Source organism: Streptomyces sp. CB02980 (assembly GCF_014451325.2).
GTDB lineage: Bacteria > Actinomycetota > Actinomycetes > Streptomycetales > Streptomycetaceae > Streptomyces.
In genome coordinates, this window is the sequence record NZ_JACSCH020000005.1 from 56,734 (window position 1) to 113,615 (window position 56,882).

At 71.8% G+C, this 56,882-nt stretch carries 53 protein-coding genes and 2 tRNA genes (2 of these 55 only partly in view); 11 read left to right on the plus strand and 44 right to left on the minus strand.

Annotated elements, in window-relative coordinates; translation table 11 throughout:
- From E0F75_RS12710 to E0F75_RS12765, 12 genes are all read right to left on the minus strand, one after another.
- Positions 1-926: the 5' portion of an aminopeptidase P family protein gene (locus tag E0F75_RS12710; protein ID WP_187622629.1), read on the minus strand. Its footprint begins 187 nt before the window's first position; only the first 926 of its 1,113 coding nucleotides appear in the window; it begins with the start codon at positions 924-926; the stop codon falls past the left edge of the window.
- Positions 927-1,046: 120 nt separating this feature from the next.
- On the minus strand, positions 1,047-1,919 hold the full coding sequence (locus tag E0F75_RS12715) for an AAA family ATPase (protein ID WP_229312658.1): 873 nt from the start codon (positions 1,917-1,919) through the stop codon (positions 1,047-1,049).
- 386 nt (positions 1,920-2,305) lie between these two features.
- Positions 2,306-2,752: a type II 3-dehydroquinate dehydratase gene (gene aroQ, locus E0F75_RS12720; RefSeq protein ID WP_187622631.1), complete on the minus strand. Its 447-nt coding sequence runs from the start codon at positions 2,750-2,752 to the stop codon at positions 2,306-2,308.
- Entirely contained in the window at positions 2,749-3,846 is a 1,098-nt protein-coding gene (aroB, locus tag E0F75_RS12725; protein WP_187622632.1) for a 3-dehydroquinate synthase, read from the minus strand. The genes aroQ and aroB overlap by 4 nt, the downstream gene beginning before the upstream one ends.
- Positions 3,843-4,364, minus strand: coding sequence for a shikimate kinase (locus E0F75_RS12730; protein WP_187622633.1), 522 nt, complete (start codon positions 4,362-4,364; stop codon positions 3,843-3,845). The genes aroB and E0F75_RS12730 overlap by 4 nt, the downstream gene beginning before the upstream one ends.
- Positions 4,361-5,545, minus strand: a complete 1,185-nt coding sequence (gene aroC / locus E0F75_RS12735; protein ID WP_187622634.1) for a chorismate synthase — start codon at positions 5,543-5,545, stop codon at positions 4,361-4,363. The genes E0F75_RS12730 and aroC overlap by 4 nt, the downstream gene beginning before the upstream one ends.
- Before the next feature lie 239 nt (positions 5,546-5,784).
- Positions 5,785-6,612, minus strand: a complete 828-nt coding sequence (locus E0F75_RS12740) for a shikimate dehydrogenase (RefSeq protein ID WP_187622635.1) — start codon at positions 6,610-6,612, stop codon at positions 5,785-5,787.
- 2 nt (positions 6,613-6,614) lie between these two features.
- The gene (gene mltG / locus E0F75_RS12745) at positions 6,615-8,519 is read right to left on the minus strand and encodes an endolytic transglycosylase MltG (RefSeq protein ID WP_187622636.1); all 1,905 of its coding nucleotides are present in this window, start codon (positions 8,517-8,519) and stop codon (positions 6,615-6,617) included.
- Positions 8,520-8,621: 102 nt separating this feature from the next.
- On the minus strand, positions 8,622-9,086 hold the full coding sequence (ruvX, locus tag E0F75_RS12750; protein WP_187622916.1) for a Holliday junction resolvase RuvX: 465 nt from the start codon (positions 9,084-9,086) through the stop codon (positions 8,622-8,624).
- 2 nt (positions 9,087-9,088) lie between these two features.
- Positions 9,089-11,758 carry an alanine--tRNA ligase gene (gene alaS, locus E0F75_RS12755; RefSeq protein ID WP_187622637.1) on the minus strand — a complete coding sequence of 890 codons (2,670 nt, stop codon included), beginning with the start codon at positions 11,756-11,758 and terminating at the stop codon, positions 9,089-9,091.
- Complete coding sequence (locus E0F75_RS12760; protein WP_187622638.1) at positions 11,758-12,114, minus strand: DUF6167 family protein; 357 nt, start codon at positions 12,112-12,114, stop codon at positions 11,758-11,760. The genes alaS and E0F75_RS12760 overlap by 1 nt, the downstream gene beginning before the upstream one ends.
- Positions 12,115-12,120: 6 nt before the next feature.
- Complete coding sequence (locus tag E0F75_RS12765) at positions 12,121-12,558, minus strand: DUF948 domain-containing protein (protein ID WP_187622639.1); 438 nt, start codon at positions 12,556-12,558, stop codon at positions 12,121-12,123.
- 158 nt (positions 12,559-12,716) lie between these two features.
- On the opposite strand from E0F75_RS12765, the gene E0F75_RS12770 reads away from it, so the two are divergent.
- Positions 12,717-15,041, plus strand: coding sequence for a regulator (locus E0F75_RS12770; protein WP_187622640.1), 2,325 nt, complete (start codon positions 12,717-12,719; stop codon positions 15,039-15,041).
- A 49-nt stretch (positions 15,042-15,090) separates the two neighbouring features.
- Here the strand turns inward: E0F75_RS12770 and rpsD are convergent, their stop codons facing one another.
- The 6 genes from rpsD to E0F75_RS12800 form a co-directional block, all read right to left on the minus strand.
- Positions 15,091-15,705: a 30S ribosomal protein S4 gene (rpsD, locus tag E0F75_RS12775; RefSeq protein ID WP_024758279.1), complete on the minus strand. Its 615-nt coding sequence runs from the start codon at positions 15,703-15,705 to the stop codon at positions 15,091-15,093.
- A gap of 356 nt (positions 15,706-16,061) precedes the next feature.
- Positions 16,062-16,751, minus strand: coding sequence for an HNH endonuclease family protein (locus E0F75_RS12780; protein ID WP_187622641.1), 690 nt, complete (start codon positions 16,749-16,751; stop codon positions 16,062-16,064).
- Between the two features lie 47 nt (positions 16,752-16,798).
- Complete coding sequence (locus E0F75_RS12785) at positions 16,799-18,151, minus strand: replication-associated recombination protein A (RefSeq protein ID WP_187622917.1); 1,353 nt, start codon at positions 18,149-18,151, stop codon at positions 16,799-16,801.
- Between the two features lie 63 nt (positions 18,152-18,214).
- Positions 18,215-18,841, minus strand: a complete 627-nt coding sequence (locus E0F75_RS12790; RefSeq protein ID WP_187622642.1) for a vitamin K epoxide reductase family protein — start codon at positions 18,839-18,841, stop codon at positions 18,215-18,217.
- 165 nt (positions 18,842-19,006) lie between these two features.
- Positions 19,007-20,269, minus strand: coding sequence for a histidine--tRNA ligase (gene hisS / locus E0F75_RS12795; RefSeq protein WP_187622643.1), 1,263 nt, complete (start codon positions 20,267-20,269; stop codon positions 19,007-19,009).
- Between the two features lie 10 nt (positions 20,270-20,279).
- Positions 20,280-20,987, minus strand: a complete 708-nt coding sequence (locus tag E0F75_RS12800; protein ID WP_030316256.1) for an MBL fold metallo-hydrolase — start codon at positions 20,985-20,987, stop codon at positions 20,280-20,282.
- A gap of 172 nt (positions 20,988-21,159) precedes the next feature.
- Here E0F75_RS12800 and E0F75_RS12805 point away from each other — a divergent pair, with 172 nt between their 5' ends.
- Together E0F75_RS12805 and E0F75_RS12810 are read left to right on the plus strand one after the other, a co-directional pair.
- A complete protein-coding gene (locus E0F75_RS12805) occupies positions 21,160-21,966 on the plus strand; it encodes a peptidylprolyl isomerase (RefSeq protein ID WP_187622644.1) in 807 nt (268 codons plus the stop codon).
- 199 nt (positions 21,967-22,165) lie between these two features.
- Entirely contained in the window at positions 22,166-23,395 is a 1,230-nt protein-coding gene (locus E0F75_RS12810) for a DUF349 domain-containing protein (protein WP_187622645.1), read from the plus strand.
- A gap of 65 nt (positions 23,396-23,460) precedes the next feature.
- Here the strand turns inward: E0F75_RS12810 and E0F75_RS12815 are convergent, their stop codons facing one another.
- From E0F75_RS12815 to pgsA, 15 genes are all read right to left on the minus strand, one after another.
- Positions 23,461-25,956: a bifunctional (p)ppGpp synthetase/guanosine-3',5'-bis(diphosphate) 3'-pyrophosphohydrolase gene (locus E0F75_RS12815; RefSeq protein WP_187622646.1), complete on the minus strand. Its 2,496-nt coding sequence runs from the start codon at positions 25,954-25,956 to the stop codon at positions 23,461-23,463.
- 236 nt (positions 25,957-26,192) lie between these two features.
- Entirely contained in the window at positions 26,193-26,744 is a 552-nt protein-coding gene (locus tag E0F75_RS12820) for an adenine phosphoribosyltransferase (RefSeq protein ID WP_187622647.1), read from the minus strand.
- Complete coding sequence (gene secF / locus E0F75_RS12825) at positions 26,741-27,820, minus strand: protein translocase subunit SecF (protein ID WP_187622648.1); 1,080 nt, start codon at positions 27,818-27,820, stop codon at positions 26,741-26,743. Before secF ends, E0F75_RS12820 begins: the two co-directional genes overlap by 4 nt.
- Before the next feature lies 1 nt (position 27,821).
- On the minus strand, positions 27,822-29,597 hold the full coding sequence (gene secD / locus E0F75_RS12830; RefSeq protein WP_187622649.1) for a protein translocase subunit SecD: 1,776 nt from the start codon (positions 29,595-29,597) through the stop codon (positions 27,822-27,824).
- A 144-nt stretch (positions 29,598-29,741) separates the two neighbouring features.
- Complete coding sequence (yajC, locus tag E0F75_RS12835) at positions 29,742-30,206, minus strand: preprotein translocase subunit YajC (RefSeq protein WP_187622650.1); 465 nt, start codon at positions 30,204-30,206, stop codon at positions 29,742-29,744.
- 165 nt (positions 30,207-30,371) lie between these two features.
- Positions 30,372-31,451, minus strand: coding sequence for a Holliday junction branch migration DNA helicase RuvB (gene ruvB, locus E0F75_RS12840; protein WP_187622651.1), 1,080 nt, complete (start codon positions 31,449-31,451; stop codon positions 30,372-30,374).
- Between the two features lie 75 nt (positions 31,452-31,526).
- Complete coding sequence (gene ruvA, locus E0F75_RS12845) at positions 31,527-32,159, minus strand: Holliday junction branch migration protein RuvA (RefSeq protein WP_187622652.1); 633 nt, start codon at positions 32,157-32,159, stop codon at positions 31,527-31,529.
- A complete protein-coding gene (ruvC, locus tag E0F75_RS12850; RefSeq protein WP_073914711.1) occupies positions 32,156-32,719 on the minus strand; it encodes a crossover junction endodeoxyribonuclease RuvC in 564 nt (187 codons plus the stop codon). The genes ruvA and ruvC overlap by 4 nt, the downstream gene beginning before the upstream one ends.
- A gap of 143 nt (positions 32,720-32,862) precedes the next feature.
- A complete protein-coding gene (locus tag E0F75_RS12855) occupies positions 32,863-33,615 on the minus strand; it encodes a YebC/PmpR family DNA-binding transcriptional regulator (RefSeq protein WP_187622653.1) in 753 nt (250 codons plus the stop codon).
- Between the two features lie 62 nt (positions 33,616-33,677).
- Positions 33,678-34,268 (minus strand): pyridoxal 5'-phosphate synthase glutaminase subunit PdxT, encoded by a 591-nt coding sequence (gene pdxT, locus E0F75_RS12860; protein ID WP_063886646.1) that lies wholly within the window; start codon positions 34,266-34,268, stop codon positions 33,678-33,680.
- A gap of 6 nt (positions 34,269-34,274) precedes the next feature.
- Entirely contained in the window at positions 34,275-35,189 is a 915-nt protein-coding gene (gene pdxS, locus E0F75_RS12865; RefSeq protein ID WP_030204560.1) for a pyridoxal 5'-phosphate synthase lyase subunit PdxS, read from the minus strand.
- Between the two features lie 115 nt (positions 35,190-35,304).
- The gene (locus E0F75_RS12870) at positions 35,305-35,847 is read right to left on the minus strand and encodes a hypothetical protein (RefSeq protein WP_187622654.1); all 543 of its coding nucleotides are present in this window, start codon (positions 35,845-35,847) and stop codon (positions 35,305-35,307) included.
- 305 nt (positions 35,848-36,152) lie between these two features.
- The gene (locus E0F75_RS12875) at positions 36,153-37,304 is read right to left on the minus strand and encodes a glycosyltransferase family 4 protein (RefSeq protein WP_187622655.1); all 1,152 of its coding nucleotides are present in this window, start codon (positions 37,302-37,304) and stop codon (positions 36,153-36,155) included.
- Positions 37,301-38,251 carry a phosphatidylinositol mannoside acyltransferase gene (locus E0F75_RS12880; protein WP_187622918.1) on the minus strand — a complete coding sequence of 317 codons (951 nt, stop codon included), beginning with the start codon at positions 38,249-38,251 and terminating at the stop codon, positions 37,301-37,303. Before E0F75_RS12880 ends, E0F75_RS12875 begins: the two co-directional genes overlap by 4 nt.
- Positions 38,252-38,421: 170 nt before the next feature.
- The gene (gene pgsA, locus E0F75_RS12885) at positions 38,422-39,084 is read right to left on the minus strand and encodes a phosphatidylinositol phosphate synthase (protein WP_030316221.1); all 663 of its coding nucleotides are present in this window, start codon (positions 39,082-39,084) and stop codon (positions 38,422-38,424) included.
- A gap of 275 nt (positions 39,085-39,359) precedes the next feature.
- On the opposite strand from pgsA, the gene E0F75_RS12890 reads away from it, so the two are divergent.
- Positions 39,360-41,555 (plus strand): elongation factor G-like protein EF-G2, encoded by a 2,196-nt coding sequence (locus E0F75_RS12890; protein ID WP_187622656.1) that lies wholly within the window; start codon positions 39,360-39,362, stop codon positions 41,553-41,555.
- A 197-nt stretch (positions 41,556-41,752) separates the two neighbouring features.
- Positions 41,753-43,411, plus strand: a complete 1,659-nt coding sequence (locus E0F75_RS12895; protein ID WP_187622657.1) for a hypothetical protein — start codon at positions 41,753-41,755, stop codon at positions 43,409-43,411.
- 96 nt (positions 43,412-43,507) lie between these two features.
- On the opposite strand, the gene E0F75_RS12900 is transcribed toward E0F75_RS12895, so the two are convergent.
- Positions 43,508-44,071 (minus strand): HIT domain-containing protein, encoded by a 564-nt coding sequence (locus E0F75_RS12900; RefSeq protein WP_187622658.1) that lies wholly within the window; start codon positions 44,069-44,071, stop codon positions 43,508-43,510.
- Positions 44,072-44,136: 65 nt separating this feature from the next.
- Between E0F75_RS12900 and E0F75_RS12905 the strand changes: the two genes are divergently transcribed.
- Positions 44,137-44,850 carry a potassium channel family protein gene (locus tag E0F75_RS12905; protein WP_187622659.1) on the plus strand — a complete coding sequence of 238 codons (714 nt, stop codon included), beginning with the start codon at positions 44,137-44,139 and terminating at the stop codon, positions 44,848-44,850.
- 16 nt (positions 44,851-44,866) lie between these two features.
- Here the strand turns inward: E0F75_RS12905 and thrS are convergent, their stop codons facing one another.
- From thrS to E0F75_RS12920, 3 genes are all read right to left on the minus strand, one after another.
- Positions 44,867-46,843: a threonine--tRNA ligase gene (gene thrS / locus E0F75_RS12910; RefSeq protein ID WP_187622660.1), complete on the minus strand. Its 1,977-nt coding sequence runs from the start codon at positions 46,841-46,843 to the stop codon at positions 44,867-44,869.
- A 150-nt stretch (positions 46,844-46,993) separates the two neighbouring features.
- Positions 46,994-48,313 carry a hypothetical protein gene (locus tag E0F75_RS12915; protein WP_187622661.1) on the minus strand — a complete coding sequence of 440 codons (1,320 nt, stop codon included), beginning with the start codon at positions 48,311-48,313 and terminating at the stop codon, positions 46,994-46,996.
- On the minus strand, positions 48,313-48,879 hold the full coding sequence (locus tag E0F75_RS12920; protein WP_073914755.1) for a DUF4365 domain-containing protein: 567 nt from the start codon (positions 48,877-48,879) through the stop codon (positions 48,313-48,315). Before E0F75_RS12920 ends, E0F75_RS12915 begins: the two co-directional genes overlap by 1 nt.
- A 121-nt stretch (positions 48,880-49,000) precedes the next feature.
- Here E0F75_RS12920 and E0F75_RS12925 point away from each other — a divergent pair, with 121 nt between their 5' ends.
- A complete protein-coding gene (locus tag E0F75_RS12925) occupies positions 49,001-49,729 on the plus strand; it encodes a 3'-5' exonuclease (protein WP_187622662.1) in 729 nt (242 codons plus the stop codon).
- Positions 49,730-49,796: 67 nt separating this feature from the next.
- Here the strand turns inward: E0F75_RS12925 and E0F75_RS12930 are convergent.
- Positions 49,797-49,868 (minus strand) — tRNA-Val (locus tag E0F75_RS12930).
- Between the two features lie 39 nt (positions 49,869-49,907).
- On the minus strand, positions 49,908-50,354 hold the full coding sequence (locus tag E0F75_RS12935) for an SRPBCC family protein (RefSeq protein WP_187622663.1): 447 nt from the start codon (positions 50,352-50,354) through the stop codon (positions 49,908-49,910).
- A 92-nt stretch (positions 50,355-50,446) separates the two neighbouring features.
- On the opposite strand from E0F75_RS12935, the gene E0F75_RS12940 reads away from it, so the two are divergent.
- Positions 50,447-53,014 carry an SCO7613 C-terminal domain-containing membrane protein gene (locus tag E0F75_RS12940; RefSeq protein WP_187622664.1) on the plus strand — a complete coding sequence of 856 codons (2,568 nt, stop codon included), beginning with the start codon at positions 50,447-50,449 and terminating at the stop codon, positions 53,012-53,014.
- Positions 53,015-53,072: 58 nt separating this feature from the next.
- Here E0F75_RS12940 and E0F75_RS12945 read toward each other — a convergent pair.
- Positions 53,073-53,147 (minus strand) — tRNA-Val (locus tag E0F75_RS12945).
- 54 nt (positions 53,148-53,201) lie between these two features.
- Positions 53,202-53,624 carry a TIGR02611 family protein gene (locus tag E0F75_RS12950; RefSeq protein WP_187622665.1) on the minus strand — a complete coding sequence of 141 codons (423 nt, stop codon included), beginning with the start codon at positions 53,622-53,624 and terminating at the stop codon, positions 53,202-53,204.
- A gap of 190 nt (positions 53,625-53,814) precedes the next feature.
- Between E0F75_RS12950 and E0F75_RS12955 the strand changes: the two genes are divergently transcribed.
- On the plus strand, positions 53,815-54,228 hold the full coding sequence (locus E0F75_RS12955) for an SsgA family sporulation/cell division regulator (RefSeq protein WP_015032345.1): 414 nt from the start codon (positions 53,815-53,817) through the stop codon (positions 54,226-54,228).
- A 191-nt stretch (positions 54,229-54,419) separates the two neighbouring features.
- Positions 54,420-54,977, plus strand: coding sequence for a CGNR zinc finger domain-containing protein (locus E0F75_RS12960; protein ID WP_187622666.1), 558 nt, complete (start codon positions 54,420-54,422; stop codon positions 54,975-54,977).
- A gap of 77 nt (positions 54,978-55,054) precedes the next feature.
- On the opposite strand, the gene E0F75_RS12965 is transcribed toward E0F75_RS12960, so the two are convergent.
- The gene (locus E0F75_RS12965; RefSeq protein ID WP_187284004.1) at positions 55,055-55,219 is read right to left on the minus strand and encodes a hypothetical protein; all 165 of its coding nucleotides are present in this window, start codon (positions 55,217-55,219) and stop codon (positions 55,055-55,057) included.
- Between the two features lie 122 nt (positions 55,220-55,341).
- Positions 55,342-55,791, minus strand: coding sequence for a hypothetical protein (locus E0F75_RS12970; RefSeq protein WP_229312659.1), 450 nt, complete (start codon positions 55,789-55,791; stop codon positions 55,342-55,344).
- A gap of 136 nt (positions 55,792-55,927) precedes the next feature.
- Here E0F75_RS12970 and E0F75_RS12975 point away from each other — a divergent pair, with 136 nt between their 5' ends.
- Positions 55,928-56,443 carry a DsbA family protein gene (locus tag E0F75_RS12975; RefSeq protein ID WP_187622667.1) on the plus strand — a complete coding sequence of 172 codons (516 nt, stop codon included), beginning with the start codon at positions 55,928-55,930 and terminating at the stop codon, positions 56,441-56,443.
- 43 nt (positions 56,444-56,486) lie between these two features.
- Here E0F75_RS12975 and E0F75_RS12980 read toward each other — a convergent pair whose 3' ends face one another.
- Positions 56,487-56,882 carry the end of a GNAT family N-acetyltransferase gene (locus E0F75_RS12980; protein ID WP_187622668.1) on the minus strand. It continues 444 nt past the right edge of the window, so the window shows 396 of its 840 coding nt (coding positions 445-840); its start codon lies off the right edge, out of view; the stop codon is at positions 56,487-56,489.

The following is a 56,882-nucleotide window of genomic DNA, read 5'->3' on the forward strand; positions in this document are numbered from 1 at the left end:
TCGTCGATTTCGAGCCCCACCCCGTGCCCGGTGAGGGGTACGGCGGCCTCTCCGTGCCCCGCGGAGTCCAGAATCTGGCGGGCCGCCCGGTCCACGTCGCGGTACTCGGCGCCCGGTACGAGAGACTCCCGGCCGGCCCGCTGAGCGGCGAAGACGAGCTCGTACAGCTCGATCTGCCAGTCGGCCGGCGTCGTGCCGATGACGAAGGTGCGGCCGATCTCGCAGCGGTAGCCGCGGTAGTCGGCGCCGAGGCAGACGGAGAGGAAATCGCCCTCCTCGACCCGGCGGTCGGAGGGCCGGTGGCCCCGGCGGCCGGAGTGCGGGCCGGTCGCCACCGAGGTCGGGAAGGCCGCCCCGTCGGCGCCGTGGTCGACGAGCCGCCGCTCCAGCTCCAGGGCGAGGTGCCGCTCGGTCCGCCCCACCAGGATCGACTCCAGGAGCTCGCCGAGCGCCTGGTCGGCGATCTCGGCGGCGATCCGGAGACAGGCGATCTCGCCCTCGTCCTTGACGATCCTCAGCTGCTCCACGGCGCACGCGAGGTCGGCGAGCCGCAGTCCGGGCGCGACGGAGCCCATGGCCCGGTGCCGGGTCACGGTCAGATCGTGCTCCTCGACCGCCAGCGCGTCGGCGCCCGCCCGGCGGGCGAGGTCGACCGCGGCGACGGCCGGGTCTCCGCCCCCCGCGGGCAGGACCTGCCGGCGGAGGAGCTCGTCGAGCCGTCCGTCGGCCGGTTCGCCGGTGGGCACGACCGGGCAGAGCAGCACGTCCGCGTCGGGCTCTGGCCCGACGAGGAGGACCGCGCCCGGGGGCGAACCACCCGCGAGATAGCGGACGTTGGCAGGGCGGGAGACCAGGGCCGCCGGGCTGCCCGCGGCCGCGCACCGATCGCGCAGCCGTACACGGCGGTCCGCATACACCTCTGACATGCTCCGAGCGTACGAGCAGCGGGGCGCGGTGGCCTGTTCAGGACGGCCGACCGGGCGGGAACCCCCGCCGGGACGTGGCCGGGCCGCCACGGGCCGGGCCTCCCGGCCCCGGCCCGGGGGTCACCAGGTGGGTGGGCTGGCGATCGCGCGGGCCAGGACGTCGTCGAGGACGCGGGCGGTGGTCTCGACGTCGTACGTGGAGTTGTCGATGATCGGCAGGCCGGAGCCGTACCAGCCGGCCATCCGGCCGTGGATGGCGGCGACCTCCTCGTCCGAGAGGCGCCGGTTGCCGCTGCGCTCGGCGTTGCGCTCCAGGACGACCTCCAGACCGGGCAGGAGCACCACGGGCAGCAGCCCGGGACCGACGTGGCGCTTCCAGCCGCCGAGGCCGACGACGGGCCGGTCGGGGAAGACGGCGTCGTCGACGATGCAGGAGATGCCGTTGGCGAGGAAGTTGCGCGCGGCGAAGCCGCAGGTGCGGCGGGCGAGCCGGTACTGCGCCTCGGAGTGCTCGTTCCACCCGGACTGCGGGTCGGCGAAGCCGGAGCAGACCCACTCGCGGACGTCGTCGAGGCTGATGTGCGCGGTGGGCACCCGGCGGCGCTGCGCCCAGTGCCGGGCGACGGTGGTCTTGCCGGCGCCCGCGGGGCCGATGAGCAGCACGGCGAGGGTCGCGGCCCCGGTACCGCCGCCGTGCTCCACGGCGGGCGCGAGCGGCGCGCTCACGGGCGGCAGGGGCACGTGTCCGGTGAGGTCGGCACGCGGGGCCTGCCCGCCGGGGTACTGCGATCCGCCGGGATGCTGCGGACCGCCGGAATGCTGCGGTGCGGCCCCGGGACCGCCCCAGCCGGGCGTCCCGGGCCCCGCGGGAGGCGCGGAGTGCGGAGGCGGGGCGGAGTGCGGAGGCGGGGCGGCGTGCGGAGGCGGGGCGGCGTGCTGGGGCGGCGCGGCGTGCGGAGGCCGGGGCGCGCCGCTCTGGACGGTCGGGTGCACGCCGAGCCGGGATCCGGCGGGCGGACCCGGGTACGGGGCGCCGGGCGGAGGCGGCGGTATCGGCGGCCGCCCTCCGGGGGCGCCGCCGGCCGCGGCGGAGACGGGTCCGGCCGGCGCTCCGGTCCCGGCTCCGGGTCCCGGGCCGGTGCCGTGCCCGGGGACGCCCCCGGGCACGGGAGCGGAATCGGGAACGGGTCCCGGGCCGGTGCCGGGGCCGGTCGCCCGGCCCGATCGCTCCGGCGGTGGCAGCGGACCCCCCACTGCGTGCTGCATCCGGTCCCACTCCGTCTCGTACGCCTGTTGTATCCGGTGTATCCGGTGCGCCGGAACGTTACCGCCCCCGGCCCCCACAAGGGGAACGGCCGGGGCCTCCCCCTGGTGCCCTGTCAGCCCGTCAGTTCCTCGGCGAGCGCCCGCAGCGCCAGCCGGTAGGAACCGATCCCGAACCCGGCGACCGTCCCGGTCGCCACGGCCGCGACGACCGAGGTGTGCCGGAACTCCTCCCGCGCGTACGGGTTCGAGATGTGGACCTCGATCAGCGGCGCGGTCCGCTGGGCGGCCGCGTCCCGCATCCCGTACGAGTAGTGCGTGAACGCACCCGGGTTGATCACCACCGGGGTCGAGCGGTCCGCGGCCTCGTGCAGCCAGCGGATCATCTCGCCCTCGTCGTTCGTCTCCCGCACCTCGACGTCGAAGCCGAGCTCCGCGCCGAGGGTCTTGCAGGACTCGACGAGCCCCTTGTAGGAGGTGGCGCCGTAGATGTCGGGCTCGCGGGAGCCGAGCCGGCCCAGGTTGGGGCCGTTGAGCACCAGGACGGGACGGGGCTCGGTCACGCGGACACCTCGCCGTACGCCGCGATCAGGACGGCCGGGTCGGGGCCTTCCAGGACGGTCGGCCTGCCGATCCCGTCGAGCACGATGAAGCGCAGCAGGTCTCCGCGGGACTTCTTGTCCACCCGCATGGTCTCCAGCAGCTTGGGCCACTGGTCGCCGCGGTAGGTGAGCGGCAGTCCGACGGACTCCAGGATCACCCGGTGCCGGTCGGCGGTGGCGTCGTCGAGGCGCCCGGCGAGGCGGCCGAGCTCGGCGGCGAAGACCATGCCGACGGAGACGGCGGCGCCGTGGCGCCACTTGTACCGCTCGTTCTTCTCGATGGCGTGGGCGAGGGTGTGGCCGTAGTTGAGGATCTCGCGGCGGCCGGACTCCTTGAGATCGCCGGAGACGACCTCGGCCTTGACCCTGATCGAGCGGACGAGCAGCTCGGCGGTGTGGGGACCGGCGGGGGTGCGGGCCGCCTGCGGGTCCTCCTCGATGAGGTCGAGGATCACCGGGTCGACGATGAAGCCGGCCTTGATGATCTCCGCGAGGCCGCTGACGTAGTCGTGCACCGGCAGCGAGTCGAGCGCGGCCAGGTCGCAGAGGACCCCGACGGGCGGGTGGAAGGCGCCGACGAGGTTCTTGCCCTCGGCGGTGTTGATGCCCGTCTTGCCGCCGACGGCAGCGTCGACCATCGCGAGGACGGTGGTGGGTACGGCGATCCAGCGGACGCCCCGCAGCCACGTGGCGGCGACGAAGCCGGCCAGGTCGGTGGTGGCGCCGCCGCCGACGCCCACGATGACGTCGCTGCGGGTGAAGCCGGTCTGGCCGAGCGCCTTCCAGCAGTAGGCGGCGACCTCGGCGGTCTTCGCCTCCTCGGCGTTCGGCACCTGGATGGCGACCGTCTCGTAGCCCTGGTCGGCGAGGTCCGCGCGGAGCGCCTCACCGGTGTCGGCGAGCGCCTCCGGGTGGATCACGGCGACCCGCTTGGCCTGGTTGCCGATGAGGGCCGGGAGCTCGCCCAGCAGCTGCCGGCCGACCAGCACCTCGTACGGATCCGTGCCGCCGCTGCCCGCGACGTGGATACGGGTGACTTCCTGGTCCGTCGTCATGCGTCCTTCTTCAGATCCAGTGCCGCGAGGACCGCGTCCGCGACCTCTTCGGGGGTGCGGTCGTCGGTGGTGACGACGGCACGCGCGACTTCGGTGTACAGATGACGGCGCGCCTCCATCAGCTCGCGCCACTGACGGCGCGGATTGACGGCGAGCAGCGGGCGCGCGGTGTTGAGGCCGACGCGCCGGACCGCCTCGTCGACGTCCATCGAGAGGTACGCGACGGGCAGCCCGGCGAGCAGGGCGCGGGTTCCGGCGTCGAGGATCGCGCCACCGCCGAGGGCGAGGACGCCCTCGTGCCCGGCGAGGGCCGCGGCGACCGCGTCCCGCTCCAGGGCGCGGAAGCGCTCCTCGCCGTCCTCGACGAAGATGTCGGAGATCTCGCGGCCCTCGGCGGCGACGATGTCGGCGTCGGTGTCCCGGTAGGGCGCGCCGAGCCGTTCGGCCAGGAGCCCGCCCACCGTGGATTTGCCGGAGCCCATGGGCCCGACGAGGACGACCAGGGGACCGCCGGTCACCGGATGCGCAGGTTCTCGAGGTACGACCGCACGTTGCGACGGGTCTCCGGAACGCTGTCGCCGCCGAACTTCTCGACGACGGCGTCCGCGAGGACGAGCGCGACCATGGCCTCGGCGACGATGCCGGCCGCGGGGACGGCGCAGACGTCGGAGCGCTGGTGGTGGGCCTGGGTGGCCTCGCCGGTGGCGACGTCGACGGTGGCGAGGGCGCGCGGCACGGTCGCGATGGGCTTCATCGCGGCGCGGACCCGCAGCAGCTCGCCGGTGGTCAGGCCGCCCTCGGTGCCGCCGGAGCGGCCGGAGGTGCGCTTGAGGCCGTCCTCGGTCTTCACGATCTCGTCGTGGGCCTGGGAGCCGGGCACGCGGGCCAGCTCGAAGCCGTCGCCGACCTCGACGCCCTTGATGGCCTGGATGCCCATGAGGGCGGCGGCGAGCCGCGCGTCGAGACGCCGGTCCCAGTGGACGTGGGAGCCGAGGCCGACGGGCACGCCGTAGGCCAGCACCTCGACGACACCGCCGAGGGTGTCGCCGTCCTTGTGGGCCTGGTCGATCTCGGCGACCATCGCCTTCGACGCGTCGGCGTCGAGGCAGCGGACCGGGTCGGCGTCGAGCTTCTCGACGTCGGCGGGGGTCGGGTAGACGCCGTACGGCGCCTTGGCGGCGGCCAGTTCGACGACGTGCGAGACGATCTCGATGCCCGCGGTCTCCTTGATGAAGGAGCGGGCGATCGCGCCGAGGGCGACGCGGGCGGCGGTCTCCCGGGCGCTGGCGCGCTCCAGGATCGGCCGGGCCTCGTCGAAGCCGTACTTCTGCATGCCGGCGAGGTCGGCGTGACCGGGACGCGGCCGGGTCAGGGGGGCGTTGCGGCCCGTCTCCTTGAGCTCGGCGGGGTCGACCGGGTCGGCCGCCATGACCTTCTCCCACTTGGGCCACTCGGTGTTGCCGACCATGACGGCGATCGGGGAACCGAGGGAGAGCCCGTGCCGGACTCCACCCAGGAAGGTGATCTCGTCCTGCTCGAACTTCATCCGGGCGCCACGCCCATAGCCGAGGCGTCGCCGCGCGAGGTGGTCCGCCACCAGCTCAGTGGTGACCGGGACGCCGGCGGGAAGACCCTCCAGTGTCGCGACCAGCGCGGGTCCGTGGGATTCCCCAGCGGTCAGCCAACGCAACCTGCTCAACGATGCTCCTCATGCTCGCGCCTGGGTACTGCGACGGCGCGACCGGGTGCGCGGCCCTGGCCCGCCATCCCTGATCCTCCCACGTCCGCGGGACGAACCCGTCCTCCGGTCCAGCTGTCGGACGCGGATCCCGCCGTTCTCGGCCGGGACACGCGTCGGCGGGGCGGACTCCCGACCGCCCGGCCTGCCCCGCGGCGGTCTCCACCGCCGTGCTCCCGCTCGTCGGACCCGCGGTGGCGCTAGCGGGCCGCCAGGGCCTGTTCCCCCGCCGCGCGCATCGCCGCGAGCGGCGCCCTGGGGACGCCGGTCATCTGCTCGACCTGGAGGACGGCCTGGTGGACGAGGAGGTCGAGGCCGCCGACCACCTTGCCGCCGCGGTCGGACCAGGCCGCGGCGAGCGCCGTCGGCCACGGGTCGTACAGGACGTCGAAGAGTGTGCCGACGGCGTCGGGGACGGCGCCCGCGAGGGCGTTCGTCGTACCGGCGGGGGTGGTCGCGACGACCAGCGGGGAGGCGAAGGCCTCCGCCGCGTCGTCCCAGGCGGCGGTACGGAGCTCCACGCCGAGCCGCTCGCCCCAGCCGCGCATCTCCTCGGCCCGCGCCTCGCTCCGTACGTACGCGGTGACGGGTCCGTCGCAGATCCGGGCGAGCGCGGCGAGCGCGGAGGAGGCGGTGGCGCCGGCCCCGAGGACCGCCGCCGACTCCACCTTCTCGACGCCCCGCTCCCGCAGGGCGGCGAGCATGCCGGGGATGTCGGTGTTGTCCCCGACCCGGCGACCGTCCTCGCGGAAGACGACCGTGTTCACGGCCTCGACCGACGCGGCCGTGTCGCTGATCCCGTCGAGCAGCGGGATGATCGCCCGCTTGAGCGGCATGGTCAGCGACAGCCCTGCCCAGCTGTCGTCCAGCTCGCCGATGAAGCCGGGCAGCCCGGCCTCGTCGACGTCGAAGCGCTCGTACGACCAGTCGTCGAGGCCGAGCCCGGCGTACGCGGCCCGGTGCAGGACCGGGGAGAGCGAGTGCGCGATCGGCGAACCGAGGACGGCCGCGCGGCGGGACAGGGTCATGTTCAGTTCCCCGCGTTGAACTTGTCGACGAGCTTCTGGTGCTCGGCGAGCGTCTTGGCGAATTCGGTCTTGCTCATGCCGTCGGTGGCGACGAAGTAGATCCAGCCGTCCTTCGTCGGGTCGAGCATGGCGGCGAGGGCGTCGTTGCCCGGGTTGCTGATCGGACCGGGCGGCAGTCCCTTGTGCTTGTAGGTGTTGTACGGGTCGGTGTTGCTGTTCGCCTCCTTCTCGGAGATCTTGATCTCCGACTGACCCTTCAGGTAGTTGAGGGTCGAGTCGAACTGCAACAGCTGGAACGTCTCGCGGTTGTCCGGCTCCAGGCGGTTGTAGATGACCTCGGCCATCTTCCGGAAGTCGTCGTGCGTCTTGCCCTCCGCCTGGACCAGGCTGGCCACCGTGAGGAGTTCCCACGGCCCCTTGACGCCGAGCCCCTTCGCCTTCGCGTCGAGCTCGAGCTTCGTGTACTCCTGGTTGGCGCGCGAGACCATCTTGCGGAGCGCGTCCTCCGGCTTGGTGCCCTTCGCGACCGGGTAGCTCGCCGGGAAGAGGAATCCTTCCAGCGGGTCCTTGATGTCGGGGTGCTTCTTGGCCCAGTCCGGCAGGCCCAGGCTGTCCGCCTTCGCGAGCGCGACTCCCTTGGTGGTGCCCGGCTTGAGGTCGAGGCGCTTGTCGAGCTGGTCGTACACCCAGGCGTTCCGCTTGCCCTCGGGGATGACGAGGTTCGCCTGGCTGGCCGGGTCGAGCATCATCTTCACCGCGCTCTCGGCGGACATCTCCTTCTTCAGCGTGTACACACCCGCCTGGATGGAGAGGCCCTTGGGGTTGCGCCCCTGCGCGGAGACGAAGGCGTCGACGCTCTTGACGACGCCCGCCTTCTTCAGGAGGTTGCCGATGTCGTAGCCCAACGCGCCCTTGGGGATCTCGACCTGGACCTCGCCCGAGCCCGCGCCCGCGTAGTCCTCCGCCGCACCGAACTGGCCCTGCCAGAACTGGTAGCCGAAGTAGCCGACGCCACCGACGCCGCCCGCGAGGACGAGCGCGACGACCAGGCAGGCCACGCCGTTCTTGCCCTTGCGCTTGTTCGCCTTGCTCCGGCGTTCGCGGTCGCCGCCGCGGGAGCCCCGGCCGCGGCCCGGCTCCTCGTCGTACTCGTCGTCGTCCGGGTCTTCCTCGCCGGTGAAGAAGGGGTGCTTCTCCTCCTCCGGCTCCGGGCGGGCCTCTTCCTCCGGCGCCCAGTCGATCACCGGCTCCGGCGGGTTCTGCCGGCGGCCGGGAGGCTGGGGCGGGGGGTACGCCTCGGGCGTGCCGTACAGGTCGGGGTTCTGGCCGCCGTACGGATCGGCCGGAGTCCCGCCGTACGGCATCGCCGCCTGGCCCGTCTCCCAGTTGCCGTCGTACTGCTGTCCGAGGTGCCCGGGCGTGTCGTACCCGCCCTGGCCCTGGTACCCCGCCGCCCCGTACTGCTGCTGATGGTGCTGGTTCTGCTGCTGCTGGTGCTGGTTCTGCTGGTTCTGCTGGTTCTGCTGGTGCTGCTGGTGCTGCTGGTGCTGCTGCTGTTCGTACGCCTGCTGGTACTGCTGCTGCGCCGCGTGCTGCTGCGCCTGCTGCTGGTACTGCGCCTGCGCCTGCGGATCGACGTACCCCTGCGGCTGCTGCTGGTACTGCTGCGCATGCTGCTGGTGCTGGTTCTGCTGGTACGGGTCGCCCTCGTACGCCTGCGGGACCTGACCGGTCTGGCCACCCTGCCCGTACGGGTCCTGGTAGCCGCCGTGAACGCCCTGCTCGTACTGGTTTGCCTGCTGCGGGTGCGGGTAGTGCTGCTGCTGGCCCTCCCACCCCTGGTCCCCGTACAGCGGGTCCCCGGGGTGCCACGGTTCGGAGCCGGGGCTCCGGCCATACTCAGTCATCGATCCCCAAAACAGCCGCGAGGCTTCCGGACGATCCGCCTCTACGTAGTGCGGCAGCTGTTCGAACACCGCCGCATCGCGCGGAACGTTACCGTATCGCGATCAGATGACCACTTCGACGCCCTCGCCGGGCGGATTACCTGATACCCGTTCGGACTCAAGAGCGTTCTGAAGGATGATCACAGCGGCGGCCTGATCGATGACGGACCGCCCCTTCTTGGCCTTCACACCGGAGGCCCGCAGGCCCTGGGTCGCGGTGACCGTGGTCATCCGCTCGTCGACCAGCCGGACCGGCACCGGAGCGATGCCCTTGGCCATCTCCCCGGCGAAGGCACGGACCTTGGTCGCGGCCGGACCCTCCCGCCCGCTGAGCGAGCGGGGCAGGCCCACGATGACCTCGATCGGCTCGTACTCCTCGACGATCTGGCGGAGCCGCCGGTGGGCGGCCGGGACGTCACGTCCCGGCACGGTCTCCACCGGCGTGGCGAGGACCCCGTCGGGGTCGCACGAGGCGACCCCGATCCGGGCGTCCCCGACATCGACCGCGATACGGCGGCCGCGACGCATCGTCACGCCGTCTCCACCACGAGACGCTCGACCGCGGCGATGGCCTCGCCGACGGCCTGCGGGTTCGTACCGCCGCCCTGGGCGACGTCCGGCTTGCCGCCGCCACCGCCACCGAGGGTCTTGGCGGCCGTGCGGACCAGCTCGCCGGCCTTGAGACCACGCTCACGGGCGGCCTCGTTGGTGGCGATGACCGTGAGCGGCTTGCCGTTGGCCGTGGTGAACAGGGCGACGACGGCCGGGCGGTCGGACGGGATGCGGCCACGGACGTCGAGGACCAGCTTGCGCAGGTCGTCGGCGCCGGTGCCGTCCTGGACCTGGCCGGTGACGAGGGCGAGGCCGCGGATGTCCTGGGCGGAGTCGACGAGACCGGCGGCGGCCTGGAGGACCTTCTCCGCGCGGAACTTCTCGATCTCCTTCTCGGCGTCCTTCAGCTTGCCGAGCATGGCGGAGATCTTCTCGGGGAGCTCCTCCGGACGGCCCTTGACCAGCTCCTGGAGCTGGGCGACGACCGTGTGCTCGCGGGCGAGGAAGTTGTACGCGTCGACACCCACGAGGGCCTCGATACGGCGCACACCGGAGCCGATGGACGACTCGCCGAGCAGCTTCACCAGGCCCAGCTGGGCGGTGTTGCCGACGTGCGTGCCGCCGCACAGCTCCTTGGAGAAGTCGCCGATGGTGACGACGCGGACCTGCTCGCCGTACTTCTCGCCGAACTCGGCGATGGCGCCCTGGCGCTTGGCCTCGTTGATCGGCATGACCTCGGCGTGGACCTCCAGCTCGCGCGAGAGGACCTCGTTGATCTTCTGCTCGACGTCGGTGAGGACCGCGCCGGGGACGGCGTTCGGCGAACCGAAGTCGAAGCGGAAGCGGCCGGGCTGGTTCTCGGAACCGGCCTGGGCGGCCGTCGGGCCGAGGGCGTCGCGCAGCGCCTGGTGGGTCAGGTGGGTGGCCGAGTGGGCGCGGGCGATGGCCCGGCGGCGGCGCACGTCGATGGTGGCGTAGGCGGTGGCGCCCACGGTCACCTCGCCGACCTGCACGGAACCCTTGTGCACGGAGACACCGGGAACGGGCTGCTGGACGTCACGGATCTCGATGACGGCGCCGCTGTGCAGCCTGATCCGGCCCTGGTCGGCGATCTGGCCGCCGCCCTCGGCGTAGAACGGGGTGCGGTCGAGGACGACCTCGACCTCGTCGCCCTCGGAGGCGGCCGGCGAGGAGACACCGTTGACGAGGAGACCGACGACCGTGCTCTCGCCCTCGGTGTTGGTGTAGCCGGTGAACTCGGTGGCGCCGTTGCTGTCGGCGATCTCCCGGTACGAGGTCATGTCGGCGTGGCCGGTCTTCTTCGCCTTGGCGTCGGCCTTGGCGCGGTCCCGCTGCTCCTTCATCAGGCGGCGGAAGCCGTCCTCGTCCACGGAGAGGCCCTGCTCGGAGGCCATCTCCAGGGTGAGGTCGATCGGGAAGCCCCAGGTGTCGTGGAGCAGGAACGCCTTGTCGCCGGAGAGGATCGTGCCGCCGGCGGCCTTGGTCTCGGTGACGGCGGTGTCGAGGATGTTGGTGCCGCCCTTGAGGGCCTTGAGGAAGGCGGCCTCTTCGGCGAGGGCGACGGTCTCGATGCGCTTGCGGTCGGTGACCAGCTCCGGGTACTGCTCGCCCATCGTGTTGATCACGGTGTCGACGAGCTCCTGGACGACCGGACCGGTGGCGCCGAGCAGGCGCATGTTGCGGACGGCGCGCCGCATGATGCGGCGCAGCACGTAGCCGCGGCCCTCGTTGCCGGGGGTGACGCCGTCGCCGATGAGCATGACGGACGTACGCATGTGGTCGGCGACCACGCGCAGCGAGACGTCGCTGTCGTGGGCCTTGCCGTAGGCGACGCCGGTGAGCTCGGTGGCCTTGTCGATGACGACCTGGAGGGTGTCCGTCTCGTACATGTTCTGGACGCCCTGGAGGATCATCGCCAGGCGCTCGAGACCGAGGCCCGTGTCGATGTTCTTCGACGGCAGCTCGCCGAGGATCGGGAAGTCGTCCTTCCCGGTGCCCTCGCCGCGCTCGTACTGCATGAAGACCAGGTTCCAGATCTCCACGTACCGCTCGTCGTTGACGGCCGGGCCGCCCTCGACGCCGAACTCGGGGCCGCGGTCGTAGTTGATCTCGGAGCACGGGCCGCAGGGGCCGGGGACGCCCATCGACCAGTAGTTGTCCTTCTTGCCGAGGCGCTGGATGCGCTCGGCGGGGACGCCGACGACGTCGCGCCAGATCTGCTCGGCCTCGTCGTCCTCCTGGTAGACGGTGATCCAGAGCTTCTCCGGCTCAAGCCCGTAGCCGCCGTGCTCCACCGGGGTGGTCAGCAGCTCCCAGGCGAGCTTGATGGCGCCTTCCTTGAAGTAGTCGCCGAAGGAGAAGTTGCCGCACATCTGGAAGAACGTGCCGTGGCGGGTCGTCTTGCCGACCTCTTCGATGTCCGGCGTACGCACGCACTTCTGCACGCTGGACGCGCGCGTGAAGGGCGGCTTGACCTCGCCCAGGAAGTAGGGCTTGAAGGGCACCATGCCGGCGGGGACGAGCAGCAGAGTCGGGTCGTCCGCGATGAGCGACGCCGAAGGGACGACGGTGTGGCCGCGCTCCTCGAAGAAGCTCAGCCAGCGGCGGCGGATTTCAGCCGACTCCATCAGTGGTCCTCATTCCGGTTGTACGAGATCGTGGGAATTGAATGCGTGGTCGAGTACGGGGTGGAGCCGAGCGCGCCCCGGCGGCGCGGCTCCGGAAGCTCCCGGGCCTGAGCCGGGCCCGGCTCGCCGGGTGCGTCGAGGCCGAGCGCCTCCTCCAGTTCGGCCTCCCGCTGGACCATGCCCGCCCTCACGTCGAGGGCGAAGTCCTTGAGGCGGTGGCCGGTCTCGATCGCCTTGTTCGCCGCCTGGGCCGCGAGGCTCTCGGGGGTCAGCTGCTTCAGCTTCCGGTTGACCTTGGTGGTGGCCCACACGCCGGCGGCTGCGCCGGCCGTGAACCAGAACGTGCGGCGGAACATCGCGGCTCAGCCCTTCTGCTTCCGGCGTCGCGAGGACGGCACGGTACGGCCGACGATCACAGTACGTCGCGAGGAGGCCCGCGGCACGTCCGCGTCGTCCCCGCCACGGCCGAGCGCCTTGCGCACCCCGTAGCCGAAGGCCGCGACCTTGACGAGCGGGCCGCCGAAGGTGGAGGCGACGGTGGAGGAGAGCGCGGAGGCGTTGGACGTGACCTCCTGGACGTCCGAGGCGATGGCGTCGACCCGGTCGAGCTGGGTCTGTGCCGAGCGGACGGTCGCGGAGGCGTCGGCCAGCAGGGGAACGGCCTGCTCGGTCACGTCCGCCACCATCTTGGTGGTCGCCCTGAGCGTCTGCGCCAGCCTCACCAGAACCACGGCGAGGAAGGAGACCAGGATCGCCCAGAACACGGCCACCAGGATCCCGGCAACCTCTCCACCGGTCACTCTGCACCGCTCTCTGCTGTCGTTGGGCCCTTGCGAAAAGTCGTCCCCCGACCCTATCGCGCCCGGGCTGTCGCCCCGTACCGCATTACCGCCTGTGGGACGGGAGTTACGGGAACCGATTGTACGGAGCGCGCGGGGGTGAGTACGCTCCGTGTCCCATGCGACGGAGCAATCTCCCGGCGGAGCTCAACCGGTTCGTCGGACGGACCACCGAGCAGGCCGCACTGACGGCGCTCCTCGACGCGTCCCGCCTGGTCACGGTCGTGGGGGTGGGCGGGGTCGGCAAGACCCGGCTCGCCCTGAGGGCTGCCGCGGGGGTGCAGAAACGCTACAGCGACGGGGTGAGGCTCACCGAGCTCGCGCCGCTGCGCGACCCCGAGCTGATCGAGTACGCCCTGGTCGAGGCGCTCGACCTGACCGACCACACCCCGCGACCCCCGCGCGAGGTGCTCGTCGAGCATCTCGCCGAGCGGAGGACCCTGCTGGTCGTCGACGGTTTCGAGCACCTCGTGGAGCACTGCGCGCCGCTGGTGCGGGAACTCCTCGAGCACGCTCCCGGGCTCACCGTCCTCGCGGTCGGCCGACGGCCCCTGCGAGTGGCGGGCGAGGCCGTGTTCCCGCTGGCGCCGTTGGACGAGGACGACGCGATGACGCTGCTCGCGGAGCGGGCGGCGGAGGCGGGCGCGCCGAGCCTGCCGGGGACGGGGGCCGGGGCCGGAGCCGGAGCCGGAGCCGGAGCCGGAGCCGGGGCCGGGGCCTTCCACGGTGTTCCGACGCTGACGGGCGCGCCCGTCCACCCGGGCACGGCCCTGGCCCGGCCCGGATTCCCGGGAGGTCCGGCCGGAGGCCAGGCCCGGGCCGGCGGCCGGGACGCCGTACGGGAGTTGTGCCGGCGCCTCGACGGGATTCCGCTCGCCCTCGAACTGGCGGCCGGGCGGCTGCCGCTGCTCTCCGTCGAGCAGATGCTCCACCGCCTCGACGACCGCTTCCGGCTCCTCACGGACGGCGGGCGCGGGGCACTCGCCCGCCATCAGACGCTGCGCACCGCCATCGGCTGGAGCCATGAGCTGTGCACCCCGGAGGAGCGGCTCCTCTGGGCGCGGCTCTCGGTCTTCCCCGGCCCCTTCGACCTGGAGGCGGTGGAGTACGTCTGCGGGGGCCCGGAGCTGCCGCCGGATCGGATCCTGGATCTGCTCGGCGGGCTGCTCGCGCAGTCGCTGCTCACCCGTGAGGACACCCCGACCGGTCCCGCGTACCGGATGCTCGACACGGTCTCGGCGTACGGGGCGGAGTGGCTCGCGGCGCTCGACGACACGGAGCGGATGCGGCGGCGGCACCGCGACTGGTACATGGGCCTGGCCATCTGGTGCGAGCTGGAGTGGTTCAGCCCGCGCCAGCCCGAGGTGGCGGCCCTGACGGAGGCGGCGCTGCCGCATCTGCGGGCGGCCCTCGAACTGTGCCTGGAGCTGCCGGAGGACGCGCATCTCGCCCAGCACCTGGCGGGCACGCTCTGGTTCGCGTGGGTGGGCTGCGGGCGTCTCTCGGAGGGCCGGCACTGGCTCGACCGGGCGCTGGCGCTCGAATCCGGCCACGAGGAGGCGCGGCTCAAGGCGCTGTGGGTGCTCGGGTACGTGGCGGTGCTGCAGGGTGACGGTACGGCGGCGGTGGCGGCGCTCCACGAGTGCGGGGAGCGGGCCAGGTCCTCGCGGAACGCGCTGGCGGAGGCGTACGCGACGCACCGGATGGGCTGTCTCGCGCTGCTCACGGACGACATGCCGCGGGCCGAGGAGCTGATCGGGCGCGCGCTCGACGCGTACCGGGAGCTCGGCGAGCTGAACAGCAATGTGCTGATGGCGCAGATCGAGCTGGCGATGGCGCGGGCCTTCCGGGGCGACCAGGAGGGGGCGAGCGCGCTCTCCCGGGAGGTCAGGGAGGTCTGCGAGGAGCGGGGCGAGCTGTGGGCCCGGGCGTACGCCCTCTACGTGCTGGGGTATCTGGCGTGGAGCCGGGGCGCGTACGGGGAGGCGCGGGAACTGCTCACCGAGTGCGTGTCGATCAACGACAGCTTCCGTGATCTGGTCGGCCTCGTCCTGGCGATCGAGCTGCTCGCCCTGGTGACGGTGAGCGAGGGCGACGCGGCGGAGGCCGCGGTCCTCCAGGGGGCGGCGGTCCCGGTGTGGGACACGGTCGGTGTCCGGCTCTTCGGCTCGGAGGCGTTCGACGTGCCGAGGGCGCTGTGCGAGCGGCAGGCCGAGGAGGCGCTCGGCGCGGAGGCGTACGGTGCCGCGTTCCGGGCGGGCCAGGGGCTCTCGGCGGCGGAGGCGGTGGAGCGCGCGCTCGTGGCCGGCCGGAATCCGGCCGTCGGCGTCCCGGCGGAGGAGTCGGCACCGCGTCCGTTCCGCACCGCCGGCACGGCGGCGGTCCCGGGAACGCGGAAGCCCGCCGGCTCCCCCACCGGAAAGGGCGGGGAAGCGGCGGGCTGAACACCGCGGGGGTGGTACTACTTCCCCCGGCTTGCGCCGGGGGCCCGAATCAGCGGGCGTAGTACTCGACGACCAGCTGCTCGTCGCAGATGACCGGGATTTCCTTGCGGTTCGGGTCGCGGTCGAGGCGGAAGGCCAGGGCCTTCAGGTTGACCTGCAGGTAGCGCGGGGTCTCACCGTCGGCGGCGAAGCCACCCTCACGGGCGACCTCGAACAGCGGCTTGGTGCGGCTGCGCTCGCGGACCATCACGACGTCGTCGGGACGGACGCGGAACGACGGCTTGTCGACCTTGCCACCGTTGACCTGGATGTGGCCGTGGACGACCATCTGGCGGGCCTGGTAGATGGTGCGGGCGATGCCCGAACGCAGGACCAGGGCGTCGAGGCGACGCTCGAGCTCGACGACCAGCGCCTCGCCCGTCTTGCCTTCGGCCTTCTTGGCGCGGTCGTAGGCGCGCGCCATCTGGCGCTCGCTGATGTCGTACTGGGCGCGCAGACGCTGCTTCTCGAGCAGACGGACCTTGTAGTCCGAGTTCTGCTTGCGGCCACGGCCGTGCTCGCCCGGCGGGTAGGGGCGGGCCTCGAAGTACTTGACAGCCTTCGGGGTCAGCGCGATGCCGAGGGCACGCGACTTCTTGACCTTGGGACGGGACTGGTTCGGCATGAACCAACCTCTCTACTGGTACGAAACGGCTTCACCAGGGTTAGGGGAGGTCGCATCCGCAGCCGGGAAACCCAACGGGTCCGTACAGGACGGACCGTGCCGGGCAGCCGCTCCCAGGTCTGGGCACATACGTGCAGCACGCGAACGACCCACCGCCGCTCCCGGAATCCCGGGTGGTGGTGGGTGGCACGCGACACCTTCGAAGGTGCGCGACGCTCCTGGAAACCCCGCCCGAGGGCCGGGTCTCCGGCTGACTGTCCCGTTCTGGTGGTGCCGACCGGAGCCGGGCACGGGACGCAGCAATCCCGACCAGTGTACCGGCTCCGCGGGACTCCCTCGCACGCGGTCCTGCGGCCTCAGCCGCAGGTGTCCAGGAGCTCCTGGACGGCCTCCTTCTCCGGCGGGGAGACCGTGAGTCCGTACTTCGCCTTGATCCCGGTCCAGCGCCGGCCGTACGCGCACCAGTACGCGCTCCTCGGCGGCCGCCACTTGTCCGGGGTCCTGCTGCTCTTGTCGTGGTTCGTCCGCTTGTCGGTGGCGAGCAGCACGTCCAGGTCGTTGGCGAACGTCAGCCGCCGCTCGGGCGTCCACGCCCACGCGCCGGCTCGCCAGGCCGCGCCGAGCGCGACGACGTGGTCGGTCTGGATCTGCGAGGCCTTGCGGTACGAGTAGGGCAACTCCTTGCCCGTGTACGGGTCGTGCAGGACGCCGGACAGGACGACGCACGGGTTCCGGTCGCCGAGGCGGACGTCGTCGAGGTCCCGGTGCAGCACGTCGTCACGGGTGTCACAGCCGTTGCGCCCGCCGGGGGCGTCGGTCTCGTCGGACCAGCCGTTCCCGAACTTCGCGCGCTCGTACGTCCGCCAGTTCTCGCCCCAGGCGACCTTGAGGGCGGCGAGCTGCGTCCTCGCCCGGGCGGGGGTGGGTGGGAAGCCGGGGGTGACGAGGGGGACGGCGGAGGCCTTCGGCTCGGGCTCCGTGGTTTCGCCGGGTGCGCATGCGGCGGCGCTCAATGCCAGGACCAGCACGCCTGCTGTACGGATCATGGGGCGAGGCTAGGCGCGCGGGGTGCGGGTCCGGGCGGAGGGCGCGCCTACTCGACGCCCTTCAAGCGGGCCCTCACCCGCTCCACCACGTCCGCGTACCGCGCCTCCGCGCCGTAGCGCGTCGGTTCGTAGTACTGGCGGCCGTGGATCGTGTCCGGGGCGTACTGCTGGGCCGCGATGCCGCCCGGGACGTCATGGGGGTAGACGTAGCCCTGGGCGTGGCCGAGCTTGGCCGCGCCCTTGTAGTGGCCGTCGCGCAGATGCGGCGGGACCGATCCCGCGAGGCCGTTGCGTACGTCCGCCAGGGCGGCGCCGATCGCGGTGGTCGCCGCGTTCGACTTCGGGGCCAGGGCCAGGGCGATCGTCGCGTGGCTCAGGGTGAGCGCCGCCTCGGGGAAGCCGATCATCGCGACGGCCTGCGCGGCGGCGACGGCGATCGGCAGCGCGTTCGGATCGGCGAGGCCGATGTCCTCGCTCGCGGAGATCATGAGGCGCCGGGCGATGAACCGCGGGTCCTCCCCCGCCTCGATCATCCGGGCCAGGTAGTGCAGGGCCGCGTCCACGTCCGAGCCGCGGATCGACTTGATGAGCGCGCTGGCCACGTCGTAGTGCTGGTCGCCGTCCCGGTCGTACTTCACGGCCGCGCGGTCGACGGTCTCCTCGACCGTCTCCAGAGTGATCTCCGGCTCGCCCTTGGCGATGGCCGCGCCCGCGGCCGCCTCCAGGGCGGTCAGGGCGCGCCGGGCGTCGCCGCCCGCGACACGGAGGAGGTGCGCCTCGGCGTCCTCCGGGAGGGTCACCGCCCCGCCGAGCCCGCGCTCGCCGGTGAGCGCCCGGGTCATCAGGCCGCGCAGGTCGTCGTCGGTCAGCGGCTCAAGGGTGAGGAGCAGGGAGCGGGAGAGCAGCGGGGAGATGATCGAGAAGTACGGGTTCTCGGTGGTGGCCGCGATGAGCGTCACCCAGCGGTTCTCGACGGCGGGCAGCAGCGAGTCCTGCTGGGCCTTGGAGAAGCGGTGGATCTCGTCGAGGAAGAGGACGGTCTCCTTGCCGTAGCCACCGACCGCGCGGCGGGCTCCGTCGATGACGGCGCGGACCTCCTTGACGCCCGCGGTGATCGCCGACAGCTCCACGAACCGCTTGTTGGTCGCCTTGGAGACCACGTACGCCAGGGTCGTCTTCCCGATACCGGGCGGGCCCCAGAGGATCACGGACGAGGCGCCGGCGGGGCCGCCGTCGCCGTCGCCCACGAGTCGGCGCAGCGGCGATCCGGGCTTGAGCAGGTGCTTCTGCCCCACCACCTCGTCGAGGGTGCGCGGGCGCATCCGGACGGCCAGCGGGCTGCTGGCGGGGTCCTTCTCCTGGCGGTCTTCGGCTGCTGCGGTAAAGAGGTCGGGCTCCACAGTCATGAAGCCTAGGTCACGCCACCGACAGGCCGTCTCCGTCGGCGGTCCGCCGGCGGACGGTCAGCTGGTCCAGAAGTCCCACCAGCGGGTCAGGATCAGCATGCCGATGATCCCGATGTGCAGGACGGGGAGGATCCAGGTGAACTCGTCGAAGAAGGTCCTGAGGCCGCGGGGGGCGGGGATGACGCCGCTGCGGACGTTGTGCGAGGTCACGTACCAGAACATGACGATGGTGGCGACCCAGGCCAGGCAGCACCACAGGCACAGCGAGTTGATCTCGTACAGCGACTGGTACATCAGCCAGGTGCAGAATCCGACGCCGAAGAGGGTGCCGGCGTTGAGGCCGAGCCAGTACCAGCGGCGGTAGCGGGCCCCGGCGAGCAGGGCGAGGCCGATCGCGATCACCATGGCGTAGGTGACGAGGCCGAGCATCGGGTTGGGGAAGCCGAAGACCGAGGCCTGCTCGCTCTTCATGATGTTGCCGCAGGAGACGATCGGGTTGAGGCTGCACCCGGGGACGAAGTTCGGGTCTTCGAGGAGCTTGAACTTGTCGATCGTGATGACCCAGGCGGCGAGCACCCCGGCCGCTCCGGTGATCACGAGCATCCAGGCGAAGGCCTTGCCCGCCCCGATCGTGCCGTCGTCGTGCCGGCCGGACGCGGCCTCGTCCACCGCTGCCTTCGTCATGTCGCCTGTTCCCTCGCTCGCGAGCCTTGTGGGCACGGTCATTCTGCCGTACGGGGGAGCGCGCCCACCGTTCGCCGGAGATAAGTGAAGCGAACATAAGGGCGACGGGAAGGGGCCCGGACCCACGCGCGTGCGTGGGTCCGGGCCCCTTCTCCGGACAGTCCGTCAGGCCAGCTTGGCCCGTACCGCGTCGAGCAGCGCCTCCACGGTGACCGCCTGCTGCTCGCCGGACTCCATGTCCTTGAGCTGGACGACGCCCTCGGCGAGGTCGCGCTCACCGGCGACGACGGCGAGCCGGGCACCGGAGCGGTTGGCGTCCTTCATCGCGCCCTTGAGGCCCTTGCCGCCGAACGAGAAGTCCGCGGAGATGCCCTCCCGGCGCAGCTCGGTGACCTTGCCGAAGAGGATCCGGCGCGCCTCCTCGCCGATGGCCACGGCGAAGACGCTGGTGACGGCGGGGAGGTCGAGCTCGATGCCCTCCGCCTCCAGGGCGAGGACCGTACGGTCCACCCCGAGCGCCCAGCCGACGGACGGCAGCGCGGGGCCGCCGATCATCTCGGAGAGGCCGTCGTAGCGACCGCCGCCGCCGACCGCCGACTGCGAGCCGAGACCGCCGTGGACGAACTCGAAGGTCGTGCGGGTGTAGTAGTCCAGGCCGCGCACCAGCTTGGCGTCGTCCTCGAACGCCACGCCCGCCGCGGTGACCAGGGCGCGCACCTCCTCGTGGTACGCCTTGCACGCGTCGCAGAGGTAGTCGCCGAGCAGCGGGGCGCCGACGAGCTGCTTCTGCACGGACTCGCGCTTGTCGTCGAGGACGCGCAGCGGGTTGATCTCGGCGCGGCGCAGGGTCTCCTCGTCGAGGTCGAGCCCGCGCAGGAAGCCCTGGAGCGCCTCGCGGTAGACGGGACGGCACTCCTTGTCGCCCAGCGAGTTGAGCAGGATGCGGAAGTTCCGCAGCCCGAGGGAGCGGTACGCCTGGTCGGCCAGGATGATCAGCTCGGCGTCGAGCGCCGGGTCCTCGGCACCGATCGCCTCGGCACCGACCTGGGAGAAGTGGCGGTAGCGGCCCGCCTGGGCCCGCTCGTAGCGGTAGTACGAGCCGGAGTACCAGAGCTTCACCGGCAGGTTGCCCTGCTTGTGCAGGTTGGCCTGGAGCGCCGCGCGCAGGACGGACGCGGTGCCTTCCGGGCGGAGGGCGAGGTGGTCGTTGCCCTTCGTGGTGAGGGTGTACATCTCCTTGGTCACGATGTCGGTGGACTCACCGACACCGCGGGAGAACAGCTCGACGTTCTCGAAACCGGGCGTCTCGATGTAGCCGTAGCCGGAGTTCCTCAGCGGCGTGGAGATCGCGTCCCGGACCGCCAGGAACGTGGCGGAGCGGGGCGGGATCAGGTCGTACGTGCCCTTGGGGGCCTGAAAGGTGCTCACGAAAGTCTCGTCACATTCCTCGTCGGGGAGCGTCCGTGCTCCCGAGACCGGCGGCCACGTCCCGCAGATAGGGGTTCGTGGCGCGCTCCTGGCCGATGGTCGTCTGGGGACCGTGTCCCGACAGCACCACGGTCGAGTTGTCGAGCGGCAGGCACACACGGGCCAGCGAAGCGAGCATCTCGTCCATGTCACCGCCGGGAAGGTCGGTGCGTCCGATGGAGCCGGCGAACAGCAGGTCCCCGGAGAAGAACACGGAGGGGATCTCCGTGGTCTCCGGCATCCTGAAGGTCACCGACCCCTTGGTATGACCGGGCGCGTGGGCGACGGAGAAGTCCAGACCGGCGAGCTTCAGCTCGGCGCCGTCCGTCAGTTCTCGCACGTCGTCGGGCTCTCCCACGGTCAGCTCGCCCATGAGGGGCATCCCGATGGAGCGGCCGAGGGCCTTCTCCGGGTCGCTCATCATGTAGCGGTCCGACGGGTGGATCCACGCGGGGACGTCATGGGCGCCGCACACCGGGACGACGGAGGCGACGTGGTCGATGTGTCCATGGGTGAGGACGACGGCGACGGGCTTGAGCCGATGCTTCTTCAGCGTCTCCTCGACACCCTGGGCGGCCTGGTGGCCCGGGTCGATGATCACGCACTCCTCGCCTGCGGCGGGGGCGACCAGATAGCAGTTGGTCCCCCAGGCCCCGGCGGGGAACCCGGCAATCAGCACGTTCGTCCTTAGATGTCGTCCGGCACGGGGGCGCGGAATTCGCGGAACCCGCAGAAAACGCGGAATACGGCAGATCAGAGCCTACCGGCGGTGCCGGTTCCACAGCCAACCCGTATACGGTACGGGCACACCCGGCCAGGACAGGAACACACGAGCGACAGGAGCGGAACCGGTGGTCACCAGCGATCAGCGGCGGCGGCAGCTTGCCAGGGAGAAGTACGCGCGGCAGCAGCAGCGGCGGGAGGAGGGCCGGCGCAAGGCGAAGCGCCGCAACACCGTCGTCGCGGCCGCCCTCGCGGTGGTGCTCGCGGCGGGCGGCGCGGTGTACGCGTCCGTGGCGCTGACGGGCGACGACTCCCCCAAGGACAACGCGGGCTCCGACAACTCGGCGAGCGACTCGCCCAGCAGCCCGGCGCCCTCGCAGAGCGAGTCGTCGAGCGCCGAGCCGAAGATGTCGGTGGACGCGAAGGCCACGTACGCCATGGCGCTCAAGACGAACGAGGGCGACATCACGATCACCATGGACGCGGCGAAGACCCCGCGCACGGTGAACTCCTTCTCGCACCTCGCCGGGAAGAAGTACTTCGACGGGACGAAGTGCCACCGCCTCACCACCAAGGGCATCTTCGTGCTCCAGTGCGGTGACCCCAAGGGCGACGGCACCGGCGGCCCGGGCTACACCATCCCGGACGAGAACCTGGACGCCCTGGGCAAGGCGGGCGCGGACGGCTCGGTCACCTACCCCGCGGGCACCGTGGCGATGGCGAACACCGGGCAGCCGGGCAGCGGCGGCTCGCAGTTCTTCCTCGTCTACAAGGACACCAAGCTGCCGCCGAGCTACACGCCGTTCGGAAAGATCGACACGGCCGGTCTCCAGGTGGTCAAGGACGTCGCCGAGGCCGGTGTCACGGGCGGCGCCACCGACGGCGCCCCGAAGAAGGCCGTCACCATCGAGAAGGCGACCGTCGCGAAGAAGTGAGCCGGGGTCCGCACGCACGTGTGACCGCCGAATCTCGGTCGCGCTGAGTGCGGACAGCCGGGCCGCCGTTCGCCTAGATTGGCGTTGTGCAGCGTTGGGCCGTCGGCCGCGCTGCGGAAGGCGGGCGAGGCCCGCCGGGAAACTGTGGACGATGCCCGGGGGGTACGACCCCGCGACGGCATCATGGTGAGGAGGCGCTGTGAGCAGCGACCCGTGGGGCCGCGTCGACGAGACGGGCACCGTGTACGTGCGGACGGCCGAAGGCGAGAAGGTCGTCGGATCGTGGCAGGCCGGCACCCCTGAGGAGGCTCTGGCCTACTTCGAGCGCAAGTACGAGGGCTTGGTTGTCGAGATCGGCCTCCTCGAGAAGCGGGTGAAGACCACCGACCTCTCGGCGAAGGACGCCACCGCGGCCATCGAGCACATCCGCCAGCAGATCGACGAGCACCACGCCGTCGGCGACCTGGCCGCGCTCGCGACCCGCCTCGACAAGCTCGTCGAGACGGTCGACTCGCGCCGCGAGGAGCGCAAGGTCCAGAAGGCCAAGCAGACCGACGAGGCGCGCTCCGCCAAGGAGAAGCTCGTCACCGAGGCCGAGGAGCTGGCCCAGAGCGAGCAGTGGCGCTCCGCGGGCGAGCGGCTGCGCGCGCTCGTGGACACCTGGAAGGGCCTCCCCCGGCTCGACCGCAAGTCCGACGACGAGCTGTGGCACCGCTTCTCGCACGCCCGCTCGGCGTTCTCCAAGCGCCGCAAGGCCCACTTCGCCTCGCTCGACGCCCAGCGCGAGGACGCCCGCAAGGCCAAGGAGCGCCTGGTCGCCGAGGCGGAGTCGCTGTCGAGCTCCACCGACTGGGGCACCACGGCGGCCCGCTACCGCGACCTGATGACGGAGTGGAAGGCGGCCGGCCGCGCCCAGCGCGAGCACGAGGACGACCTGTGGAACCGCTTCCGCGGCGCCCAGGACGTCTTCTTCGCGGCGCGCGGCGAGGTCTTCGCCGAGCGGGACGCGGAGCAGACCGAGAACCTCAAGCTCAAGGAGGAGCTCGCGACCGAGGCCGAGAAGCTGCTGCCGGTGTCGGACCTGAAGGCTGCGCGCGCCGCCTTCCGCTCCCTCAACGAGCGGTGGGAGGCCATCGGCCACGTCCCGCGTGACGCCCGTCCCAAGGTCGAGGGCCGGATGCACACGGTGGAGCGGGCCATCCAGGAGGCCGAGGAGACCGAGTGGCGCCGGACGAACCCGGAGGCACGTGCGCGTGCCGCGGGTCTGACCGGTCAGCTCCAGGACGCGGTCGAGAAGCTGCGCAAGCAGATCGACGCGGCCCGCGCCGCCGGCAACGACGCCAAGGCCGACAAGCTCTCCCGTGAGCTGGAGGGCCGCCAGGCCCTGCTCGACCAGGCCGTGAAGGGCCTGGAGGAGTTCGGCGGCTGACACGCCGTGACCGTACGAGGAAGGCCCCCCGGCCGTGAGCCGGGGGGCCTTCCTCGTACCTGCCGTTACGGCCTGCGGGCCGAGGTCACGCGGTACACGTCGTAGACGCCCTCCACGCCGCGTACGGCCTTCAGGACGTGACCCAGGTGCTTCGGGTCGCCCATCTCGAAGGTGAAGCGCGAGGTGGCCACCCGGTCGCGGGAGGTCTGGACGGCCGCCGAGAGGATGTTGACGTGCTGGTCCGAGAGGACCCGGGTGACGTCGGAGAGCAGCCGCGAGCGGTCCAGGGCCTCGACCTGGATGGCGACGAGGAAGACCGAGGACTGGGTGGGTGCCCACTCGACCTCGAGGATCCGCTCCGGCTCCCGGGAGAGCGACTCCACGTTGACGCAGTCGCTGCGGTGAACCGATACGCCACTGCCGCGGGTGACGAAACCGATGATCGGGTCGCCGGGCACGGGGGTGCAGCAGCGGGCCAGCTTCACCCAGACGTCCTCGACGCCCTTGACGACGACACCGGGGTCGGTGCTGGAGCGGCGCTTGGAGCGGCCGCGGGTGGGCGGGGCCGTCTCGTCGATGTCCTCGGTGGCCGCCTCCTCGCCGCCGAGCGCCTGGACCAGCTTCTGCACGATGGACTGGGCGGTGACATGGCCCTCGCCGATCGCCGCGTACAGCGAGGAGATGTCGCTGTAGCGCATCTCGTGGGCGAGGGTGACGAGGGAGTCGCCGGTGAGGATCCGCTGGATCGGCAGGTTCTGCTTGCGCATGGCCCGCGCGATGGCGTCCTTGCCCTGCTCGATGGCCTCGTCGCGGCGCTCCTTGGAGAACCAGGCCCGGATCTTGTTGCGGGCGCGCGGGGACTTGACGAAGCCGAGCCAGTCGCGGGACGGCCCGGCACCGGCGGCCTTGGAGGTGAAGACCTCGACCAGGTCGCCGTTGTCGAGGGTCGATTCGAGCGGCACGAGCCGCCCGTTGACGCGCGCTCCTATGGTGCGGTGGCCGACCTCGGTGTGGACGGCGTACGAGAAGTCGACGGGGGTCGCGCCGGCAGGCAGCGCGATGACGTCGCCCTTGGGCGTGAAGACGAAGACCTCGTTGCGCGAGAGGTCGAAGCGCAGCGACTCCAGGAACTCGCTGGGGTCCTCGGTCTCCTTCTGCCAGTCGAGGAGCTGGCGCAGCCACGCCATGTCGTTGAGGTGGTCGTCCTTGCCGGTCCTCTTCGGTACGTCGGTTCGCACCTTGGAGGCCCCGGCGGAGGGATCCTGCTTGTACTTCCAGTGCGCCGCGATGCCGTACTCGGCGCGGCGGTGCATGTCGAAGGTGCGGATCTGCAGCTCGACCGGCTTGCCGTTGGGTCCGATGACCGTCGTGTGCAGCGACTGGTACATGTTGAACTTCGGCATCGCGATGTAGTCCTTGAACCGGCCGGGGACCGGGTTCCATCGCGCGTGGACGGTGCCGAGGGCCGCGTAACAGTCGCGGACGGTGTCCACGAGGACGCGGATGCCCACCAGGTCGTAGATCTCCGCGAAGTCACGGCCGCGGACGATCATCTTCTGGTAGACGCTGTAGTAGTGCTTGGGGCGGCCGGTGACGGTGGCCTTGATGCGGGCGGCGCGCAGGTCGGTCTGGACCTCGTCGGTCACTATGGCGAGGTACTCGTCCCGCTTGGGGGCGCGCTCGGCGACGAGCCGGACGATCTCGTCGTACATCTTGGGGTAGAGGATCGCGAAGGCGAGGTCCTCCAGCTCCCACTTGATGGTGTTCATGCCCAGGCGGTGGGCCAGGGGCGCGTAGATCTCAAGGGTCTCGCGGGCCTTCTTCTCCTGCTTCTCCCGCTTGAGGTAGCGCATGGTGCGCATGTTGTGCAGGCGGTCGGCGAGCTTGATGACCAGGACGCGCGGGTCCTTCGCCATGGCGACGACCATCTTGCGGACGGTCTCGGCCTGCGCGGCCTCGCCGAACTTGACCTTGTCGAGCTTGGTGACGCCGTCGACGAGCAGCGCGACCTGGTCGCCGAAGTCCCGGCGCAGGGTGTCGAGGCCGTACTCGGTGTCCTCGACGGTGTCGTGCAGCAGGCCGGCCATCAGGGTCGCCGGGTCCATGCCGAGCTCGGCGAGGATGGTGGTCACGGCGAGCGGGTGCGTGATGTACGGGTCGCCGCTCTTGCGCTTCTGGCCGCGGTGCCAGCGCTCGGCGACCTGGTAGGCCCGCTCGACCTGGCGGAGCGTCGCCGTCTCGATCTTCGGGTCGTTGGAGCGGACGATCCGCAGCAGCGGTTCGAGGACCGGGTTGTACGGGGAGGAGCGCTGGACGCCGAGCCGGGCCAGACGGGCGCGGACGCGGTTGGACGAGCCGCCCGAGCGGGCGGGCGCCGCCGGCGCGGGCCGCGTGGGGGCCGGGGCCTCGGGCGCCGGGGGCTTGGGGGCCGGCGGCTCGGAGGCGGCAGGCTCGGGCCCGGTCTCCGCGGGCTTGTTCTGGGGCGTGCCGGTCCCCGGCGCGGCCTTGTCGGCCTTCGGGTCGGGCTGCGCGGCGGAGAGTGACTGGGCCTCGTCTGGCAAGAGCGCTCCTCTGGGGTCCCCCCGGACGGAGTCTGGGGGAGGTACCGGGTCCCCCGGTCAGGCCCGGAAAGGCCATCGTATCGAGCCCGGACACGCACTGCTCACGCGGCCGGGGCGGGGAACGGGCCCGACGGCGGGCGTGCCGCGCCCCCGGGTCCCGGACCGGGACACTCCGGAAAACCGACGGGGCGCCCCGGGGATTCCCCGGAGCGCCCCGTGCGGGGTGAAGCCCGATGTCAGACGGTGATCAGCGCCGTGAGCGGAGCGCCGTTCAGAGCCGGCTCCAGGCGGGCGCGGCCCGGGAGGAAGCCGAGTTCCATCAGGACCGCGACCCCCGCCACCTCGGCGCCCGCGCGACGGATGAGCTCGATCGAGGCCTCGGCCGTACCGCCGGTGGCGAGGACGTCGTCGATGACCATGACGCGGTCGCCCGCGGCCAGGTCCTCGGCGTGCACCTCGATCTCGGCGGTGCCGTACTCCAGCTCGTACGCCTGGCGGAGCGTCGCCCCGGGGAGCTTGCCGGCCTTGCGGACGGGGATGAAGCCCAGTCCCGCGCGGACGGCCACCGGGGCGGCCAGGATGAAGCCGCGCGCCTCGAGACCGACGATCTTCGTCGCGCCGTGCGCGGAGCACAGCCCGGCGAGGGCGTCGGTGAGCGCCGTGAACGCCTCCGGGTCCGCGAGCAGCGGCGTGATGTCCTTGAACAGCACGCCCGGCTTCGGGTAGTCCGGCACGTCGCGGATGCGGCTGAGCAGGAGGTCGGTGACGCCCTGGGCCTCGGCGGTCATCCGCGCTGCCCCGAGGAGCGGCCCCGACGGCTCGCCCGCGGGCCGACGACGGCGATCTCGTTGTCGTCGGAGCGGTCGTCCGAACCGTCGTACGACTCGCCCTTGGCGGCCTCACCGGCCCGCTTCGCCATGATGCGCTTCTTGAGTGCCCTGATCGCCGGCTCGCGCTCCTTGAGGTCGGCGACGAGCGGGGTGGCGATGAAGATCGAGGAGTACGCACCGGCGGCGAGACCGACGAACAGCGACAGCGAGATGTCGTTGAGCATGCCGGCGCCGAGGACGCCGCCACCGATGAAGAGCAGGCCGGCGACCGGCAGCAGCGCGACGACGGTGGTGTTGATCGAACGGACCAGGGTGCCGTTGATCGAGCGGTTGGCCAGCTCGCTGTACGTGAAGCGGGTCTGCTTCGTGATGTCCTTCGTCTGTTCCTTGAGGGAGTCGAAGACGACGACCGTGTCGTACAGCGAATAACCGAGGATCGTCAGCAGACCGATGACCGTACCGACCGTGACCTCGAAGCCGACCAGCGAGTAGATGCCGACCGTGATCGTGAGGTCGTGGATCAGCGCGATGAGCGCCGCGATCGCCATTCTCCACTCGAAGGCGATGGCCAGATAGATCACCACGAGGATCATGAAGATCCCCAGACCCGTCCAGGCCTTGGTGGCGATCTGCTCACCCCAGCTGGGACCGACGAGCTCCGCCGCGATCTTGTCCTCGGGGACGTTCAGGTCCTTGGCGAGCTCCGTGCGGACCTGGTCGGACTGCGCGGTGTCGAGGCCGCCCACCTGGATGCGGAGGGAGCCGTTGCCGAGCTGCTGGACGATCGCGTCGTGGCCGGAGGCCTCTTCCGCGTACTCCTGCGCCTGGCTGACGGAGACTTCCGACTTCGGGGTGGTGAAGACGGCACCGCCCTGGAACTCGATGCCCATGTTGAGGCCGCGGACGGCCAGGGCGACGATGGCGGTGATGGTGATCAGGATGGACAGGCCATACCAGATCTTGCGGTTGCCGATGAAGTCGTAGCCGACCTCACCACGGTGGAGCCGGGCGCCGAGATCGCCGAGCTTCGACATCTCACGCCTCCTTCGGGTCGACAGGGCCAGCGACAGAGGCATTGGCACGACGGGTGCGGCGCAGCGGCGGCTTGGCGCCGAGTCGCTTCGGGTCGAGGCCGGACCAGGCGTGGCCTTCGCCGAAGAACTTGGTCCGCGCGAGGAGCGTCATGACCGGCTTGGTGAAGAGGAACACCACGACGACGTCGAGCAGGGTGGTCAGGCCGAGCGTGAACGCGAAGCCCTGGACCTTGCCGACGGTGACAATGAAGAGCACGGCCGCGGCCAGGAACGACACGAAGTCGGAGACCAGGATGGTGCGACGGGCGCGCGGCCAGGCGCGCTCGACGGCCGGGCGGAGCGTGCGGCCCTCGCGGAGCTCGTCACGGATGCGCTCGAAGTACACGATGAACGAGTCCGCGGTGATACCGATGGCGACGATGGCGCCGCAGACGGCCGGCAGGTTCAGCGCGAAGCCGATGGCCGGGCCGAGCAGGGCCATGATCACGTAGGTGAGCAGCGCGGAGACGCCGAGGCTGAGGATGGCGATCAGCGACAGGCCGCGGTAGTAGGCCACCAGGTAGATGATGACCAGGGCGAGGCCGATGGCGCCGGCGATCAGGCCGGCCTTCAGCTGGTCGCCGCCGAGCGCGGCGGTGACCGTGTCGACGCTCTGCGTCTCGAAGGTCAGCGGCAGGGCACCGTACGACAGGATGTTGCCGAGGTCCTGGGCCGACTGCTGGTTGAAGTTGCCGGAGATCTCGGCGCTGGCGCTCAGCGTCTGGCGCACCGACGGGGCCGAGACGACCTCGCCGTCCAGGACGATCGCGAACCGGTTCTGCGGGTCGGCCTGCGCCGACAGCTTGCCGGTGATCGCCTGGAACTTCTTGGAGCCCGCGCCCGTGAAGTCCATCGTGACGATCCACATACCGCGCTGCTGGTCGAAGGCGCCCTGGGCGTCGTCGACGTCACGGCCCTCCACCTCGGCCGGGCCGAGGAGGTACTTCGACCACACGCCCGGCTCGTCCTCGCCACAGGCCACGGTGGGCTCGCCGGGCTTGACGCCCTGGCCGGCCGCGCTGCGCTGCTTGGGGTCGAGGCAGTTCAGGGAGGTGAACTTCTGCTGGAGCGCCGCGGTGGCGGCGTCCGGCGTCGGGGTCGCCGACGGGGTGCCGGTGGCCTTCGGCGTCGCGGACGACGAGGCGCTGCCGGTGGGCGTCGGGGTCGGGGCCTTGAGGGCCTCGGTGAGCGCACGGCCCTGGGTGGAGCCGGTGGCCGTCGGCGTGCCCGGCTTCTCGCCCACGGACGAGCCGGAGGTGGAGGCGGACGGCTTCGGCGTGGCCGAGGGGGAACCGGAGGAGCTGGCGCTGGGCGCCACGGCGGGTCCGCCGTTCGTCACCGCGAGAACGGGCCGGAAGTAGAGCTGGGCGGTGGTACCGACCTGCTCCCGGGCCTGCTTCTCGTTCGTCCCGCGAGGGATGTTGACGATGATGTTCTCGCGGCCCTGCGTCTGGACCTCGGCCTCGGAGACACCGAGACCGTTGACACGGCGCTCGATGATGCCGACGGCGGTGTTCATGTTGGTCTCGTTGACCGCCGACTCCTGGCCGGGCTCAGCCTTGGCCTTGAGCGTGATCGACGTACCGCCGGCGAGGTCGATGCCCAGGCGCGGGGTGGTGTGCCCCGACCAGAACATGCCGCCGGTGAGCGCGACCATGGCGATCAGGATGAGTGCCAGGGCGCGGCCCGGCCGGCTCTGTCCCCCCGCCGGCCTTCGGCCCTTCTTCGGTGCTGCCACCTGTCGTATCTCCCTGTCCAACCGTCCCGCGCCTGGTGTGCGCGGGACGGCCACGAAGTGTGTGTGGGGACCTTCCCCCGCAGACGTGGAACCGTTCCGAGAACCGCGCACACCGGTGGGCGTGCGCGGTGTTCTCGGCCGCGACTACTTCGCGTCGGTCTCGCCGTCGGCCTTGCCGTCCTTCTGGCCCTCCGCAGCGTCGGTCGCGTCCGACTTCTTCGTCAGATCGGCCTTCGGCGCGTCCTCGACGGTCTCCGTGTCCTCGGCGGCCTCGGTCAGCGACGAGGCGTCGTCCGGGACGACCGTGTCGGAGTCCGAGTCCTCGTCGTCACCGTGGACGATGCGGTTGTACTCGGAGTCGTCGAGGACGGCGCCGATCGCGTTCTTGGCGTAGACGGCGTGCACGCCGGGCGCGACCTCGAGGAGGACGGTCTCGTCGCCGATCTCCTTGACGGTGGCGTACATCCCCCCGATCGTCCGTACGCCGGTGCCGGGCTGCATCTCGTTGCGCATCTGCGCCGCCGCCTGCTGCTTCTTCTTGGCAGAGCGGGTCATCAGGAACATGGCCCCGATGAGGACGATGAAGGGGAGGAGGGTCACGATGCTCACGGGACGGGTTTCCTTCGCACGGTCGCGGAGAACCCGCGGCCTGATCTTCGGGGGTGGGCGCGCCGACCAGAAAGGGCGGCATCGGCGGAGTCTAGGCGAGTCCGCATCGACTGAACAACGTCCAGCATCGCACCCCGGTTCCTGTCCGGGCGAGTGTCAGCACCGTCACGCCCCGAAGAGCCCCTGTTGTCCGCTTCCGGCTGCCCCTGGGCCCGCTGCCTGCGGCGGAACCAGTCCGAGGTGCGCCCATGCCGCGGGGGTGGCGACCCGACCACGGGGCGTACGGGCCAGCAGTCCCTCTCGTACGAGGAAGGGTTCGGCGACCTCCTCGACGGTCTCGCGCTCCTCCCCCACCGCCACGGCCAGCGTGGAGAGACCGACCGGACCGCCGCCGAAGAGCTTGATCAGGGCCTCCAGGACGGCCCTGTCGAGCCGGTCGAGGCCGCGGCCGTCGACCTCGTACACGCTGAGGGCCGCCTCGGCGATCTCCGTGGTGATGACGCCGTCGGCCCTGACCTGCGCGTAGTCGCGGACGCGGCGGAGCAGCCGGTTGGCGATCCGGGGGGTGCCGCGGGACCGGCCGGCGATCTCGGCGGCGCCCGCCGTGTCGATCTCGACGTCGAGGAGTCCGGCGGAGCGGTGGATCACGCGCTGGAGCTCGGCCGGGTCGTAGAACTCCATGTGGCCGGTGAAGCCGAAGCGATCACGCAGCGGCGGCGGCAGGAGTCCGGCCCGGGTGGTGGCGCCGACCAGGGTGAACGGCGGAAGTTCGAGCGGGATGGCGGTGGCACCGGGGCCCTTGCCGACGATCACGTCGACACGGAAGTCCTCCATCGCCATGTAGAGCATCTCCTCGGCGGGCCGGGACATCCGGTGGATCTCGTCGAGGAAGAGGATCTCGCCCTCCTGGAGGGAGGAGAGGATCGCGGCGAGGTCGCCGGCGTGCTGGATGGCGGGGCCCGAGGTGATGCGGATCGGCGCGTTCATCTCGGCGGCGATGATCATCGAGAGGGTGGTCTTGCCGAGGCCGGGGGCGCCGGAGAGCAGCACGTGGTCGGCGGTGGCGCCGCGCTGACGGGCGGCCTTGAGGACCAGGTCGAGCTGCTGACGGACCTTCTCCTGGCCGACGAACTCACTGAGGTCCTTGGGTCGCAGAGCCGCCTCGACGGCCTGGTCGTCCCCCTCGGCCGATGCCCCGACGATGCGCGCCTCGTCGTCGCCGGTGGTCTCGTCGTCCCAGTTCACGGTTCTTCTGCCTTCTCGGTGGTGGTGCGGTGGTCGGTGCGGCGGGGTGGGGAAGGCCCCGCGCGGCGGGGCCCGTCAGCGGGCGCGGTTCAGGGACTGCAGGGCCGCCCGCAGCAGCTGCGGCACCGGCGCCGACCCGCCGACCGCGATCGCCTGCTCGGCCTGCGGCGTCACCGCCGCCACCGCCTCCTCCGCCTCGCGCGAGGCATAGCCGAGGCCGATGAGCGCGGCGGACAGCTGCTCCGTCCACGGCGCGGGACCGGAGGCCGCCGCCCGCTGCGCGCCGACCATGCCACTGCTGCCGAGCGGCGCGCCGAGCTTGTCCTTCAGTTCGAGGAGGAGTTTCTGCGCGCCCTTCTTGCCGATGCCGGGGACGGCCATGAGGGCCTTCTCGTCACCGGTGGACACGGCGATCCGCAGGGCGTCGGGGCTGTGCACCCCGAGCATGGCCTGGGCGAGGCGGGGCCCGACGCCGCTCGCGGTCTGGAGGAGCTCGAAGACCTGCCGCTCGTCGTCGTCCGCGAAGCCGTACAGGGTGAGGGAGTCCTCCCGCACGACGAGGGAGGTGGCGAGCCGGGCGTCCTCACCGATCCGCAGTCCCGCCAGCGTTCCCGGGGTGCACTGGACGGCCATGCCCACACCGCCGACCTCGATGACGGCCGTGGTGGGGGCGAGCGCGGCGACCGGGCCGCTGACGAAGGCGATCATCGGGTTCGGCCTTTCACTGCGGCCGCCTGCCGGGCGACCGCCTGCTGGAGACGGTTCTCGGCGACGGCCTGCTGGAGACGGTTCTGGGCGGGGGCGCGCCAGATGTGGCAGATGGCGAGGGCGAGGGCGTCGGCGGCGTCGGCCGGCTTGGGCGGGGCGGAGAGCCGGAGCAGCCGGGTCACCATGGCCCCGACCTGCGCCTTGTCGGCGCGTCCGCTGCCGGTGACGGCGGCCTTGACCTCACTGGGGGTGTGCAGGGCGACGGGGATGCCGCGGCGCGAGGCGCAGAGCATGGCGACGGCACTGGCCTGGGCGGTGCCCATCACCGTACGGACGTTGTGCTGGCTGAACACCCGCTCCACGGCGACGAGTTCGGGCGAGAAGCGGTCGAGCCACTCCTCGATGCCGCGCTCGATGCCCACGAGGCGCACCCCGATGTCGTCGTCCGCGGCCGTCCGCACCACGCCCACGCCGAGCATGGTGAGGGGCCGTCCGGCGACACCCTCGACGACGCCGACGCCGCACCGGGTCAGGCCGGGGTCCACTCCGAGTACGCGCACGTCGCCCCCCTCCGTCGGATTCATCGATCACGTGTTTGTGCAGGCTATCGGCTGCCACCGACAACGCCGCACGAACGACAGCGGGCCGACGGGGGTGTGTCCCCGTCGGCCCGCTGCGGAACCGCGTCGATCGACGGTCCGGATCAGACGTCGACCTTCGCCATGACCTCGTCGCTGACGTCGAAGTTGGCGAAGACGTTCTGCACGTCGTCGCTGTCCTCCAGCGCGTCGATCAGCTTGAACATCTTGCGCGCGCCCTCTTCGTCGAGCTCGACCTGCATGGTCGGGACGAAGCTGGAGTCGGCCGAGTCGTAGTCGATGCCGGCCTCCTGGAGGGCGGTACGGACCGCGACCAGGTCGGTGGCCTCGCTGATGATCTCGAACGACTCACCGAGGTCGTTGACCTCCTCGGCGCCGGCCTCGAGCACCGACTCCAGGACGTCGTCCTCGGACAGCTCGCCCTTCGGGAGCACGACGACGCCCTTGCGGTTGAACAGGTACGAGACCGAGCCCGGGTCGGCCATGGAGCCGCCGTTGCGGGTCATGGCCACGCGCACGTCGGAGGCGGCACGGTTGCGGTTGTCGGTGAGGCACTCGATGAGCACCGCGACACCGTTCGGGCCGTAGCCCTCGTACATGATCGTGGCGTAGTCGGCGCCGCCGGCCTCGAGACCCGCACCGCGCTTGAGCGCGGAGTCGATGTTCTTGTTCGGGACCGACTGCTTCTTCGCCTTCTGGACGGCGTCGAACAGCGTCGGGTTACCGTCCAGGTCGGCGCCGCCCGTGCGGGCCGCGACCTCGATGTTCTTGATCAGCTTCGCGAAGAGCTTGCCGCGCTTGGCGTCGATCACGGCCTTCTTGTGCTTCGTCGTAGCCCATTTAGAGTGGCCGGACATCTGCCTGTCTCCTTCGCGTAACCCATTTCTGAACGAACCCCAGAGATCCTACCGGGATCGGATCAGCGTGCCGCGCGCACCATGTCGACGAACAGGGCGTGAATACGGTGATCCCCGGTGAGCTCCGGGTGGAACGAGGTCGCAAGGACCCGGCCCTGCCGCACGGCGACGATGTGGCCCTCGTGCTCGGCGAGGATCTCGACCTCGGCGCCGACGGACTCCACCCAGGGGGCCCGGATGAAGACGCCCTCGACGGGGCCGTCCTCGATGCCCGCGACGGTGACGCCGGCCTCGAAGGACTCGTTCTGCCGCCCGAAGGCGTTGCGGCGGACGATCATGTCGATGCCGCCGAAGGTCTCCTGGCCCGAACGCGGGTCGAGGATCTTCTCGGCGAGCATGATCAGACCGGCGCAGGTGCCGTAGACGGGCAGGCCGGCGGCTATGCGCTCGCGCAGCGGCTCCGCCATGCCGAACAGCTCGGCCAGCTTGGAGATCGTGGTGGACTCCCCGCCGGGGATGACCAGACCGTCGATCTCGGCCAGCTCTTCGGGGCGCCGGACCGGCCTGGCCACGGCGTCAGCCGCGGCCAGGGCGATCAGGTGCTCCCGTACGTCGCCCTGGAGTGCCAGGACACCGATCACGGGTGTGCTCATGAGTGACTACCAGCCGCGGTTGGCGTAGCGCTCGGACTCGGGGAGGGTGTCGCAGTTGATGCCGACCATGGCCTCGCCCAGGTTGCGGGAGGCGTCCGCGATGATCTTCGGGTCGTCGTAGAAGGTGGTGGCCTTCACGATGGCGGCGGCACGCTTGGCCGGGTCGCCCGACTTGAAGATGCCGGAGCCGACGAAGACGCCCTCGGCGCCGAGCTGGCGCATGAGCGCGGCGTCGGCGGGGGTGGCGACGCCACCGGCGGAGAACAGCACGACCGGGAGCTTGCCGAGCTCGGCGACCTCCTTGACCAGCTCGTACGGGGCGCGCAGGTCCTTGGCGGCGGCGAACAGCTCGTTGTTGTCGAAGCCGCGCAGCCTGGCGATCTCGTTCTTGATCTGGCGCAGGTGGCGGACGGCCTCGACGACGTTGCCGGTGCCGGCCTCGCCCTTGGAGCGGATCATGGCCGCGCCCTCGGCGATACGGCGCAGGGCCTCGCCCAGGTTGGTGGCGCCGCAGACGAAGGGGGTCGTGAAGGCCCACTTGTCGGAGTGGTTGACCTCGTCGGCCGGGGTGAGGACCTCGGACTCGTCGATGTAGTCGACGCCGAGGGACTGCAGGACCTGGGCCTCGACGAAGTGGCCGATGCGGGACTTGGCCATGACCGGGATGGAGACCGCGCCGATGATCTCTTCGATCATGTTCGGGTCGGACATGCGGGCCACGCCGCCGTCCTTGCGGATGTCCGCGGGGACCCGCTCCAGGGCCATGACGGCCACGGCGCCGGCGTCCTCGGCGATCTTCGCCTGCTCGGCGTTGACCACGTCCATGATCACGCCGCCCTTGAGCTGCTCGGCCATGCCGCGCTTCACACGGGCGGTGCCGGTCTCGGGGGACTGGGGGGAAACGGAAGGCGTGGTGGACACGGGGACCTCACTCGTGACAACGGGGGTTGACGACTAGGTTGAGGAAACAGTCCACGTGCAGTCCACAGCAAGGGCCAATGTGGACCCGGTGGATCGTTTTCGCAGGCTGAGAGCGTCAGGCCGGACGGTCGGCAAGGGCCACCGGCGCCTCGTCGTCCATTTCGAAGGCCAGCGGGAAGGGCGCGTGGCCCGCGAGGCGGAACCAGCGGACCGTGCGGTGGCGCCGCAGGGCGCGGGCGGCGCGAACGGCGTCGTTGTGGAAACGGCGGGCCATCGGCACCCGGCGGACGGACGCCGCCAGCTCCTCCGCGGCCTCGTCGCCACCGGGGGCCTCCCGTACGAGCTCCACCTGCTCGGGCTCGCCGAACACCACCCGCAGGGCCTGGCTCAACTCGCTCTCGGCGACCTCCCGATGGTCCTCCTCGGCCTGCCGCGCCGCGTGCGCGGCCTCGTACAGGACGATCGAGGCGGCGGGGTCGAGGACACCGGAGGTGGCCAACTCCTGGGTGACCGAGGCCCGACGCAGCAACTGCGCGTCCAGGGCCGCGCGGGCGGCGTCGATACGGGAGTGCAGCCGGTCGAGCCGTCCGGCGGTCCAGCTGAGATAGACGCCGATGAGAATCAGCGCGACGACGGTCCAGATCAGGGTTTCGGTCACGGGCCGAAAGGCTACCGGGGCGCCGGCGGCACCCCTTCCCGAAGGTCGTGGTCATGGGCGAAGCCCCGCGGCCGCCGCCCCGGTCTGGGCGATCGCCCCACAGCGGACCGCAGCCCTGCCCCGTCCCGTACGCTCCGCACCCGCCGTGCGGGCTGCACCGGGCGGCGGGGCAGAAAGCACCGGACGGGCGGTGGAGCCGAAGGCACCGGACCGGCGGTGGGGCAGAAAGCACCGGACGGGCGGTGGGGCAGAAAGCACCGGACGGGCGGTGGCCCGGCGGGTGCCTTCGGCCCCGCCGGGGGTGCCTACAGGCCCAGTCTCGCGCGGAGGCCCACCCGTTCGTCCGTGTCCACCGCCGCCGCCCCGTCCGTCACCGTCTCGTACACCGCCAGGATGTCCGCGCCGACCGTCGTCCAGTCGAAGCGGCGGACGTGGGCCGAGCCCCGGACGCTCAGTTGCGCGCGGCGCTCCTCGTCGCCGAGGAGTCGGATCGCCGCGTCAGCGAGCGCGTCCGGGTCCTCGTTGGTGAAGAGTTCGCCCGCCGACCCCTGGTCCAGGACCTGTGCGAACGCGTCCAGGTCGGAGGCGAGCACCGGCGCTCCCGCCGACAGCGCCTCGACGAGGATGATGCCGAAGCTCTCGCCGCCGGTGTTGGGCGCCACGTACACGTCGACGCTGCGCAGCAGCCGCGCCTTGTCCTCGTCGCTGACCATGCCGAGGAACTCCACCCGGGAACGCATCTCCCGGGGCAGCGAGGCCACCGCCTCCTCCTCGTCCCCGCGCCCGGCGACCAGGAGCCGCGCCCCGGGCCGCTCGGTGAGGATCCTGGGCAGCGCCCGCATGAGGACGGGCAGGCCCTTCCTCGGCTCGTCGATGCGCCCGATGAAGCCGAGCGTCTCGCCCTGCCACTCCTTCTTCGGCTCGGCGCGCGCGAAGAAGTCCACGTCGACCCCGTTGGGGATGACGACGGCGTCGCCGCCGAGGTGCTCGACCAACGTGCGCCGCGCGTACTCGCTCACCGCGATGCGGGCGCTGATCTTCTCCAGCGCCGGCTGGAGGATCGGATACGCGGCGATCATGGCCCGCGAGCGCGGGTTCGACGTGTGGAAGGTGGCCACGATCGGCCCCTGCGCCGCCCAGCAGGTCAGCAGCCCGAGGGACGGCGAGGTCGGCTCGTGGATGTGGACGACGTCGAAGGTGCCGTCGTGCAGCCAGCGGCGCACCCGCGCCGCCGAGAGGAAGCCGAAGTTGAGCCGCGCCACCGAGCCGTTGTACGGCACGGGGACGGCCCGGCCCGCCGACACCACGTACGGCGGCAGCGGCGTCTCGTCGTCGGCGGGCGCGAGGACGGAGACCTCGTGGCCGAGCCTGATGAGGTGCTCGGCGAGGTCACGGATGTGGAACTGGACGCCGCCCGGCACGTCCCACGAGTACGGGCAGACGATCCCGATCTTCACTCGCCGCGCTCCCCGCCCCGCTCGGTACCCGCGGTCCCGGCGGCCGCGTCGGCCTCCGGGCGTTCCTCCAGGTCAGCGAGCCACAGTCGTTGCAGCATGTGCCAGTCCTCCGGGTGGTCCGCGATGCCGGTGGCGAAGACGTCGGCCAGCGCCTGTGTCATCTCGGACGTCTTCTCGGCCCGCGTACCTGACTCGGGTACGTCGATCGGCGCGTGGATGCGCCCCCGCATGACCGATGTGTCGTCGTACCAGAGCGTCACCGGCAGGAGCACCGCGCCCGTCTGCTGGGCGAGGATCGCCGGTCCCGCCGGCATCCGCGCCGTGTCCCCGAAGAACGTCACCTCCGTGCCGGAGGCGGACAGGTCGCGGTCGGCGACCAGGCAGACCAGGCCGCCCGCCCGCAGACGCCGCGCCAGCGTGCCGAAGGCGGAGCCCCCGGTGTGCGGGAGGACCTCCATGCCGAGGGACTCGCGGTAGGCCACGAAGCGGTCGTACAGCGTCTCCGGCTTGAGCCGCTCCGCGACCGTGGTGAACGGCACGCCGAGGCAGCGGGTCACCCACACGCCCGCGAGGTCCCAGTTCGCCAGGTGCGGCAGGGCCAGGACGACCCCGCGCCCGGCGGCGAGGCCCTCCTGGAGGTGCTGGACGCCCTTGATGTCCACCTCGCGCTCGACCCGCTCCTTGCTCCAGGTCGGCAGACGGAAGGACTCCATCCAGTACCGCATGTACGAGCGCATGCCGGCCTTCGACAGCTCGGCGAGCCGCTCGGGCGTGGCGTCCGGCACCACGCGCGCGAGGTTGGATTCGAGACGCAGGACGCTCTTGCCCCGTCGCTTCCACGTGAGGTCGGCGATCCGCCGGCCGAGGCCGGCGGCCACCGGCTCGGGCAGCTTCTTGACGGTCGCCCAGCCTGCCCCGTACAGCCCGTCGCTCAGTCGTTCCTTCAGCGTGCTGCCCGCGGACGTGCCGCCCTGGGACGCAGCTTCCTTGGGTGTGCCGCCTTGGGACGCACCTTCCTTCGGTGTGCCGTCCGGGGACGCGCCGTCCTTCGACGCGCCGCCCTCCGGCATGCCGTCCTCGGGCGTGCCGTCCTTCGACGTGCCGTCCTTCAACGTGCTCATGTCGTCGCCCCGCTCCCACCGGCCGCGGCGGCGTCCGCCTCGGCCGATTCCCGTCGTACGGTCACGACACGCTGGCCCAGCGTGACGGCGCTGCCGACGGCCACGATCCACAGCGCGATCGGCAGCAGGACCTCGACCCCGGGGACGCCGAACGTGTGCAGCCCGGCGAGGCCGGCCGCGACGAGCGAGATCACCAGGCGTTCGGCGCGTTCGATCAGACCGTTGACGGCGACGGGCAGGCCAATCGATTCACCTCGGGCCTTCGTGTACGACACGACCTGACCGCTCGCCAGGCAGAAGATCGCCACGGCGCACAGCACGTTGTCGTCGCCCTTGCCCGCGTACCAGAGCGCGAAGCCGCCGAAGATGGCGCCGTCGGCGACCCGGTCGAGCGTCGAGTCGAGGAAGGCGCCCCATCGGCTGGAGATCCCCGCCTGCCGGGCCATGTTGCCGTCGACGAGGTCGGAGAAGACGAAGAGGGTGATGACGATGGTGCCCCAGAAGAACTCCCCGCGCGGGAAGAAGACCAGTGCACCGGCCATCACTCCCGCCGTGCCGATGAGCGTGACCGCGTCGGGACTGACGCCCCTGCGGAGCAGAAACGCGGCGAACGGTGTGAGGACACGCGTAAAAAATGCACGCGCGTACTTGTTCAGCATGGCCTTCCCGAGGTTCGGTGGGCCGCGCGGCCCCTACGACCACCGGCTCACCCATCGTAGCCACGCGCGCCCCGGCGTACGGGCGGCACCCGCCCCACCGCGTCCGCGTCCCCCGCGAGGGCCCTCCCCGTGTACGACGTATGGACGCCTCCTTGCGTCGGTGCAAAGCTCGAAGGACCACCGCGGGCACCCGCCGGAGCCGTACCGCGACACACCACTCCCCCGCGGCACCCGTCGTACCGGCGCACCGTGCGAGCAGTCGGGAGGAACACATCATGGGTGACAAGGCGAACACGGCCGCCGGAGCCGCCGGCAGGGCTTTGACGGCCGACCGGCCCACGGCCGTACGGAACGTGGTGCTGGTCGGCCACACCGGATCAGGCAAGACGACCCTGGTCGAGGCGCTCGCGCAGACGGCCGGGGCACTCAACCGGGCGGGCCGGGTCGAGGACGGCGGCACCGTCTCCGACTACGACGAGATCGAGCACCGCCAGCATCGCTCCGTACAGCTCTCCCTCGTTCCGGTCGGCTGGGACGGGTACAAGATCAACCTCCTCGACACCCCCGGGTACGCCGACTTCGTCGGGGAGCTGAGGGCCGGTCTGCGCGCGGCGGACGCGGCCCTCTTCGTCGTCTCGGCCGCCCAGGAGGCCGACGCCGTCGCCGCCTCGACCCGGATGATCTGGGAGGAGTGCGCCGCCGTCGGCATGCCCCGCGCCATCGTCGTCACCCACCTCGACACCGCCCGCACCGACTTCGGCGAGCTCACCGAGGTCTGCGCCTCGCTCTTCGGCCGCGACGACCCGGACGCCGTCCTGCCCCTCTACCTCCCGGTGCGCGGCGAGGAGGGCGCCGACGGGCACGCGCCCGCGACCGGCCTGGTCGGCCTGCTCTCGGAGCGGATCTTCGACTACTCGACGGGGGTACGGCGGGAGAACCCGCCCGACGAGGGCCAGCGGGAGCTGATCGCGGAGGCCCGCGCCCGGCTGATCGAGGGGATCATCGCCGAGAGCGAGGACGAGACCCTGATGGACCGCTACCTCGGTGGCGAGTCGATCGACGTGAAGACGCTCGTCGACGACCTGGAGAAGGCCGTCGCCCGGGGCACCTTCCACCCGGTGCTCGCGGCCGCACCGGCCGCCGACGGCGGTACGCAGGGCCTGGGCACCCTCGAACTCCTGGAGCTCATCACCGGCGGCTTCCCGTCCCCCCTGGAGCACGAACCGCCCGCCGTGACCACCCCGGACGGGCAGCCCCGTCCGCCGATCACCTGCGACCCCGAAGGCCCGCTCGTCGCCGAGGTCGTGAAGACCGCCGCCGACCCCTATGTGGGCCGGGTCTCCCTGGTCCGGGTCTTCTCCGGCACCCTGCGTCCGGACGAGACCGTCCACGTCTCCGGTCACGGCCTGGCCGACCGGGGGCACGAGGACCACGACGTCGACGAGCGGATCGGCGGCCTCACCTCTCCCTTCGGCAAGCAGCAGCGGCCCATGGCGCACTGCATCGCCGGGGACCTCGCCTGTGTGGCCCGGCTGGGGCGCGCCGAGACCGGCGACACGATCTCCGCGAAGGACGATCCGCTGCTGATGGAGCCCTGGAGCATGCCGGAGCCGCTGCTCCCGCTGGCCGTCCAGGCCCATGGGAAGGCCGACGAGGACCGGCTCTCGCAGGGCCTCGCCCGGCTGGTCGCCGAGGACCCCACGCTGCGCCTCGAACAGAACCAGGACACCCGGCAGGTGGTCCTGTGGTGCCTGGGCGAGGCCCACCAGGACGTCGTCCTCGAACGCCTCCGCGGCCGGTACGGGGTCCAGGTCGACGCCGTGCCGTACAAGGTGTCGCTGCGCGAGACCTTCGGCGGCGCCTCGGCGGGCCGGGGCCGGCACGTCAAACAGTCCGGCGGCCACGGCCAGTACGCCATCTGCGAGATCGAGGTGGAGCCGCTCCCGCCGGGCAGCGGCATCGAGTTCGTCGACAAGGTGGTCGGCGGCGCGGTCCCCCGGCAGTTCATCCCCTCCGTCGAGAAGGGGGTACGGTCCCAGGCCGCACGCGGCGTCGCCGCCGGCTATCCGCTCGTCGACATCCGGGTCACCCTCAAGGACGGCAAGGCCCATTCGGTGGACTCCTCCGACGCCGCGTTCCAGACGGCCGGGGCGCTCGCGCTGCGCGAGGCGGCGGCCGAGGTCGCCGTCCACCTCCTGGAGCCGGTCGCCGAGGTCCAGGTCCTGGTGCCCGACGAGTACGTCGGTCCCGTGATGAGCGATCTGTCGGGGCGGCGGGGCCGGGTCGTCGGCACCGACCAGGCCGGTCCCGGACGGACCCTGGTCCGGGCCGAGGTGCCGGAGATCGAGATCGGGCGGTACGCGATCGATCTGCGCTCCGTGTCGCACGGCACCGGACGGTTCGACCGTGCGTACGCCCGGCACGAGCCGATGCCTCCGCACCTCGCCGAGAAGGTCCGCGAACAGGCCTGAAAGGGCGCCTGGTTGAGGGAGTGACACCGGAGTGACAGCGGTGAACGTTCGCCCGGCACATGTCGGGCGAACGTCATTCGGCCTCGATGTCCACAGGCGGTGACGCACACGACGCCACCCGGTTACGCTGTGGTGCCCAGCTCAGAAGGTGTGCGGGGCGCGGCAGTTGGGAACAGCCCGCACAGGTAACCGCGGCGATGGGGGCGGCAGTGGCGATCGATGGCTTCGGACCCGGGGCGCAGGTCCCCCTCATGGGCACGGGCGGCGGTACGGGGGCGACGAACGCGCTCGCGTCCGCCGCGTACCGCGACAGCCCGCTCGACACGATCCAGCAGGCCGACAACGACCTCTACAAGACGACGCTCAAGGCCGGGAAATGGGAGAAGCTCTTCCGCCCCGACCTCGGCGAGGCCTTCTCCCGCGCGGTCCAGGTCCGCATGCTCGGCGGCGGCCGCAAGGCACTCATCCAGTCCTTCGGCGCCGAGCCGCAGCCGGTCGTCGAGCACTGCCTCGCGGCCACCCACATCCGCCGCCGGCGCGATGCCCAGCTGACCCTGGTCACCTTCGTCTGCGGCATCCTCTTCCTGCCCGGCCTGCTGCTCTGGCTCGGCGTCATCCAGCTGCGCCGCCTCGCCGCCGGCTCCGAGAACAAGCGGACGAGCGTCGTCGGCACCGTCCTGCTGTGGGCGGCGGGGATCTTCGCCGTGCTGGTGCTGCTCAAGCTGCCCCTCGACGGGATCCTGCCGAACTATCTGCGCGCCATGCTCGTGGCCCCGGTCATCGGCTGGTTCCTGGCCCGCCGGATCTGCGACCGGTCCGCCGTCGACCTGCGGGAGCGCTGGACGGGTCTGCTCAGCGGCGGTGGCGCGGGGCCCCAGGTCCCCAAGTCCGTTCCGCAGGACCCCGGCGAGAAGTCGGCGGAGGAGCTCCGGCTGAACCTGGAGAAGCTCTCGGCCGAGCAGCAGTCCAACATCGCGTTCTACGCCGGGCCCAAGGGCATCCTCGGTCTGGGCACCCGCTGGGGCAGCTGGACCCTCGCCGAGGAACTCCTCCCCGTGGCCGGCCGGGAGATCCACGACTTCCGCGCCTGGGACGTCATCCGCAAGATCCACGACCAGCTCGCGCTCCTGGAGCGCGGCTCCCTCAAGACCGGTTTCCCGAAGCCCACCGTCAAGCACTGGGTCGTCTCCGCCGTCGGCGAGGGCGCCGACGAGGTCACGCGGCCCGAGGGCGACACCATCGTCCACTTCCAGGTCAAGCCGCACGAGATACAGCGCATCTGCAACGACCAGCAGTTCGGCGCCGGCAACCGCCACTACCTCGGCGTGCAGTTCACCCTCTGGGACGGGAACCTCGTCCTCACCATGATGGTCACGGTGACCTCGCTCCACCACACGCTCAGGATCGAGGTCACCGGTCACGCGCTCGGCCCCGTGCACGGCCTGTTCACCACGAAGCCGAAGGCCAAGACCAAGGAGGTCTCGAAGGCGGTCCGCTTCTGGGAGACGAAGGAGATCCAGCAGCCGCTGCTCACCACCGACGACATCGTCCGGCTGGCGGTGCGCGCCCCGCTCACCTGGTACCCGCCGGTCCTGGAGTTCCTCGGCGGCAAGATGGTGCTGCCCGAGCCCTTCGGACTGCGGCACGTCTGGGCCGGTCCGCTCTGGAAGAACCGCTTCATGGCCGACGACGCCATAAGGATGGCGACGCCGGTGCTGCGCGCTGTCCACTCCGCGACCCTGAAGTTCCTCGACGAGCACAACGTGGACACGGAGCGCTTCACCAACCGCTCGCTGGTCCTCAGCGGCGGCATCCAGGAGCCCGGCCCCAAGAAGGCCGACGTCTACGACGCGTGACGGGGCCGTACGCGAGGGGCCGGGCGACGGCCTTGACCGGTCCGTACGGCGAAGGGCCCGGGTCCACTCCTGTGGCCCGGGCCCTTCGCGTACGGATCAGATGGTGGCCGGCCAGGCGTCGGCCAGCATCTTCCGGGTGTCCGCGAGGAGCTGCGGCAGCACCTTGGTGTGCCCGACGACCGGCATGAAGTTGGTGTCCCCGCCCCAGCGCGGCACCACGTGCTGGTGCAGATGGGCGGCGATCCCGGCGCCCGCGACGGCGCCCTGGTTCATGCCGATGTTGAAGCCGTGCGCGCCGGAGGCCGCCCGCAGCGCGACCATGGCGCGCTTGGTGAAGTCGGCGAGCTCCGCCGTCTCCGCCGCGTCCAGATCCGTGTAGTCGGCGACGTGACGGTAGGGGACGACCATGAGGTGACCGCCGTTGTACGGGTACAGGTTGAGGACCGTGTACACGCTCTGGCCCCGGGCGATCACCAGCCCGTCCTCGTCCGACTTCGACGGAATCGAGCAGAACGGACAGCCGTCCTCGGCGCCCGGCCCGGTCGGCTTGTTCTCGCCCTGGATGTACGCCATCCGATGAGGCGTCCACAGGCGCTGGAACGCGTCCCGCGTCCCCACTCCGATCTGCTGCTCCGGCTCAGTCGTCATGCTGTGCAGCATATTGCGTCGCCCGTTCGGAACGTGTCGCCGGGGCAGAAGATCCATGCAGCGGCCATGCTGATCCGATGAGCGACAGGTCACCGAACCCGCCCCGGCTGGAACGCTGGGATCGCCGTATGGAGGCACCGCTCGCCGTGGCCTCCGTGGTCTACCTGGCCGGCTACGCGGTCCGCGTCCTCGCCCATCGCCACCTCTCCCAGGGCTGGCTCGACCTCATTCTCGTGGCCACCCTCGCCTCCTGGGCCCTCTTCGTCGCGGACTACGGGGTACGGCTCCGGCTCAGCGGCCTCGGCCCGCTCCGCTTCCTCCGCACCCATCTCCTCGACACGGTGGTCGTGATCCTGCCGCTGCTGCGGCCGGTGCGGATGGTCAACATCTACAACCAGATCCAACGCCGCCACGACCAGCCGCGGCTCGGCCTCTACGCGCGCGTGATGGTCTACTCCGGCCTCACCGTGGCCCTGCTCGGCTTCGCGGGCGCGCTCACCGTCTACCGGTACGAGGCGGACGCCCCCGGCGCCACGATCGTCACCTTCGGCGACTCGGTGTGGTGGACGTGCGCCACGCTCGCGACGGTGGGGTACGGGGACGTGGTGCCGGTGACGCCCATCGGCAGAGTGGTGGCGGTGGGCGTGATGGCCTGCGGCCTCGCCCTGCTCGGCGCGGTGACGGGTTCGTTCTCGTCCTGGCTGATCCAGGCGTTCAGACGGGAGGACGAGAAGGACGAGGGGACGGGGGAAGGGGGAAGGCCCCCGGGGGATTCCCCGGGGGCCTCCTGAACTCGCTCCGGAGTCGTCAGACCTGGACGCGGTCCTCGACGATCTTGGCGATCTTGGCGATGGCCTCGTCGACGGGGATGCCGTTCTCCTGCGAACCGTCGCGGTAGCGGAAGGAGACAGCGCCGGCGGCCATGTCCTCGTCACCCGCGATGATCATGAACGGGACCTTCTGCTTCTGCGCGTTGCGGATCTTCTTCTGCATCCGGTCCGAGGACGAGTCCACGTCCACCCGCAGCCCCTGCTTCTTCGCCTTGGCGGCGAACTCGTGCAGGTAGTCGACGTGCGCGTCGCCGATCGGGATGCCGGTCGCCTGGACCGGGGCCAGCCACGGCGGCATCGCGCCCGCGTAGTGCTCGAGGAGCACCGCGAAGAAGCGCTCGATCGAGCCGAACAGCGCGCGGTGGATCATGACCGGGCGCTGCTTGGTGCCGTCCGGGGCGGTGTACTCCAGGTCGAAGCGCTCCGGCAGGTTGAAGTCGAGCTGCACGGTCGACATCTGCCAGGTACGGCCGATGGCGTCGCGCGCCTGCACCGAGATCTTCGGGCCGTAGAACGCGGCACCGCCCGGGTCGGGGGTCAGCGGGAGGCCCTGCTTCTCGGCGACCTGCTGGAGGACCGCGGTGGCCTCCTCCCAGATCTCGTCCGAGCCGACGAACTTCTCCGGGTCCTTGGTGGACAGCTCCAGGTAGAAGTCGGTCAGACCGTAGTCGCGCAGCAGGTTCAGGACGAAGGTGAGGGTCTTGTCGAGCTCCTCCGCCATCTGCTCCTTGGTGCAGTAGATGTGCGCGTCGTCCTGGGTGAAGCCGCGGGCCCGGGTCAGGCCGTGCACGACACCCGACTTCTCGTACCGGTACACGGTGCCGAACTCGAACAGGCGCAGCGGCAGTTCACGGTACGAACGGCCGCGCGCGTCGAAGATCAGGTTGTGCATCGGGCAGTTCATGGGCTTGAGGTAGTAGTCCACGCCCTCGTCGAGCTGCATGGGGGGGTACATGCCCTCGGCGTACCAGTCGAGGTGACCCGACTTCTCGAACAGCTTGCCCTTGGTGGCGTGCGGCGAGTAGACGAACTCGTAGCCCTCCTCCTCGTGGCGCTTGCGCGAGTAGTCCTCCATGACCCGGCGGATGATGCCGCCCTTGGGGTGGAAGACGGCGAGGCCGGAGCCGATCTCGTCCGGGATGGAGAAGAGGTCAAGCTCGTTGCCCAGCTTGCGGTGGTCGCGCTTCTCGGCCTCGGCGAGGAAGTCGAGGTGGGCCTTCAGCTCGTCCTTCGACGGCCAGGCGGTGCCGTAGATGCGCTGGAGCATCGGGTTCTTCTCGCTGCCGCGCCAGTAGGCGGCGGCGTTGCGCATCAGCTTGAACGCCGGGATGTTCCGGGTGGTGGGCAGGTGGGGACCGCGGCAGAGGTCCTTCCAGCACAGGTCGCCGGTCTTGGCGTCGATGTTGTCGTAGATGGTCAGCTCGCCGCCGCCCACCTCGACGTTCGCGCCGTCGTCGGTCGACGCGGAGCCCTTGATGCCGATGAGCTCCAGCTTGTACGGCTCGTCCGCCAGCTCGGCGCGGGCGTCCTCGTCGGTCACCACACGGCGGGCGAAACGCTGGCCGCGCTTCTGGATCTCCTGCATCTTCTTCTCGATGACCTTGAGGTCCTCGGGAGTGAAGGGCTTCTCGACGTCGAAGTCGTAGTAGAAGCCGTCCCGCACCGGCGGGCCGATGCCCAGCTTGGCCTCGGGGAAGAGCTCCTGCACGGCCTGGGCCATGACGTGCGCGGTCGAGTGGCGCAGGATGTCGAGACCGTCCGGGGAGGAGATCTCGACGCCCTCGACGACGTCGCCGTCGGAGAGCTCGTACGACAGGTCCTTCAGCTCGCCGGCCACGCGGGCGGCGATGATGGTGCGGTCGTCGGCGAACAGGGCGCCGGCGGTGGTGCCCGCGCTCACCGCCCTCTCCTCTGCTTCCGAGGCGGACTGGACGGTCACACGGACTTCAGACACAGGTACTCCGTACATAGGGGCGCAAGCAGACACGAGGTGCCGGCGCCGGCGGTGCGCGACAGGTACGAGGTGCCGCGCACGGCCGATCCTACCGAGGCCACCGGGCCGCCCGCGAAACGGTTTCCCGCCCGCCGGGCCCCGCCGCGCGCCTCACCCCTCGTCCGGCCCGCACGCCTCCTCGAAGAAGTCGAGATTCTCCTGGAGGGACTTCATCAGCCGGTCCCGTTCCGTCTCGTCGACCTGAACGGGGACAACGCCGGAGGCGTCCGTGAGGCGGCGGAAGCCGCCCCGGCTCTCCAGCCGGCCCACCACCCGGATCGGGAGCCCGACGAGATGGGCGTGGCCGGCGGTGCGGTACGCCTCCTCGTCCAGGCTGACCCGGACGTGGGGGACCTCCGCCCCGCCGAGCACCCGGAGCCGTACGGTGCCCTCGCCGCGCGGCCCGGAGCGGCGCATGCGGACGACGGCGCCGGTCAGCCTGACCGGTACGGAGGGCTCGTCGGTCAGGTAGCGGGCGCTCGCCTCGCGCAGCGCGGGCAGGTCGCCGGGCGAGAACTCGACCGGTTCGGGCCGGGCGGCGCAGCCCTCGGGAGCCCCGGCGGACGGGGCCCACTCCAGGGCGACCCTGGCTCCCTCGGTGCCCCGCACCAGGGCCACGAGCGCCTCGGTGAGTTCGCGGCTGACGCCCGCCTCGACGGCCGTGTCGAAGGCCTCCATGCCACCCGTGGCCCGCTGGTAGTCGGTGGCCTCGCGGGCCGCGTGGAGGGCGTGGTAGAGCCGGACGGCGATCGGGCGGCCCGGTGCGACGGGCAGGAACGCGGTGAGCCCGCGCCCGCCGGGCGCCGCGCCGACGACGACGGTCTCCAGGGAGGCCTGGGCGGGGCGCCGGTGCCGGGCCCCGTAGTAGCCGGCCCTGCCCCGTACGGCGAGGGCGCCGGCGAGGAGGAGCTGGCGGGCGGCGGACCTGAGCTGTTCCTGCACGGTCCAGGGGACGATGCCGGCCGGGCCCGGGGGCACGTCACGCCACCAGCGGATCTCGTCGCTGGGCACGGCGAGGCCGGTGAGGACCTCGCGGGCGGAGGGCGTGGCGCTGTGGGCGAGGGCGGTGAGCGCCTCGCCGAGCAGGTCCTCGCAGTCCGGGAAGGCGCGGCTCTCCGGCACGAGCAGGCTGGTGCCGGTGCCGCTGCCGGGCGGGGTCCAGCGGCTGTAGCGCCCGGCCGCCCCGCCCCGCCGCCGCCATCCGTGGCGGGCGAGCAGGGCGCCGAGGACACGCGGGTCGACCCTGCCGGGGTCGGGTGTGCCCTGGCTGTCTGCCCAGGGGCCGGCGGGCGGGGCCGGGACCCCGGTCCAGGGCCCGGGGGTGTCCCCGGGCGCCGGATGGGGGCGGTAGGGCGGAGGAACGGAGACGGGGCCGTGTCCGGCCCCGCTCCCCTCGTCCCCGAACCTCGGTTCGTCGATCGGTCGGTGCATCAAGGTCTCCCTCCCACGCCGACCCGGGTCATGATCTCGCAGAGCGCCCGGTCGTCGAAGATCCGTGCCGTCGGTACGCGCACGGTGGTCCGGCGCTGTCCCGTGACCGGGTGTCCGGCCAGGTTGATCCAGTAGCAGCAGTGCCGCAGGTCGAGCCGGTCGTGGCTCGCTCTCAGCCAGTCCTCCTGTGACCTCGGGACGAGCATCACGACGAGGATCTTGTGCACGGACACCGGGGTCCTGGCGAGCTTCACCAGGTGGTCGTTGTCGAGGGTGAACGAGAAGGTCTTCCCGGGCGGGCGCGGCGGTATCTGGTAGGTGCACTTGAGCTGCACCTTGATGGTCACCTCGTCGTCGACCGTGTGGCCGGGCGAGCCGTGGCTCACGTGCCAGTCGATGCCGTTGTCCGGAAAGGGCTGGGACAGCGAGCAGCCGGCCGCGGCGGCGACGGCGTGCAGGTATCCCACCTGGAGGGTCTCCATGCAGGCGGTGGTGGCGAGTGAGCCGCGCGTCGGTGCCAGCCGCTGGGGCGGCAGCCCTCCCGACTCGGGCTGGGCGAGCGCCATGTCGTTTTCCTTCCCCGTCCCTTCTGTTGTGACCGGTCCGCGTACGGCGCAAACAGTCCGGGTATCACCGTTTCGGGGCAGGGGGTTGGCCATCTGCCGCACGTGTGCAGGGAGTTCAGGGATGACGATGCACTGGTACGAAGGGCCCCTGGCCGCTTTCGACACGGAGACCACAGGAGTCGACGTCGAGGGCGACCGGATCGTGTCCGCCGCCCTCGTCGTACAGGACACGGTGGGGGCGCGGCCGCGGGTGACGCGGTGGCTGGTCAATCCGGGCATACCGGTGCCCGAGGGGGCCACCGCCGTGCACGGACTGACGGACGATCACCTCCAGCGGAACGGCCGGTGGCCGTCTCCGGTGATGGAGGAGCTGGCGCGCGCGCTGGCGGAGCAGAGTGCGGCGGGGCGTCCGCTGGTGGTGATGAACGCGCCGTTCGATCTGACGATCCTCGACCGCGAGCTGCGCAGGCACCGGGCGTCCACGCTCGGCGACTATCTGGGGGCCACCCCGCTGTGCGTCCTCGACCCGCGGGTCCTGGACAAGCATCTGGACCGCTACCGGAAGGGCCGCAGGACGCTCACGGACCTGTGCGCGCACTACGAGGTGGAGCTGGCGGGCGCGCACGACGCGGCGGCGGACGCGACGGCGGCGCTCGATGTCGTACGGGCGGTGGCGCGGCGTTTCTCGTCGCGGCTGGAGCGCCTGACGCCGGCGGAGCTGCACACGCTGCAGGCGGTGTGGCACGCGGCTCAGGCGCGGGGCCTCCAGGCGTGGTTCACCCGGCAGGGGACACCGGAGACCGTGGACCCGTCGTGGCCGCTGCGGCCGGAGCTGGGCACGGCGGCGTGAACCGGGCCCGGGGGCCCGGCACATGACAGAGGCCGGTCCGTCTTTCGACGGACCGGCCTCTACCCGGTGGGCGATACTGGGATCGAACCAGTGACCCCTTCGGTGTGAACGAAGTGCTCTCCCGCTGAGCTAATCGCCCGGGAACGGGTTGAACCATACAGGCCTTCAAGCCCTTCGTTCAAACCGCTCGCAGGTGAGCCGCGATCCCCCGCCTCCCACCCCGCATCATCAGGGCGTGGTTGGCGCGGAAGACGGGCCGCCCGGGGACGGCGAGGGCGCGCAGCAGCCGGGCCCGCACCTCGACCTCCTGCTCGTACAGGACGCGGGTGCCGGTGCCTTCGGGGGTGAGGGTCCAGCGGACCCAGCCCTCCAGGTCGCCGCCGAGTCCGACCTCCAGGACCCGGGCCACGGGGTCGCTGCGCAGGGCGCGGGCGGTGACGACGAGGTCGTACGGGAGCAGGGAACGGAAGCGGGCGGTGCCGGTGGTGTCGTCGACGGGGACGACCTCGCGGACCTGGGGCCACCAGCGCGGGTACTCCTCGGCGCGCTCCAGGACGGCGTAGACGGCGTCGGGTGGGGCGGCGAGCCGCCAGACGCTGCGGAAGCGGTACCGGCACCAGTCCATGCCCCCAGTGTGGACGTACTCAGACCGCGGGAGCCGGAAGATGAGTATCCGGACGCATTCCCGCCCGGTGTGGTGGGGGCCACACTCCGGGCATGGACAACTCCCTGCCGCCCGCGGACGAGCTCGCGCTCGTCGACCGTGAGCTGGCCCGACTCGACGCACACCGGTCCCAGTTGCTGGCCCGCCGGGCGTGGCTGCTCCGGGTGCTGTACGCGCCTGCGGCGTCGACGGCGCCCGGCCCGTTCCCCCCGGCACCCGGCCCGCGTCCGACGGCTTCCGGCCCGCGCCCGACGGCTTCCGGCCCGCGCCCGACGGCTTCCGGCCCGCGCCCGCCGGTGGCGGACTCGACGCCGCGGAGCGCGCAGAACGTGCTGCTGACGCTCGGCGGCACGCTGCTGACGATCGCGGCGATCGCGTTCACGCTGGTGAGCTGGGGGTCGATGGGGATCGGCGGCCGTTCGGTCGTCCTGTGCGTGGTCACCTCGGCCGCGCTGGCGGCGCCGGTGGCGCTGCTGCGCCGGAGCCTGGTGTCGACGGCCGAGTCGGTGGCGGCGCTGGGTCTGGTCCTGATGGTGCTCGACGCGTACGCGCTGCACCGGGTGGCACTGCCGGAGGCGGACGGCCTCGGGTACACGGCGGTGGCCGCGGCGGTGCTCGCGGGCGCGTGGACGGCGTACGGCTCGGCCCTGTCCCGGCTGCGGATCCCGCTGCCGGTGGCGGTGGTCGCGGGGCAGCTGCCGCTGCCGCTCGGCGTGCTGGCCGCCGGGGGCGGCCCGACGGTCTTCGCGTGGGCGGCGCTCGTCACGGCCGCGGCGGACGGCGCGGTGATCCTGTGGACCCGCCCGGCCGCGGTCCGGATCACGGCGGCCGTGGGTGCGACGGCACTGGGCGGCTGGGCGCTCCTGACGGGCGGCTGGCTCTCGCTCACCTCGCCGTGGAGCGGCGCACCGCTGCTCCTGGCGGCCGCGGCGCTGACCCTGTACGTGGCCCGGCGCCTGCCCACCCTCGCGGTGGCGGCCTCGGCCGTCGCCGGCCTGGCGGCGGTCGCGGCGGCGGGCGGCCTGCTCCGCCCGGCCGTCCCGACGGACTGGACCGTGCCGGTGTACGTCCTGTGCGGCCTTGCGCTGGCGTCGGTGTGGCGCCTGAGCCCGGCCGGGGACGGAGCGGCCGAGGAGACCGGGAGGCGGCTGCCGGGCGGCGTCCGGCTCGGGCTCGCCGGCGCGGGTGGCGGAGTCGCGGCGCTCGGGGTCGTCTGGGCGCTGCCGCCGGTCGCGGTCGGACTCCTCGGGCCCATGGCCCGGACGACGGAGGTGTGGTCCGGCGAGCACGCCGGGCGGGCGCTGACCTCGTACCCGGGGACGGCCGTCCTCGTCCTGGCGGTGGCCGCCGCCGTCCTCGTGGCCGTCCCCCGGCTGTGGGCCCGCTGCGGCGCCCTCGCCCTGGTCTGGGCGCTGCTCACGGCACTGCCGGTCTCCCTCGGTCTGCCGTACGCGGCGACGCTGCCCCTCCAGCTCCTGACGACCGCGGCGGCGCTCGGGTGCGCCGTCCGCCCCGGCCCGATGGCGCGCGGCCTGCGTCGCCCCGAACCGGCCGAGGGCCGCGGCACGCCGGAGCCGGAGCCCTCCCCCGCCGCGCCCGGCGCCCCCTGGGGCGCCTGGGCGCCTTCCCGGCCCCGCCCTCAGGCTCCCGCCACGGAGCCCGGGACCGTCCTGGGGTGGATCGCGTACGCCGGTGGTCTGGCCTCCGCCGTGAGCGCGGTCGCGCTCGCTCTGGACGTGCGGGAGGCCACGTTCGCGACGCTCGGGGCGCTGCTCGTGCTCCTCGTGGGCGTGGCGGCGCTCGGGGCGGGCGCGCGCCGGGTGGTCGCCGCCTGCGCCGCGGTGCTCACCGCGACCGGGCTCGTGGTCGCGGTGGCCGCCGCCGGCGGGTTCGAGGACCACTGGACGGCGCTCGCCCTGCTGCTCGTCCCGGCGGCGACGGCCGCCGTCGGCGCCAAGGCCCGCCCGGTGGCCCTGCCGGTCGAGATCACCGGTGCGGTCGTGGCGCTCCCGGCGTTCGCGCTCGCCGCGTCCCGGCCCGCGTTCCTCGCGCTCGCCCTGGCCCTCGGCGGGGTGATCGCGGCGGCGACGGCCGTGCGCCCCGAACGGCGGCGGTTCGCCTCGTGGACGGCGGCGGTGCTCTTCCTGCTGGCCACCTGGGTGCGGCTCGCGGTGTGGGAGGTCACGACCCCGGAGGCGTACACCCTGCCGGTGACCGTGCCGGCCCTCGTCGTCGGCTTCCTGCGACGGCGCCGGGACCGGGAGGCCTCGTCCTGGACGGCGTACGGCCCGGGTCTCGCGGCGACGCTGCTGCCGAGCCTCGTCGCGGCCTGGACGGACCCGGAGTGGCCGCGGCCGCTGGCCCTGGGGGTCGCCGCCCTCGTCGTGACCCTGCTCGGCGCACGGTTCCGGCTCCAGGCGCTCCTGGTCCTCGGCGGCTCGGTTCTCGCCCTGGACGGGCTGCACGAGCTGGCGCCGTACGTGGTGCAGGCGGTGGGTGCGCTGCCGCGCTGGCTGCCGCCGGCCCTCGCCGGGCTCCTGCTGCTCGCGGTGGGCGCCACGTACGAGCAGCGGCTGCGGGACGCCCGGCGGCTCCGGGACCGGGTCGCGCGGATGCGGTGAGCGGACGGGGTACGCCGAAGGCCCGAGACGATGTTCCGTCTCGGGCCTTCGGACCGGGTGGTGGGCGATACTGGGTTCGAACCAGTGACCCCTTCGGTGTGAACGAAGTGCTCTCCCACTGAGCTAATCGCCCCGGTGCACCGCAAACATTACCGCATGTCAGCGGGGCTCCCGCACCATCCCAGGGTCACTCGTCGATCTTCCACGGCATGACGAAGCCGAACTTCCAGAGGTAGATGCCGAGCAGGGCGGCGATGATCACCAGGCCGACGCTGGTGAGGATGATGTTCCTGCGGCGGACCTTGGGGTCGAGTGCGCGCTGTGCGGCCTCCGTGACCTTGCGCTTGGTCCAGCGGAGCACCAGCTGCGCCCAGACGAACTCGGTCGCCCAGATCGCCATGCCGCCGAAGATGACCAGCCAGCCGGGCCCCGGGAGCGGCAGCATGACCACTCCGGCTCCGACCACGGCGAGTCCCACGATGAAGACGCCGACCTGCCAGCTCAGATGGAGGCCTCGTCGGGACTTGATGAACTCCGGTGCGCGGGATCCCAGTTCGGCTTCCTGGCCGTCTGCGGACTCCCCGGTGCGCTCGTCACTCTCCGCATTCATGGTTCCCAACTTACCGGAAGCGGAGCCCTCACCGGAATGGCGGTATTACCGCAGGTCACACGCCCCCGAACGAGCTACCTGAACGATCACAAAACCGACAGAGGGGTTTACAACGGCACCTGAGGTGGCATGTCGATTTCGCCGACGTGCGAATCCCCGAGCGCACACTGAGCGAAAGGCCCTGGCGCTTATGAACACCACGGTCAGCTGCGAGCTGCACCTGCGCCTCGTTGTGTCGAGCGAGTCCTCACTGCCTGTACCCGCGGGCCTGCGGTATGACACGGCCGATCCGTATGCCGTGCACGCCACCTTCCACACCGGAGCCGAGGAGACGGTCGAGTGGGTCTTCGCCCGCGACCTTCTCGCCGAGGGGCTGCACCGGCCCACCGGCACGGGCGACGTCCGCGTCTGGCCGTCCCGGAGTCACGGTCAGGGAGTCGTCTGCATCGCGTTGAGCTCCCCCGAGGGAGAAGCCCTGCTCGAGGCCCCGGCGAGGGCCCTGGAGTCGTTCCTGAAGCGGACCGACGCCGCCGTGCCACCGGGCACCGAGCACCGGCACTTCGATCTCGATACGGAGCTCTCCCACATCCTGGCCGACAGCTGAGCCAGGCCGAGAGCCGCACGGCGCCGTCCGACTCGGGGCGACGGCGCCGCGCGGGCAGCCACATAGGCACGACACCGGCGCTCCCCACCGCGCAGCCGGCGCGGTGGAGGGCGCCGTTGTCCTTTTCCCGGTCGCGCTAAAGTCAGCGCCATTCCGCGGGCGCCCGCCCGCGGCCGGCCAGGGAGCGAATCGTGCTGATCCCCCACGACACCCGGATCGCCCTCGACACAGTCGTCGATCTGATGAACACCGCGCCGCAGGGCGACCGGGCCGACGAGCTCGCGGACATCCCGGGGCTGCGTACCTTCGTACACGCGCACAAGATCAGCGACGTGGGCGACCTCGGTCCGGCCGATCTGCGGGCCGTGCGCGCGGTGCGCGAGAAGTTCGCGGCGGTCTTCTCGGCCCCCGAGGCCCGGATCGCGGCCCCCCTGATCAACCAGCTGGTGGCGGGTGCGGGGACCACGCCCCAGCTCACCGACCACGACGGCTACGACTGGCACGTGCACTACTTCGCGCCGGGCGCCTCGGTGGCCGACCACCTCGCGGCCGACTGCGGCATGGCGCTGGCGTTCATCGTGGTGGCGGGCGAGCAGGAGCGGCTGCGGCGCTGCGAGGCGCCGGACTGCGGCCGGGCCTTCGTCGACCTCTCCCGCAACCGCTCGCGCCGCTACTGCGACAGCCGCACCTGCGGCAACCGACTGCACGTGGCCGCGTACCGGGCGCGCCGCAAGGAGGCCGCGGGCTGAGGCGCCCGCCGGGCTCGGGGCCGGGGCTGAAGCCGGGCCCGGAGCCGGGGCCCGGCCCGCGACCGGACCCGGGGTCGTCACAGGACGAAGAGATCGTGCACGGCAGCCATGAGCAGCAGACAGCCGATCACCCCGAGAAAGATCATCAGCGGGGGCTGGGAGAGCGCGAACAGACAGCCGCGCGGCTCTTCGGCAGGGGCATCGGTGGCGGCGGGGACGGTCTCCCGCGAGGTATCCAGCATCTCGGGGGGATGATCGCGCACGCGGGACCCGGGAAATCCCGCAACACGCCCCACCGCAAGGGCTGTTCACCCCTTCCCGTGGATCGCCGGACGATCACGGGAACGGGAACGGCCAGAAGCGGTCAGATTCCGTGCTTCTTCAGAATCGCCTCGATGTCGCTGAAGTCCTCTCCGGCCGGCGTGCCGGTCCGCGGCTTCGCCGTCACGGCACGCGAGGGCGACGACGCCGCCGGGGCCACGGCACCCGGCTCCGCCCCGCCGGTGGTCTCCTTGCGGCCGCCCCGGCGCCGCTCCACGGCCCGGGTGGACATGAAGAGCAGCCAGGCGGCGCCCAGGACGCCGAAGCCGGCCCAGGCGACCGGGCTGAACGCCGTGTCCACGAGCCATTCGACGGCGCCCGTCATCACCAGACCGACCGGCACCAGGGAGTAGGCCGCGATCCGGGCAGCGGACAGGAACCGCTTCCGGTACGCCGTGATCGCGGCGATGCCCAGGCCCGCCACGGACACCGCGGAGCAAATGGTCTCGGCGAGCATGCGGTCCTCCAGGTCCGGGTGATACGTCCCTTCCATCCTGCACCGGTGAGGCCCTCCGCGGCCACGCCCCGGGCCCGGTCTCAGGGAGATCTCCGGGTCACCCCACCCGGATCTCCTCCCCAGGTCCCGGTCGGGAGGCACCCGCTCCTCCCTGGTGAGGGAGACTGCTGTCATGAGTGACTCCACCACCGCACCCGCCTCCCCCGTCGTCCTCGAGGCGTGGTTCGACCTCCAGTGCCCCGACTGCCTCCAGGCCCTCGACGACGTCCGCGCGCTCCGCGAGAAGTACGGCGACCGGCTCGACGTACAGCTGCGGCACTTCCCGCTCGCGAAGCACAAGCACGCGTACGCCGCCGCTCAGGCCGCCGAGGAGGCCTTCGAGCAGGGCAAGGGCTGGCCGTACGCGGAGGCGCTGCTCGCCAGGACCGCGGAGCTGGGTGAGCGGGGCGAGCCGGTGCTCATGGAGATCGCCTCCGAACTCGACCTGGACGCCGAGGAGTTCGACACGGCGCTGATCGACGGCCGGCACCTGCTGACCGTCGACGCGGACGAGGCCGAGGGCAAGGCGATCAAGGTCACCGGCACGCCGACCTATGTGGTCGACGGCGAGCGACTGGACGGCGGCCAGAGCCAGGACGGTCTGCGCGAGCGCATCGAGGAGATCACCGACCGCCTCCTGAAGGGCTGAAGGGACGAGGACCGGACCTGCGACCGCGCCCTCCCGACCGCGCCTACAGCAGCTCCTTCGCGCTGTTGACGTAGGTCGTGCGGTAGCCCAGCGACTCGTAGAGCCGGATCGCCGGGGTGTTGCCCGCGAAGACATGCAGTCCGAGCAGGGTCTCCCCGGCCTCGCGCGCGACCCGCTCGGCGAGCAGCATCAGCGCCCGCCCGTAGCCGTGCCCGCGGTGCGCCTCGTCGACCTCGATGTCGTACACGAAGGCCGCCCAGCGGCCCGGCTCCAGCTCGATCCGGCCGGTCCACAGGAAGCCGGCGGGCCGGCCGTCCCGGACGACCACGTGGATCGCGACGCCGGGGGTGGCGAGGCCCTCCGGGAGGTACTTCGCGTGGCTGCTCTCGGCCTTGGCGCGGGCCTGCTCCTCGGGCACACCGCGGTCGGTCCAGCTCCG

Excerpts from the sequence above, each read along its gene's own strand:
- E0F75_RS12915 (WP_187622661.1), bottom strand. The coding sequence starts at position 48,313 with ATGCACCGACCGATCGACGAACCGAGGTTCGGGGACGAGGGGAGCGGG.
- E0F75_RS12920 (WP_073914755.1), bottom strand. The coding sequence starts at position 48,879 with ATGGCGCTCGCCCAGCCCGAGTCGGGAGGGCTGCCGCCCCAGCGGCTG.
- E0F75_RS12925 (WP_187622662.1), top strand. The coding sequence starts at position 49,001 with ATGACGATGCACTGGTACGAAGGGCCCCTGGCCGCTTTCGACACGGAG.
- secF (WP_187622648.1), bottom strand. The coding sequence starts at position 27,820 with ATGTCGAAGCTCGGCGATCTCGGCGCCCGGCTCCACCGTGGTGAGGTC.
- ruvA (WP_187622652.1), bottom strand. The coding sequence starts at position 32,159 with ATGATCGCCTTCGTCAGCGGCCCGGTCGCCGCGCTCGCCCCCACCACG.
- pgsA (WP_030316221.1), bottom strand. The coding sequence starts at position 39,084 with ATGCTGAACAAGTACGCGCGTGCATTTTTTACGCGTGTCCTCACACCG.
- E0F75_RS12950 (WP_187622665.1), bottom strand. The coding sequence starts at position 53,624 with ATGAATGCGGAGAGTGACGAGCGCACCGGGGAGTCCGCAGACGGCCAG.
- mltG (WP_187622636.1), bottom strand. The coding sequence starts at position 8,519 with ATGACTGAGTATGGCCGGAGCCCCGGCTCCGAACCGTGGCACCCCGGG.
- E0F75_RS12780 (WP_187622641.1), bottom strand. The coding sequence starts at position 16,751 with ATGATCCGTACAGCAGGCGTGCTGGTCCTGGCATTGAGCGCCGCCGCA.
- E0F75_RS12820 (WP_187622647.1), bottom strand. The coding sequence starts at position 26,744 with ATGACCGCCGAGGCCCAGGGCGTCACCGACCTCCTGCTCAGCCGCATC.
- E0F75_RS12790 (WP_187622642.1), bottom strand. The coding sequence starts at position 18,841 with ATGACGAAGGCAGCGGTGGACGAGGCCGCGTCCGGCCGGCACGACGAC.
- E0F75_RS12970 (WP_229312659.1), bottom strand. The coding sequence starts at position 55,791 with ATGGAAGGGACGTATCACCCGGACCTGGAGGACCGCATGCTCGCCGAG.
- ruvX (WP_187622916.1), bottom strand. The coding sequence starts at position 9,086 with ATGCGTCGCGGCCGCCGTATCGCGGTCGATGTCGGGGACGCCCGGATC.
- pdxT (WP_063886646.1), bottom strand. The coding sequence starts at position 34,268 with ATGAGCACACCCGTGATCGGTGTCCTGGCACTCCAGGGCGACGTACGG.
- E0F75_RS12770 (WP_187622640.1), top strand. The coding sequence starts at position 12,717 with ATGCGACGGAGCAATCTCCCGGCGGAGCTCAACCGGTTCGTCGGACGG.
- aroB (WP_187622632.1), bottom strand. The coding sequence starts at position 3,846 with ATGACGACGGACCAGGAAGTCACCCGTATCCACGTCGCGGGCAGCGGC.
- E0F75_RS12940 (WP_187622664.1), top strand. The coding sequence starts at position 50,447 with ATGGACAACTCCCTGCCGCCCGCGGACGAGCTCGCGCTCGTCGACCGT.
- E0F75_RS12895 (WP_187622657.1), top strand. The coding sequence starts at position 41,753 with ATGGGGGCGGCAGTGGCGATCGATGGCTTCGGACCCGGGGCGCAGGTC.
- E0F75_RS12760 (WP_187622638.1), bottom strand. The coding sequence starts at position 12,114 with ATGTTCCGCCGCACGTTCTGGTTCACGGCCGGCGCAGCCGCCGGCGTG.
- E0F75_RS12855 (WP_187622653.1), bottom strand. The coding sequence starts at position 33,615 with ATGTCCGGCCACTCTAAATGGGCTACGACGAAGCACAAGAAGGCCGTG.
- E0F75_RS12740 (WP_187622635.1), bottom strand. The coding sequence starts at position 6,612 with ATGACCCTGTCCCGCCGCGCGGCCGTCCTCGGTTCGCCGATCGCGCAC.
- E0F75_RS12905 (WP_187622659.1), top strand. The coding sequence starts at position 44,137 with ATGAGCGACAGGTCACCGAACCCGCCCCGGCTGGAACGCTGGGATCGC.
- E0F75_RS12890 (WP_187622656.1), top strand. The coding sequence starts at position 39,360 with ATGGGTGACAAGGCGAACACGGCCGCCGGAGCCGCCGGCAGGGCTTTG.
- E0F75_RS12965 (WP_187284004.1), bottom strand. The coding sequence starts at position 55,219 with ATGCTGGATACCTCGCGGGAGACCGTCCCCGCCGCCACCGATGCCCCT.
- E0F75_RS12935 (WP_187622663.1), bottom strand. The coding sequence starts at position 50,354 with ATGGACTGGTGCCGGTACCGCTTCCGCAGCGTCTGGCGGCTCGCCGCC.
- E0F75_RS12900 (WP_187622658.1), bottom strand. The coding sequence starts at position 44,071 with ATGCTGCACAGCATGACGACTGAGCCGGAGCAGCAGATCGGAGTGGGG.
- rpsD (WP_024758279.1), bottom strand. The coding sequence starts at position 15,705 with ATGCCGAACCAGTCCCGTCCCAAGGTCAAGAAGTCGCGTGCCCTCGGC.
- E0F75_RS12955 (WP_015032345.1), top strand. The coding sequence starts at position 53,815 with ATGAACACCACGGTCAGCTGCGAGCTGCACCTGCGCCTCGTTGTGTCG.
- E0F75_RS12975 (WP_187622667.1), top strand. The coding sequence starts at position 55,928 with ATGAGTGACTCCACCACCGCACCCGCCTCCCCCGTCGTCCTCGAGGCG.
- alaS (WP_187622637.1), bottom strand. The coding sequence starts at position 11,758 with ATGGAGTCGGCTGAAATCCGCCGCCGCTGGCTGAGCTTCTTCGAGGAG.